43 protein-coding genes (1 of these 43 cut by a window edge) are annotated in these 57,671 nt (G+C 74.0%); 19 read left to right on the forward strand and 24 right to left on the reverse strand.

Annotated elements, in window-relative coordinates:
* Positions 1-30: 30 nt before the first annotated feature.
* The gene (locus ACZ6JT_RS06900; protein ID WP_469207914.1) at positions 31-909 is read right to left on the reverse strand and encodes a glycosyltransferase; all 879 of its coding nucleotides are present in this window, start codon (positions 907-909) and stop codon (positions 31-33) included.
* Between the two features lie 326 nt (positions 910-1,235).
* Between ACZ6JT_RS06900 and ACZ6JT_RS06905 the strand changes: the two genes are divergently transcribed.
* From ACZ6JT_RS06905 to ACZ6JT_RS06935, 7 genes are read left to right on the forward strand one after another with little or no spacing between them, the layout of a single operon-like run.
* On the forward strand, positions 1,236-2,327 hold the full coding sequence (locus ACZ6JT_RS06905; protein WP_469207916.1) for a Gfo/Idh/MocA family protein: 1,092 nt from the start codon (positions 1,236-1,238) through the stop codon (positions 2,325-2,327).
* 55 nt (positions 2,328-2,382) lie between these two features.
* Positions 2,383-3,405, forward strand: coding sequence for an NAD-dependent epimerase/dehydratase family protein (locus tag ACZ6JT_RS06910; RefSeq protein WP_469207918.1), 1,023 nt, complete (start codon positions 2,383-2,385; stop codon positions 3,403-3,405).
* A complete protein-coding gene (locus ACZ6JT_RS06915) occupies positions 3,402-4,559 on the forward strand; it encodes a DegT/DnrJ/EryC1/StrS family aminotransferase (RefSeq protein ID WP_469207920.1) in 1,158 nt (385 codons plus the stop codon). Before ACZ6JT_RS06910 ends, ACZ6JT_RS06915 begins: the two co-directional genes overlap by 4 nt.
* A complete protein-coding gene (locus ACZ6JT_RS06920; RefSeq protein WP_469207922.1) occupies positions 4,556-5,323 on the forward strand; it encodes a NeuD/PglB/VioB family sugar acetyltransferase in 768 nt (255 codons plus the stop codon). Before ACZ6JT_RS06915 ends, ACZ6JT_RS06920 begins: the two co-directional genes overlap by 4 nt.
* The gene (locus ACZ6JT_RS06925) at positions 5,320-6,435 is read left to right on the forward strand and encodes a DegT/DnrJ/EryC1/StrS family aminotransferase (protein ID WP_469207924.1); all 1,116 of its coding nucleotides are present in this window, start codon (positions 5,320-5,322) and stop codon (positions 6,433-6,435) included. Before ACZ6JT_RS06920 ends, ACZ6JT_RS06925 begins: the two co-directional genes overlap by 4 nt.
* A gap of 34 nt (positions 6,436-6,469) precedes the next feature.
* Positions 6,470-9,775 carry a DUF4082 domain-containing protein gene (locus ACZ6JT_RS06930; RefSeq protein ID WP_469207926.1) on the forward strand — a complete coding sequence of 1,102 codons (3,306 nt, stop codon included), beginning with the start codon at positions 6,470-6,472 and terminating at the stop codon, positions 9,773-9,775.
* Positions 9,772-10,821, forward strand: coding sequence for a glycosyltransferase (locus ACZ6JT_RS06935; protein ID WP_469207928.1), 1,050 nt, complete (start codon positions 9,772-9,774; stop codon positions 10,819-10,821). Before ACZ6JT_RS06930 ends, ACZ6JT_RS06935 begins: the two co-directional genes overlap by 4 nt.
* On the opposite strand, the gene ACZ6JT_RS06940 is transcribed toward ACZ6JT_RS06935, so the two are convergent.
* On the reverse strand, positions 10,734-11,498 hold the full coding sequence (locus ACZ6JT_RS06940; RefSeq protein ID WP_469207930.1) for a Wzz/FepE/Etk N-terminal domain-containing protein: 765 nt from the start codon (positions 11,496-11,498) through the stop codon (positions 10,734-10,736). The genes ACZ6JT_RS06935 and ACZ6JT_RS06940 overlap by 88 nt on opposite strands.
* An 80-nt stretch (positions 11,499-11,578) precedes the next feature.
* Here ACZ6JT_RS06940 and ACZ6JT_RS06945 point away from each other — a divergent pair, with 80 nt between their 5' ends.
* Both ACZ6JT_RS06945 and ACZ6JT_RS06950 read left to right on the forward strand, forming a co-directional pair.
* On the forward strand, positions 11,579-13,624 hold the full coding sequence (locus ACZ6JT_RS06945) for an O-antigen ligase family protein (protein ID WP_469207932.1): 2,046 nt from the start codon (positions 11,579-11,581) through the stop codon (positions 13,622-13,624).
* Entirely contained in the window at positions 13,546-14,541 is a 996-nt protein-coding gene (locus tag ACZ6JT_RS06950) for a glycosyltransferase (protein WP_469207934.1), read from the forward strand. Before ACZ6JT_RS06945 ends, ACZ6JT_RS06950 begins: the two co-directional genes overlap by 79 nt.
* Here ACZ6JT_RS06950 and ACZ6JT_RS06955 read toward each other — a convergent pair.
* The 11 genes from ACZ6JT_RS06955 to ACZ6JT_RS07005 all read right to left on the reverse strand — a co-directional run bounded on the left by ACZ6JT_RS06955 (position 14,538) and on the right by ACZ6JT_RS07005 (position 26,652).
* Positions 14,538-15,341, reverse strand: a complete 804-nt coding sequence (locus ACZ6JT_RS06955) for a glycosyltransferase family 2 protein (RefSeq protein ID WP_469207936.1) — start codon at positions 15,339-15,341, stop codon at positions 14,538-14,540. The genes ACZ6JT_RS06950 and ACZ6JT_RS06955 overlap by 4 nt on opposite strands.
* 13 nt (positions 15,342-15,354) lie before the next feature.
* Entirely contained in the window at positions 15,355-16,431 is a 1,077-nt protein-coding gene (locus ACZ6JT_RS06960) for a hypothetical protein (RefSeq protein ID WP_469207938.1), read from the reverse strand.
* A complete protein-coding gene (locus tag ACZ6JT_RS06965; protein WP_469207940.1) occupies positions 16,428-17,885 on the reverse strand; it encodes an oligosaccharide flippase family protein in 1,458 nt (485 codons plus the stop codon). The genes ACZ6JT_RS06960 and ACZ6JT_RS06965 overlap by 4 nt, the downstream gene beginning before the upstream one ends.
* A complete protein-coding gene (locus ACZ6JT_RS06970) occupies positions 17,882-18,640 on the reverse strand; it encodes a YveK family protein (protein WP_469207942.1) in 759 nt (252 codons plus the stop codon). Before ACZ6JT_RS06970 ends, ACZ6JT_RS06965 begins: the two co-directional genes overlap by 4 nt.
* Positions 18,641-18,662: 22 nt before the next feature.
* Positions 18,663-19,805 (reverse strand): non-hydrolyzing UDP-N-acetylglucosamine 2-epimerase, encoded by a 1,143-nt coding sequence (gene wecB, locus ACZ6JT_RS06975; RefSeq protein WP_469207944.1) that lies wholly within the window; start codon positions 19,803-19,805, stop codon positions 18,663-18,665.
* 4 nt (positions 19,806-19,809) lie between these two features.
* Positions 19,810-21,066: a nucleotide sugar dehydrogenase gene (locus ACZ6JT_RS06980; protein ID WP_376613270.1), complete on the reverse strand. Its 1,257-nt coding sequence runs from the start codon at positions 21,064-21,066 to the stop codon at positions 19,810-19,812.
* The gene (locus ACZ6JT_RS06985; RefSeq protein ID WP_469207946.1) at positions 21,066-21,836 is read right to left on the reverse strand and encodes a WecB/TagA/CpsF family glycosyltransferase; all 771 of its coding nucleotides are present in this window, start codon (positions 21,834-21,836) and stop codon (positions 21,066-21,068) included. The genes ACZ6JT_RS06980 and ACZ6JT_RS06985 overlap by 1 nt, the downstream gene beginning before the upstream one ends.
* Positions 21,833-23,002: a hypothetical protein gene (locus ACZ6JT_RS06990; RefSeq protein ID WP_469207948.1), complete on the reverse strand. Its 1,170-nt coding sequence runs from the start codon at positions 23,000-23,002 to the stop codon at positions 21,833-21,835. Before ACZ6JT_RS06990 ends, ACZ6JT_RS06985 begins: the two co-directional genes overlap by 4 nt.
* A 407-nt stretch (positions 23,003-23,409) precedes the next feature.
* Entirely contained in the window at positions 23,410-24,009 is a 600-nt protein-coding gene (locus tag ACZ6JT_RS06995) for an acyltransferase (RefSeq protein ID WP_365475615.1), read from the reverse strand.
* Between the two features lie 143 nt (positions 24,010-24,152).
* The gene (locus ACZ6JT_RS07000; RefSeq protein WP_469207950.1) at positions 24,153-25,103 is read right to left on the reverse strand and encodes an AIR synthase-related protein; all 951 of its coding nucleotides are present in this window, start codon (positions 25,101-25,103) and stop codon (positions 24,153-24,155) included.
* A 97-nt stretch (positions 25,104-25,200) separates the two neighbouring features.
* On the reverse strand, positions 25,201-26,652 hold the full coding sequence (locus ACZ6JT_RS07005; protein WP_469207952.1) for an MFS transporter: 1,452 nt from the start codon (positions 26,650-26,652) through the stop codon (positions 25,201-25,203).
* 274 nt (positions 26,653-26,926) lie between these two features.
* On the opposite strand from ACZ6JT_RS07005, the gene ACZ6JT_RS07010 reads away from it, so the two are divergent.
* From ACZ6JT_RS07010 to ACZ6JT_RS07025, 4 genes are read left to right on the forward strand one after another with little or no spacing between them, the layout of a single operon-like run.
* On the forward strand, positions 26,927-27,931 hold the full coding sequence (locus ACZ6JT_RS07010; RefSeq protein ID WP_469207954.1) for an AfsA-related hotdog domain-containing protein: 1,005 nt from the start codon (positions 26,927-26,929) through the stop codon (positions 27,929-27,931).
* 5 nt (positions 27,932-27,936) lie between these two features.
* A complete protein-coding gene (locus tag ACZ6JT_RS07015; RefSeq protein ID WP_469207956.1) occupies positions 27,937-30,780 on the forward strand; it encodes an AfsR/SARP family transcriptional regulator in 2,844 nt (947 codons plus the stop codon).
* A 38-nt stretch (positions 30,781-30,818) separates the two neighbouring features.
* Positions 30,819-33,071, forward strand: coding sequence for an ATP-binding protein (locus tag ACZ6JT_RS07020; protein ID WP_469207958.1), 2,253 nt, complete (start codon positions 30,819-30,821; stop codon positions 33,069-33,071).
* Positions 33,062-34,789 (forward strand): AMP-binding protein, encoded by a 1,728-nt coding sequence (locus tag ACZ6JT_RS07025; protein ID WP_469207960.1) that lies wholly within the window; start codon positions 33,062-33,064, stop codon positions 34,787-34,789. Before ACZ6JT_RS07020 ends, ACZ6JT_RS07025 begins: the two co-directional genes overlap by 10 nt.
* 617 nt (positions 34,790-35,406) lie before the next feature.
* Here ACZ6JT_RS07025 and ACZ6JT_RS07030 read toward each other — a convergent pair.
* The 3 genes from ACZ6JT_RS07030 to ACZ6JT_RS07040 all read right to left on the reverse strand — a co-directional run bounded on the left by ACZ6JT_RS07030 (position 35,407) and on the right by ACZ6JT_RS07040 (position 40,209).
* Positions 35,407-36,357 carry a polyprenyl synthetase family protein gene (locus ACZ6JT_RS07030; protein WP_469207962.1) on the reverse strand — a complete coding sequence of 317 codons (951 nt, stop codon included), beginning with the start codon at positions 36,355-36,357 and terminating at the stop codon, positions 35,407-35,409.
* Positions 36,358-36,522: 165 nt separating this feature from the next.
* Positions 36,523-39,237: an AAA family ATPase gene (locus ACZ6JT_RS07035; RefSeq protein ID WP_469207963.1), complete on the reverse strand. Its 2,715-nt coding sequence runs from the start codon at positions 39,235-39,237 to the stop codon at positions 36,523-36,525.
* 144 nt (positions 39,238-39,381) lie between these two features.
* A complete protein-coding gene (locus ACZ6JT_RS07040; protein WP_469207966.1) occupies positions 39,382-40,209 on the reverse strand; it encodes a metallophosphoesterase family protein in 828 nt (275 codons plus the stop codon).
* A 310-nt stretch (positions 40,210-40,519) separates the two neighbouring features.
* On the opposite strand from ACZ6JT_RS07040, the gene ACZ6JT_RS07045 reads away from it, so the two are divergent.
* Both ACZ6JT_RS07045 and ACZ6JT_RS07050 read left to right on the forward strand, forming a co-directional pair.
* A complete protein-coding gene (locus ACZ6JT_RS07045; RefSeq protein ID WP_469207967.1) occupies positions 40,520-41,248 on the forward strand; it encodes a 4'-phosphopantetheinyl transferase family protein in 729 nt (242 codons plus the stop codon).
* Positions 41,249-41,632: 384 nt separating this feature from the next.
* On the forward strand, positions 41,633-42,670 hold the full coding sequence (locus tag ACZ6JT_RS07050) for a LuxR C-terminal-related transcriptional regulator (protein ID WP_469207969.1): 1,038 nt from the start codon (positions 41,633-41,635) through the stop codon (positions 42,668-42,670).
* Positions 42,671-42,686: 16 nt separating this feature from the next.
* Here the strand turns inward: ACZ6JT_RS07050 and ACZ6JT_RS07055 are convergent, their stop codons facing one another.
* The 8 genes from ACZ6JT_RS07055 to ACZ6JT_RS07090 are packed head-to-tail and all read right to left on the reverse strand — an operon-like array spanning position 42,687 to position 53,641.
* Positions 42,687-43,586, reverse strand: a complete 900-nt coding sequence (locus ACZ6JT_RS07055; RefSeq protein WP_469207971.1) for a 4'-phosphopantetheinyl transferase family protein — start codon at positions 43,584-43,586, stop codon at positions 42,687-42,689.
* Positions 43,583-43,819: a phosphopantetheine-binding protein gene (locus ACZ6JT_RS07060; RefSeq protein ID WP_469207973.1), complete on the reverse strand. Its 237-nt coding sequence runs from the start codon at positions 43,817-43,819 to the stop codon at positions 43,583-43,585. The genes ACZ6JT_RS07055 and ACZ6JT_RS07060 overlap by 4 nt, the downstream gene beginning before the upstream one ends.
* Positions 43,806-45,728: an HAD-IIIC family phosphatase gene (locus ACZ6JT_RS07065; RefSeq protein WP_469207975.1), complete on the reverse strand. Its 1,923-nt coding sequence runs from the start codon at positions 45,726-45,728 to the stop codon at positions 43,806-43,808. Before ACZ6JT_RS07065 ends, ACZ6JT_RS07060 begins: the two co-directional genes overlap by 14 nt.
* Before the next feature lie 7 nt (positions 45,729-45,735).
* Positions 45,736-46,776 carry a 3-oxoacyl-ACP synthase III family protein gene (locus ACZ6JT_RS07070; protein ID WP_469207977.1) on the reverse strand — a complete coding sequence of 347 codons (1,041 nt, stop codon included), beginning with the start codon at positions 46,774-46,776 and terminating at the stop codon, positions 45,736-45,738.
* Complete coding sequence (locus ACZ6JT_RS07075; RefSeq protein WP_469207979.1) at positions 46,773-49,730, reverse strand: type I polyketide synthase; 2,958 nt, start codon at positions 49,728-49,730, stop codon at positions 46,773-46,775. The genes ACZ6JT_RS07070 and ACZ6JT_RS07075 overlap by 4 nt, the downstream gene beginning before the upstream one ends.
* Positions 49,730-50,032: an acyl carrier protein gene (locus ACZ6JT_RS07080; protein WP_376617414.1), complete on the reverse strand. Its 303-nt coding sequence runs from the start codon at positions 50,030-50,032 to the stop codon at positions 49,730-49,732. The genes ACZ6JT_RS07075 and ACZ6JT_RS07080 overlap by 1 nt, the downstream gene beginning before the upstream one ends.
* Before the next feature lie 46 nt (positions 50,033-50,078).
* On the reverse strand, positions 50,079-51,836 hold the full coding sequence (locus tag ACZ6JT_RS07085; protein ID WP_469207981.1) for an acyl-CoA dehydrogenase: 1,758 nt from the start codon (positions 51,834-51,836) through the stop codon (positions 50,079-50,081).
* On the reverse strand, positions 51,830-53,641 hold the full coding sequence (locus ACZ6JT_RS07090; RefSeq protein WP_469207983.1) for a fatty acyl-AMP ligase: 1,812 nt from the start codon (positions 53,639-53,641) through the stop codon (positions 51,830-51,832). Before ACZ6JT_RS07090 ends, ACZ6JT_RS07085 begins: the two co-directional genes overlap by 7 nt.
* A gap of 262 nt (positions 53,642-53,903) precedes the next feature.
* Here ACZ6JT_RS07090 and ACZ6JT_RS07095 point away from each other — a divergent pair, with 262 nt between their 5' ends.
* From ACZ6JT_RS07095 to ACZ6JT_RS07110, 4 genes are all read left to right on the forward strand, one after another.
* Positions 53,904-55,463: an acyl-CoA carboxylase subunit beta gene (locus ACZ6JT_RS07095; protein WP_469207985.1), complete on the forward strand. Its 1,560-nt coding sequence runs from the start codon at positions 53,904-53,906 to the stop codon at positions 55,461-55,463.
* A 5-nt stretch (positions 55,464-55,468) separates the two neighbouring features.
* Positions 55,469-55,672, forward strand: coding sequence for an acyl-CoA carboxylase subunit epsilon (locus ACZ6JT_RS07100; protein WP_469207988.1), 204 nt, complete (start codon positions 55,469-55,471; stop codon positions 55,670-55,672).
* 186 nt (positions 55,673-55,858) lie between these two features.
* The gene (locus tag ACZ6JT_RS07105; protein WP_469207989.1) at positions 55,859-56,629 is read left to right on the forward strand and encodes a thioesterase II family protein; all 771 of its coding nucleotides are present in this window, start codon (positions 55,859-55,861) and stop codon (positions 56,627-56,629) included.
* A 146-nt stretch (positions 56,630-56,775) separates the two neighbouring features.
* Positions 56,776-57,671, forward strand: partial view of an ion transporter gene (locus ACZ6JT_RS07110; RefSeq protein WP_469207991.1) — the 5' portion only. Its footprint extends 4 nt past the window's final position; the window shows 896 of its 900 coding nt (coding positions 1-896); its start codon is at positions 56,776-56,778; its stop codon lies off the right edge, out of view.

Below are 57,671 nucleotides of genomic sequence, written 5' to 3' on the forward strand. Positions count from 1 at the left end.
CGATTCGGCCGGACGCCCCGATCGCCCCGGTCAGCCCTGCCGGCTGCTCTCGTCCCGCAGCCAGGTGGAGAAGTCCTGGTTCCGGATGGCCTTGCGGGACCCCCTGCGGGCGGCGAGCGCGGCCACCACGAAGACCAGCACCCCCGGGAGCAGCCGCGGCTGCTCCCGGAGCAGGGCGCGCAGGTCGGACGTGCCCGTACGGGCGGACGGCGCGGCCGCACCCTCCCGTTGGGCGGCCTGGAAGCGCTCGAACTCCGCGGAGGAGGTCGCGGCCCGGATCCGCCGCCGGACCAGGTCGGACCAGGTGCGCGGCGGGTGCACGACGACCCGGGCCGCCTCGACCACGCGCCGCTCCCCCGGCCCGAAGGCGAGGGACGCGGCCAGGTCGTCCGCCATCAGCGGGGGCAGCGCGGCGATCCGCGCGTGCCCCGGCTCGGTCACCGCGATGACCCCCCGCCCGAACAGGCCCTCGCGGACGGCCGGGAGCCGCTGCCAGACCCGGTAGTACGCCCGGACCGGCCAGGCGCAGCCGGCCAGCGGGACGTCGCGGCCGGGTGCGGCGGCGAGCAGGCCGGGGCTCCCGGCGAGCGCGCCGGTCAGGGCCCGTACGTCGGCGGCCCCGACGACGACGTCGGCGTCCACGTAGAGGCGGGGGAAGCCGCGCGCGTGCTCGTCCCCGACCCGCAGTGCCGTGTGTTTGGAGGGGGTCGGGATCTCCACGACCCGCACCCGGGAACCGCGCGCGGCCGCCACCCGGGCGGTGTCGTCCGTACAGCCGTTGCACACCACGACGATGTCGGGTCCGTCCGTGCCGGTGGGGGTGTCGGAGTCGGCGTCGGCCAGGAGCGCGTCCAGGAGCCGGCCGATGACCCGGCCCTCGTTGTGGGCCGGTATCACGATGCTGGTCACCCGGGCAGTATGCACGGTCGAACACCCGCGCCAGGCGATTCCGTCAACTCTGCCCGGGGGTACGCCCGGTGGACTAGATTGAGCGGCGCCGAGCGGTTTCGGCAGGAGGTACGGGTTCGGCTGCCTGGGGGAACATGCAGCCGGCCGGGGGGTAGTACGCGCAATCACGCAATGCATCGGTTGTGGGGGGCCATCACCGTTGAGCAGGTCACGCACGGGTCGCCCGTGCGTCCGGCCTGCCCTCGACGGCATTCCCCTTCATCCACGCGCCCCGGCCATGAGTTGTCGGCACGCCGGTCGGCGTGCGGGGAAGGAAGGGGAACGCTGTGAAGCCCAACACTGTGAAGGACACCGGCGCGAAGGCCGCCGGTCGGGCGGAGCCGTTAGGCGTCGCCGTGGTCGGTGCGGGCTACTGGGGCCCCAATCTCGTGCGCAACTTCCAGTCCAGTCCGCGGTTCCGGCTGCGCTGGCTCTGTGATCTGAACGTCGACCGGGCCCGGCAGGTGCTCGGCGGCTACTCCACCGTCCAGGCGACCTCGGACTACGCGGCGGTCCTCGCCGACCCGGCCGTCGACGCGGTCGCCGTGGCCACCCCGGCGGGAACGCACCTGGACGTCGCGCTGGCCGCCCTGCGGGCCGGCAAGCACGTCCTGGTGGAGAAGCCCCTCGCCGCCACGTACGAGGACGGGCTGCGGCTCGTCAACGAGGCCGAGGAACGCGGTCTCACGCTGATGTGCGACCACACGTACTGCTACACCCCGGCGGTGGGCCGCATCCGGGAGATGGTCCGCTCCGGCGAACTCGGCGAGATCCACTTCGTCGACTCGGTACGGATCAACCTGGGGCTGGTCCAGAAGGACGTCGACGTCCTGTGGGACCTGGCCCCGCACGACCTGTCGGTCCTCGACTTCATCCTCCCGGACCACGTCCAGCCGGTCGCCGTCGCCGCGCACGGAGCCGACCCGATCGGGGCCGGACAGTCCTGCGTGGCCTATCTGACGCTCCAGCTGAGCACCGGTGCCATCGCGCACGTGCACGTCAACTGGCTGTCCCCGACGAAGGTCCGCACCACCATGGTCGGCGGGTCCAAGCGCACCCTGGTGTGGGACGACCTCAACCCCTCCCAGCGCGTGGCCGTGTTCGACCGCGGCGTGGAGCTGAGCACCCCGCAGGAGATCGGCGCCGACGAGCGCCGCGACATGCTCGTCTCCTACCGGACCGGCGACATGGTGGCGCCCGCGATCGGCGAGAAGGAGGCGCTGCGCAGCATGGTCGAGGAGTTCGCCGCGGCGATCGGCTCGGGGCGGCCCGCGCTGACCGACGGGCGGGCCGGCCTGAAGGTGCTGGACATCCTGGAAGCGGCCTCCCGGAGCCTGGAGTTCAAGGGCGCGGTCGTCGGACTGCGTACCGGCCGCTGACGGTTCGCGGGCCAGTGACACGAATGACGACGAACGACTCAGTGGGGGCAGGGCGTTGAGCAGCGTACGAGGCAAGAGGATTCTGGTCACCGGCGGAGCGGGCACCATCGGCTCGCACCTGGTGGACCTGCTGGTGGACAACGGGGCACGCGAGGTCGTGGTGCTCGACAACTTCGTGCGGGGGCGCAGCGCCAACCTGGCCCGCGCCCTGCCGAGCGGCGTGGTGGAGGTCGTCGAGGGGGACATCCGCGACCTGGCCGCGGTGCGCAAGGTGACGGAGGGCGCCGAGCTGGTGTTCCACCTGGCGGCCATCCGGATCACGCAGTGCGCGGAGGAGCCGCGGCTGGCGAACGAGGTGATGGTGGACGGCACGTTCAACGTGCTGGAGGCGGCGGCCGCCGCCGGGGTGGGCAAGGTGATCGCCTCGTCCTCGGCCTCGGTCTACGGGCTGGCCGAGCAGTTCCCGACCACCGAGCGCCACCACCCGTACAACAACGACACCTTCTACGGCGCCGCGAAGGCGTTCAACGAGGGGATGCTGCGCAGCTTCCACTCCATGTACGGGCTGGACTACGTCGCCCTGCGCTACTTCAACGTGTACGGGCCGCGGATGGACATCCACGGGCTGTACACCGAGGTGCTGATCCGCTGGATGGAGCGCATCGCCTCCGGCGAGCCGCCGCTGATCCTCGGAGACGGCCTCCAGACCATGGACTTCGTCGACGTGCGGGACATCGCGCGCGCCAACCTGCTGGCCGCCGAGTCGGACCTGACCGACGAGGTGTTCAACATCGCGAGCGGGACCGAGACCAGCCTGCTGGAGCTGGCGAACGGCCTGCTGGAGGCGATGGGCGCGGACGGCCTGGTGCCGGAGCACGGTCCGGCCCGCTCCGTGAACGGCGTGACCCGCCGGCTCGCGGACACGGCGCAGGCCGCGGAGCGGCTCGGCTTCACGGCCGGGATCGACCTGCGCAGCGGGCTGCGGGACCTGGTCGACTGGTGGCGGGCAGAGCGCGCCGCCGACGCCGCGGCGGCCGCGGCGGCGGCCGACACCGCGGCCGGGGAGGCCGGCCGATGAGCGCGCAGGATCCCGTACCGCCCGCCCGCATCCCGGTCATGGTGCCGTGGCTGGGCGAGGAGGAGGCGAAGGCCGCGGCCGACGCCGTGCTCTCGGGCTGGGTGGCCCAGGGCCCCCGGGTCGCCGCGTTCGAGCGGGCCTTCGCGGAGCGGGTGGGCGCCGAGCACGGCATCGCGGTGAGTTCCTGCACGACCGCCCTGCACCTGGCGCTCGTCGCGCTGGAGCTGGGCCCGGGCGACGAGGTGATCGTGCCCTCGCTGTCCTTCATCGCCACGGCCAACGCGGTCCGCTACGTGGGCGCGCGGCCGGTGTTCGCGGACGTCGAGGAGGCCACCGGCAACCTCACCCCGGCCACCGTGGACGCGGTCCGCACGCCCCGTACGAAGGCGGTGCTCGCCGTCCACCAGGGCGGGGTGCCCGCGGACGTGCACGCGCTGCGCGCGGCGTGCGCCGACTGGGACCTCGCCCTGGTGGAGGACGCCGCCTGCGGCATCGGCGCGACCGTCGGCGGCAAGTCGGTGGGCCACGGCGCGCTGCTCGCCGCCTGGTCCTTCCACCCCCGCAAGGTGATCACCACCGGCGAGGGCGGCATGCTGACCACGGACGACGCGCAGTGGGCGGAGCGGCTGCGCCGGCTGCGCGAGCACGGGATGAACGTGTCCGCGGCGCAGCGGCACGCGAGCGGCAAGCCGATCGTCGAGAGCTACCTGGAGGTCGGCTACAACTACCGGATGACCGACATCCAGGCCGCGGTCGGCCTGGTGCAGCTCGGCAAGCTGGACGCGATCGTCGCCCGGCGCCGGGAGCTGGCCGCCCGGTACGAGGAGCTGCTGCGCGAGGTGCCGGGGATCACCCCGGTCCGGGACCCGGCCCACGGCCAGGGCAACTTCCAGTCGTACTGGGTGCTGCCGGCCGAGGACTTCCCCGTCCGCCGGGACGCTCTGCTCGAGGCCCTGTCCGAGGCGGGCGTCTCGGCCCGCCGCGGGATCATGGCCTCGCACCTGGAGCCGGCGTACGCCGGGCACGGGGCGGCGCCGCTGCCGGTGACCGAGCGGATCAGCCGGGACTCGCTGATCCTGCCGCTGTTCCACACCATGACCGGGGCCGAGCAGGACCGGGTGGTGACGGTGCTGCGGGAACAGGCCGGCGGATGAACGGGCCACGGCCCACCGAGGACCTGCTGATCGTCGGCGCGGGCGGGTTCGCCCGGGAGACCGCGCAGGCGGTCCGGGACGTCGCCGCCGCCGACGTGGCGCGGGGTCTCCCGCCGCGGTGGCGGCTCGCCGGGCACCTCGACGACGACCCCGCTCTGGCGGGCCGGGACGTGGACGGGGTGCCGGTCCTTGGCGGCAGCGACCGGGTGCACGAGCTGCGGTCCGCCCGGGTGGTGGTCTGTGTGGGCAGCCCGCGCGACTACGCCGTACGGGCCCGCCTCGTGCGGCGGCTGGGGCTGCCCGTCGGCCGCTACGCGACGGTGGTCCACCCCACGGCGGTGGTGTCGGGGTCCTCGGTGCTCGGCGCGGGCTCGGTGCTCCTCGCGCACTGCGTGCTGACGGCCGCCGTCCGGGTGGGGTCGCACGTGGCGGTGATGCCTCAGGTGGTCCTCGCCCACGACGACGCGGTCGGGGACTTCGCCACGCTCGCCTCGGGGGTGCGTCTCGGCGGCGGGGTGCGGCTGGGCCGGGGGGCCTATGTGGGGGCGGGCTCACTGGTCCGCGAGTACACGACGGTCGGCGCCTGGTCGCTGACCGGTATGGGAAGCACGGTCCTGGCCGACGTGCCGGCCGGCGAGGTGTGGGCCGGGAGCCCGGCCCGCCGGCTGCGCGCCGCGGACGCTCCGGCGCTCGACGAGCTGCGGACCGATGGGGAGATGACCGGCCGCCGGCCGGGGACACGGATGGAGAGCCCAGTCGCATGAACCAGATACCGCTCGTGGACCTGAAGGCGGCGCACGCCGAGGTGGCCGGGGAATTACAGGCCGGATTCGACCGCGTCCTCGCGAACACCGCCTTCATCGGCGGTGAGGAGGTCCGCGCGTTCGAGCGCGAGTACGCGGAGTTCGCCGGGGTGGGGCACTGCGTCGGCGTCGCCAACGGCACCGACGCCCTCGAGTTGGCGCTGCGGGCCAGTGGGGTGGGGGTGGGCGACGAGGTGGTGCTGCCCGCGAACACCTTCATCGCCACCGCCGGCGCCGTCGCCCGGATCGGTGCGCGCCCGGTGCTGGTCGACTGCCTTCCCGACACGCTGCTGATGGACCCGCAGGCCGCGCTGGACGCGGTCGGCAAGGCGACCCGCGCGGTGGTCCCGGTCCACCTGTACGGGCAGTGCGCCCCCACCGCGGAGCTGACCGCGCAGCTGCCGGCGCACGTGCGGATCGTCGAGGACGCCGCGCAGAGCCAGGGCGCGACCCGTGACGGGCGCTCCCCCGGCCGCGGCGGGATCGCCGCGACCAGCTTCTACCCGGGCAAGAACCTGGGCGCGTACGGCGACGCGGGCGCGGTGGTGACCGACGACGAGGAGAGCGCGGACCTGGTCCGGGCCCTGGCCAACCACGGCGGCGTCGTCAAGTACCGGCACGACGTGGCCGGTTTCAACAGCCGGCTGGACGGCCTGCAGGCCGTGGTGCTGCGGGCGAAGCTGGCCCGGCTGGCGGAGGGGAACGCGGCCCGCCGGGCGGCGGCCGCCCGCTACGACGGGCTCCTCGGCGAGCTCGCGGCGGCCGGCCGGGTCACCCTGCCGGTCACGGCGGAGGGCAACGTCCACGTGTGGCACCTGTACGTCGTACGCGTCGCCGGAGCGGACCGCGACGCCGTCGTCGGCAAGCTCAACGCGGAGGGCATCGGCGCGGGCGTGCACTATCCGGCGCCGGTCCACCTGACCCCGGCTTTCGCCCACCTCGGGCACGGCCGCGGCGCCTTCCCGCACGCCGAGGAGGCCGCGGACCGGATGCTCTCCCTCCCCCTCTTCCCGCAGATCACCGCCGACCAGCAGCAGCGGGTCGTGGACGCGCTCAGCGGCGCCCTGCGCTGACGCCTCTCGGTTCACGCAAACAAATGAGGTACAGATGAACAAGCGGAGAAGGCTGCTCCGGTTCCGGTACGGTCTTTTCACCGTGGTCGCCGCCCTGGTGGCCACGGTTCTCTCACCGGCCTCGGTGGCCGGTGCCGCCGACCCCTGCGGTCCGACGTCGAACGCCGTCGTCTGCGAGAACTCCAAGCCCGGCACCCCGATGGCGGAGTGGTTCGCGCCCAGCGCCTGGGGCGACATCAAGGGCTTCAGCGCCCAGATGAGCGTCCAGGCCGGCGACACCGTGCAGTTCAAGGTCCAGTCCCCCGCCCCGTACCGCGTCTCGGTCTACCGGCTGGGCTACTACGGGGGCGACGGCGCCCGGCTGCTGTCGACGCAGGCCCAGGCCGCCCAGACCTACCCGGCCAACTTCGCCCAGGGCGGTAGTCCGAAGAGCTGCACGACCAAGGCCTCGACCGGCCTGGTCGACTGCGGCAACTGGCCCGTGACGGCGACGTGGAGCGTGCCGTCCGACGCCGTCTCCGGCCTGTACGTCGCCAACTTCGACCAGGCGGACGGCAACGGCCTGATGCCGTACCCGTTCGTCGTCCGCAACGACTCCAGCCACTCCGACATCCTGGTGCAGACGAGCGACCAGACCTGGCAGGCGTACAACAACTACGGCGGCCAGGACCTCTACGACGGCGGTGGCCCCGCCCCGGACGGCCGCGCGTACGAGGTGAGCTACAACCGGCCGATGGACATCGGCGGGGAGAACGGGATCTACGGCTCCGAGTACCAGATGATCTCGTGGCTGGAGCGCAACGGCTACGACCTCAGCTACATGTCCGGGATCGACATGGCGGTGCGCGGCGCCTCCCTCATGCAGAACCACAAGGTGTTCATGTCCTCCGGGCACGACGAGTACTGGACGCAGGAGCAGTTCACCAACGCCCTGAACGCCCGGCGCGCCGGCCAGCACCAGACGTACTTCGCCGGGAACGAGATCTTCTGGAAGACCCGGCTGGCGCCGAGCATCGACGGCGCCAACACCGCCAACCGGACGCTGGTCTGCTACAAGGAGACCAAGCTCTCCTTCCCGGTGCCCAACGGCGTCCCCGACCCGAGCGGCACCTGGACGGGCACCTTCATGGACCCGGCCAGCGCCACCAACGGGCGTCCGTACCAGCCCCAGAACCAGCTGACCGGGACGCTGTTCACGGTGAACGGCTACCGCTCCGACGCGATCACCGTACCGGGCGCCTTCGCCAGGATGCGACTGTGGCGCAACACCACCGTCGCGAACCTGACGCCCTCGCAGACCGCGACCTTCCCGACCGGGACGCTCGGCTACGAGTGGGACTCCGACATCGAGGACGCGGCGCGGCCGCCGGGGCAGATCAAGATGTCCTCCACCACCGTGGACATCGAGGACGGCAAGTACCGGCTGGACTACGGCAACACGTACGGGAACGGCACCGCCACGCACAGCCTGGTGGCCTTCCGCGACCAGACCTCGCACGCGCTGGTCTTCGGCACGGGCACGGTGCAGTGGTCGTGGGGCCTGACCAACATGCCGACGGGCAACCCGGACGACACGGTGGTCACCGAGGACAAGCGGATGCAGCAGGCCACCGTCAACGTCTTCGCGGACATGGGGGTGCAGCCGGGGAGCCTGCAGGGCAACCTGGTCCCGGCCACCGCCTCCACCGACGCCACCGGGCCGGCCGTCACCGTGACGAGCCCCGCGTCCGGCGCCACCGTGCCGGCCCTGCGGCCCGTCACCGTCACCGGCACGGCGGCCGACAGCGGTGGCGGCGTGGTGGCCCGTGTGGAGGTCTCCACGGACGGCGGTACCACCTGGAAGGCGACCAACGGCGTCGGCTCGTGGAGCTACACCTGGACGCCGACCGCTCCCGGCTCGGTGCAGATCAAGGTCCGCGCGGTGGACGACAGCGTCAACATCGGCGCCGTCACCACGGTGCCGCTGACCGTCGGCCCCCAGCAGTGCCCCTGCACCGTCTGGCCCGCGGCCGCGGTACCGGGGACCGTCAACGCGGGTGACGGCAGCGCGGTGGAGCTCGGCGTGAAGATCCGTACCACGGCGGCCGGTTCGATCACGGGGGTCCGCTTCTACAAGTCGCCGGCCAACACGGGCACGCACACCGGCAGCCTGTGGAGCTCCACCGGTCAGCGCCTGGCCACGGGTACGTTCACCAACGAGACGGCCTCCGGCTGGCAACAGCTGAACTTCGCCACCCCGGTGCCGGTCAAGGCGAACACGACCTACATCGCCTCGTACTTCGCCCCGCACGGCGGATACTCCTTCGACAACACCTTCGTCTCCGGCTCCGCGGGGCTCGCCCCGCTGACCGCGCTGAAGAGCGGTACCGACGGCGGCAACGGCGTCTACCGCTACAGCGCCTCGGGCGGCTTCCCGAACACGGCGGCGAGCGGCAGCAACTACTGGGTCGACGCGGTCCTGGACACCTCGGCCGCGAGCACCACACCGCCCACCGTCACCTCCACCTCGCCGCAGTCCGCGGCGACCGGCACCCAGATCACGGCCTCGGCGACGGCGACCTTCTCCACGGCCGTCGACTCCGAGACCCTGGTGTTCACCCTGAAGGACTCGGGGGGAGCCAACATCCCGGGTACGAAGGTGATGGGCGCGGCCAACAGCGCGACCTTCACGCCGTCCAGCGAACTCGCCCTGAACTCGACCTACACCCTGTCGGTCCAGGCGAGCGACCTGTGGGGCAACGCGATGGCCGCACCGGTCACCTGGAACTTCACCACCAGTCCCCACCCGCCCACCGTCAACTGCCCGTGCGGCCTATGGCCGAACACCGCCACGCCGAGCACCGCCAACGTGGGGGGCGACGCCAACTCCGTGGAGCTGGGCACGCGTTTCCAGTCCGCGGTGAACGGCTACGTCACCGGTGTCACCTTCTACAAGGGCCCCGGCAACACCGGCAGCCACACCGGCAGCCTCTGGGCCGCCGACGGCACCCTGCTCGCCACCGGCACCTTCGGCAGCGAGACCCTGACCGGCTGGCAGCAGCTCAAGTTCGCCACCCCGGTGCCCGTCACCGCCGGCACCTCGTACGTGGCCTCCTACCACGCTCCGAACGGCAACTACTCCGTGGACGGCGGCTACTTCTCCGGAGCGCACCGCTCCTACCCGCTGGTCGCACCGGCCGACGGAGCGGGCGGCGCCAACGGCCTCTACAAGTACGGCGCGAGCACCACGTTCCCGACGAACACCTTCGGGTCCGTGAACTACTGGGTCGGCCCGCTCTTCACCACCACCGCGCCGAACGGCCTCCAGTCGGACGGCTCCACGGAGGTGGCCGGCCAGTGAGCACGGTCAGCGTGGTGATCCCCTGCTACAAGTACGGCCACTTCCTGGCCGACTGCGTCAAGAGCGTCCTGGACGAGCAGGAGGGGGTCGACGTCCGGGTGCTGATCATCGACGACGCGTCCCCCGACGACTCCGCCGACGTCGCGCGCGCCCTCGCGGCCGCCGACCCGCGGATCGAGGTCCGGGTCCACGAGCGGAACCGGGGCCACATCGCCACCTACAACGAGGGCCTGCTGGAATGGGCCGACGGGGACTACGTGGCCCTGCTGTCGGCCGACGACCGGCTGGTCCCCGGGGCGCTGGTGCGCGCCGCCGCCCTGCTCGACGCGCACCCGGAGGCCGGTTTCGCCTACGGCCGGCCGCTGCGCTTCCGGCACGGCGGCCCGCTGCCCGCCGCCCGCACCCACAGCACGGGGTCGGTCGTCTACCCGGGCCGGTGGTGGCTGGACCGGCGGTTCCGGGAGGGCACCGGATGCATCACCTCGCCCGAGGTGGTCGTCCGCACCAGCCTCCAGCGCAAGGTCGGCGGCTACGATCCCGAGCTGCCGCACGCCGGTGACATCGAGATGTGGATGCGGCTCGCCGCCCATGCCGACGTGGGCTACGTCCAGGGGGCCGACCAGGCCTTCTACCGGGTCCACGGCAACAACATGTCCACCACGGACTTCGGTGGGCAGCTCGACGACCTGCGCCAGCGCCTGGTCGCCTTCGACTCGGTCCTCGACAAGTGCGCCGACCTGCTGCCGGGCGCCGACCAGCTGGCCCTGTCGGCGCGCACCCGGCTCGCCCGGTACGCGCTGCGGCGCGCCTACCGGGCGTACGACAGGGGGCGCACGGCGGTGGTGCCGGTGGACGAGCTGGTGGAGTTCGCCGCCGAGTGCCTGCCCGGCCGCTACACCGCGCTGGCGGAGTACCGGGCGCTGCGCAGGCGTCGGCTCATCGGCGCGCGCGTCATGCCCTACCTGCAGCCGCTGGTGCTGTCGGCCGTGGCCGACAGAGGGCGCGAGTGGCTGTGGTGGCGGTCGTGGAAGCGCCGAGGGATCTGATGCCCCGTCTCCACCGGCTCTCCCGGCGGGCCCTCGGGACCGGCGTCGGCGCGCTCGCGCCGACGCCGGTTCCGGCGTGTCAGGAGCTGGTCGGTCCACAGGGTGGCCGCCACGCCGCCGACCGCCGCGAGCAGGGCCACTCCGGCCAGGGCGCGGACCCGGTCGCCGGTCCGCGCGGCCGCGTGCGGCTGCACCAGCAGGTCCACGCTCATCCGTGCCCCGGCCGGGATGTTCTGCTGTGTCTGGAGATCGTTCAGGTGCCGGGTGTAGACCTCGATGATCTTCCGCACGGAGGCGTCGGCCGCCGCGGGGTCGGAGTGCTCGACCTGGATCTGGAGCGAGGGGATCAGGTGCCGCGGGGTGACGCTGGTGCCGCTGTTGCGCGGAGTCATCCGGTAGGTGCCGGTGACGCCCGCGTCCTTGAGCTCGGCCGCTCCGGCGGGCGAGTCCAGCTGCTGCACCACCCCGTACGAGACGGCGGCGAGGGGCGGCTGGAGGTTCGCGAGCTGGTTCGGCTGGGTGCTGGTCACCGGCGGTTTGAGGACCACGATCGCCGAGCTGGAGTAGACCGGTTCGGGCCGCAGCACCGCCGCCGCTCCGGCGGCCGCGAGCAGCACCGCCACCACCAGGACGTACCAGCGCCGACGCAGCGCACGGACCAACTCACCAGGCGACACGGGGTTCCTTTCCCTCATGACCGATCTTTGCAGGACCCGGGTAGGTCCGCCATCAAATCCGCCACCCGGCAGGGGTGTTCGTGAGCATTCGTGAAATGGGCGCGGTACTGCGCCGGCGCTGGTACGTGATCGTGCCGGCGATCCTGCTCAGCGTGCTGGCCGCGCTCCACCTGTACCGGTCGGTGCCGGTGGCGTACCAGTCGCAGAGCTCGGTGGCGCTGCTCGACTCCAACGCGGCCTCGCAGCTCCCGCCCGCCTTCGGCAACCCCATATCCAACGCGGGCGGCAGCCTGGTCGTGACGGCGGACGTGCTGATCAGGACGCTGTCGGGGGCCGATGCGGCCCGCGATCTGCACAGCCTGGGCGTGACCGATCCGTATACGGTCGGGTTCGCCGCGAACACCTCGGGTCCGCTCCTGACGATGACGGTCACGGGCACCGACCGGGGAAGGGTGCTGGAGGAGACGAACACGCTGACGGCCTTCGCCGGTGAGCAGCTCAACGCGCTCCAGGCGGCGGCCAAGGTCCAGCCCGCCTACTTCGTGCAGACCGCGCCCGTGGTGCTGCCGCAGACCCCGGTGCCGCAGCTGAAGAGCCGCTACCAGCAGGTGCTGGGGGTCCTCATCCTCGGCGCGGGCGGCGGGTTCACCCTCTCGTTCGTGGCCGACGCGCTGCTGGCGGCCCGCCGCCGCCGGCGCGAGAGCGCGGCCGGGGCCGCCGCGCGCGGGAAGGCGGGCCGCCGCAGGTCCCGGGGCCGCCACGTGGACGCCACCGCGCTCCTCACCGGGTACATGGCGCTGGCCTTCTTCATCCCGTCGAACCTGACGCTGCCGGGTCTGGGCGGGGTGGGCACCCCGGCCAACGTGTTCGCCCTGCTGGCCCTGTTCTGGTACCTGGCGACCTGGCTCACCGGCCGCATCCGGCCGGCGCCCGGGACCCGGCTGCCGCGGGTGGCCATGTGGCTGCTGGCCGTGTCGGTGCTGGCCTCCTACATCGCGAACGCGGGCCGCGGGAGCGTGCGCAAGGAGCTGCTCGGCGCGGACCGCGGGCTGATCGCCCTGCTGGTGTGGGTGTCGCTGGTGGTGCTGGTCTCCGCCGGCATCCAGGACCGCTCGCGCCTCGACGTCCTGCTGCGCCGGGCGGTGGTGATGGGGACGATCGTGGCCGCCGTCGGGTTCTACGACTTCTTCACCGCGACCAACATCGCCGACGGCATCAGCATCCCCGGACTGCAGTCGAGCGTCCCGCAGATCGCGACCCTGGACCGCGGGGCGTTCACCCGGCCCCGGTCGACCACGGCGCAGCCGCTGGAGTTCGGCGGGATGCTGGCGCTGCTGCTGCCCTTCGCCGTGCAGCAGGCCTTCGATCCGGTACGCCGGCACCTGCGGGCGTGGCGCCGCTGGGGGCCGGTGGTGCTGATGGGCGGGGCGCTGCCGCTGACGGTGTCGCGCACCTCGATCATCGGGGCGCTGCTCGTGATCCTGGTGATGGTGCCGCGCTGGAGGCCGCAGCGCAGGTGGAGCGCGATCGGTGTGCTGCTGGGCGCGGTGGCCTGCTTCAAGGTGATCATCCCCGGGCTGATCGGCACGATCACCGCGCTGTTCGCGTCGTTCCTGACGAACTCCGACAGCAGTACCCAGGCCCGTACGGTCAAGTACAGCGCGATCGTCCCCTACCTGGACGAGCGCCCGTTCGCGGGGCGGGGCCTGGGCACCTTCATTCCCGAGCTGTACTTCTTCACCGACAACCAGTACATGCTGACCCTCGCCGAGATGGGCTTCCTGGGGCTGTTCGCGCTCCTGTTCCTCTTCCTCACCGGCATCCACCAGGGCGGGGCGATCCGCCGGCTGGCCGTCGGCGAGTCCGACCGGGAGCTCGGGCAGGCGTTCTTCGCCTCCGCCGTCGTCGCCCTGGTCGTCAGCGCCACCTTCGACGCACTCAGCTTCCCGATGTTCGCCGGGATGTTCTTCCTGACGATCGCCGCCGGAGGCAGCTACCTCGGCTTCATCCGGCGCGCGGCGCCGAAGCCCCGATCCGTGGAGTTCCCATGTCTTCCCGCCGACCCCTCCCCCCTCGGCCCCTCCCCGGCCCCGACGCCGACGCAGGCTCCGGCTCCGGTCCGGTAGCCGTCGTCGTCGTCACCTGGAACAGCGCCGCGGTACTGCCGGAGTTCCTCGCCTCGCTGCCGGAGGGCATGGCCGGGCTCGACTGGCGCCTGGTCGTCGCCGACAACGACTCGGCCGACGACACCGTCGACGTGATCGGCTCCCTGGCCCCGGGGGCGACGGTCGTCCAGACCGGCCGCAACGCCGGGTACGCGGCCGGGGTGAACGCCGCCCTCGCGGCTGCGGCCGCGTGGGAGGGCGGCTTCCGGGCAGCCCTGGTGTGCAATCCGGACGTCCGGATGCGGCGGGGCTGCGCCGCGCTGCTCCTGGACGCGCTCGGCGCCGACGCACCCGGCGGCGGCCGGGTCGGGATCAGCGTCCCGCTGCTGTACGAGGAGGACGGCCGAACGCTGCTGCACTCGCTGCGCCGCGAGTCGCGCGTGACCCGGGCGCTCGGCGAGGCGGTGATCGGCAACCGCCGGGCGGGGCGGTTCCCGCGCTGGAGCGAGCTGGTCACCGACCCTGCGGCGTACGAGCGGCCGACGGTCGCGGACTGGGCCACCGGCGCGCTGATGGCCCTGTCCCGGGAGTGCCTGGACGCCTGCGGGGCCTGGGACGAGTCCTTCTTCCTGTACTCGGAGGAGACGGAGTACTGCCTGCGGGCCCGGGACCGCGGTTTCGTCACCCGGCTGGAGCCGGCGGCCTCGGCCACCCATCTCGGCGGGGACTCCCAGGTCTCACCGCGCCTGTGGACCCTGCTGACGCTCAATCGGGTGCGGCTCTACGGGCGCCGGCACGGGGCCGCGGCGACGGCCGCGTTCCGGGCGGCGGTCCTGCTGCGGGAGTCCTCGCGGGCGGTCCTCGGCCGCCCCGCCAGCCTGGCGGCCGCCCGCGCCCTGGCCAGCCCGTCCGCACTGCGCGCCACCCCGGGCCCCTAGGAAGCCGGGCCGTCCCAGGCGGTGTAGAAGCTCTCCGGGTTGACCAGGTAGCGGACGGTGGGGCGGGGCAGGTGGCGCACCTCGTGGCGGCGGGCGTAGCGGCGGACGAGCTCCCAGTCCTCGCGGGGCAGCACCTCGGGGGTGCGCCGCAGTCGGCTGAAGTACAGGGACCGGGTGCGGCGCGCCACGAAGGCGTTGGTGTCCAGGAAGGCCTCGTGGGCGGCGCGGCGGCGGTCGAAGGGCACCGACAGGACGTCCCGTTCGGTGCCGTCGGGCAGCACCCGGCGCAGGGCCGTGTAGACGGCGTCGGGGCCGCCGGGGGGTTCCAGGGCCGCCAGGGCCTGCTCGAGGTGGTCGGGCTCCCACAGGTTGTCGTCGTCGAGGAAGGCCACGTAGCGCGAGCCGGTCAGCCGGATCCCCACGTTGCGCACGACTCCGGCGGTCGCCGTGTTGCGGGCCAGGGACACCGCGAACAGCCTTGGGTCCTGGGGTAGTTCGGGCAGGCCCGCGCCGTCGTCGACGACGATGACCACCTGGTCGGTCACGGTCTGCTCCAGCGCCGAGCGGACCGCCGCGCGCAGCGCCTCGGGGCGCCGGTGGGTGGCGATCACCGTGGCGACGAGGGCGGCCGGGCGGCGGCCCAGGGCCGCGGCGAGGCGGGTGGTCTCGGCGTCCTCGAAACGCCGCAGCCGCAGGGCGGAGGGGGCCAGCAGGAGCTTGTTCCTGGCCTCGAAGAGCACCAGCCAGCCGAAGGTCCGCTTGAGCAGCTCCCAGGGGGCCCGCGCGATGCGGCGCATCATGGACTCTCCTTCCTCAGCCGGTTGGTTCGGGGGTGACGGGCCGGCCGTCGGACATGCGGTTGCCCTTCCACACGTTCCCGGCGCCGCCCGCGTTCCAGGCGGCGACCGGGCCGTAGGCCCCGGCTCCGGGGTGGTACTGGGTGGAGAAGACGTTGTCGGTGACCTGGATGCCGGTGGCGCCCGGGCCGCCGCCGTAGAGCGCGTACGCTCCCCCGGCCAGCCAGTTGCCGTCGACGACGACGGAGGAGACGACCCCGGTGTCGGCGAACAGGCCGACGGCCGCGGTGGCTCCCCGGTCCACCGGGGTGGGGTTCAGCAGGGTGTTGTGGCGCAGGACCAGCCGGCCCTTGTTGCCGCCGCCGCTGATGACGGCGTCGGTGTGCTGCCATTCGCCGCCCTGGTTGCGGAAGGCGACGAGGTCGTGCACGTAGTTGTCGTGCAGGTCCCCCTGTCCCATGGACAGGGCGTTGCCGAAGACCGAGATGTCGCACCACCCGACCTCGACGGAGCTGCCGCCCATGTTGGAGACGGCGTAGTTCACCCCGCCGTTGTCGGGGCCCTTGCCGGGCACGGCGGTGATGGTGGTGTGCAGGACCTTCAGTCCGCTGAAGCCGGGGCGCAGGTTGATGCCCCACCAGTTGGTGGAGGTGATCCTGCTGTCGATGACGGTGACGTCGTTGGCGTAGACGTCGAGCGAGCCGCGGATGTCCCAGCCCTTGATGACCGTGCCGTCCTTCTTGACCGACATGTTGCCCGTGTCGTGCCGCTCCAGCGCGATCCGCGGGCCGGTGCTGTTCTCGTCGGGGAATCCGCAGGAGCCGGGCGAGGTGCAGGAGGAGGCGGAGCCTGCGGAACCGGAGGGCGAGGGCTCGGCCGACCCCGGCGAGGGCGTCGGGGAGGCGGCCGGGGAGCTCGGCGTGGCGGTGGGCGCGGGGACGGCCGTACCGGAGGGTGCGGCGGTCGGGGTGGCGGGCGGCGCGGCGGCGGGATCGCTCACGCCGGTGCGGTCCGCCCGGTAGAGGGTCAGTACGACGGCCAGTACGACCCCGGCGAGCAGCCAGGCCCCCAGACGCCTCCGGTGCCGTGTCACGCCGCCCGCCCCCGCAGTGACGAACGGCTGGGCAGGACGCACAGGCCGTAGACGAGCGTGCCGGCGGTCCCGGTGGCCAGGAGCGCGAGCACCCCGTCGCCGAGGTACCGCTCCAGCCCCAGGACCGCCGCCGTCATCACCGCGCCGCCGAGGAACGGCCAGGCGCAGGCGCGGGCGACGGTTCCCAGGCGGATGCCGCCGCGGTGCAGGGCGAGGAGGAAGACGGGAACGACGACGGCGCCGGCGATCAGGACGTGTCCCTGGGCCACCCCCACGATCCCGCCGGTGCGGGCGCCGACCACGAGGGCCGGGAGCAGGAGGACGAGCCACAGTCCCTGGACCCCGATGAGCGAGCGTCGCCGGCCGATGGCCACCAGGCAGTCGTAGGCGAGTTCGCAGCCGATCCGGACCAGACCGAGCGCCATCAGCCAGGGCAGGGCCCGGGCGGCGGGCAGCCAGCGCGCGCCGTAGATCAGCTCCACGAGCGGCCCGGCGAGGGCGGCGAGCAGGACGCAGAGCGGGACGGTGGCCGTCATCACGACGCCGAGGGCGCGGCCGAAGCCGGCGGCCAGGGCCTGCGGGGAGTCCGCGAGCCGGGAGAAGCCGGCGAAGGAGACGCGGCGGGCCGCCTCGGAGATGATCCGTACGGGCCAGCCGGAGATGTTGAAGGCGAGCACGTAGAAGCCCAGGGCCAGGGCGTCCAGGGCGGAGCCGACGACCATGGTGTCCACGTTGACCACGCCGAGGGCGAGCATGCTGGCCCCGGCGAGCGGGAGCCCGAACCGCAGCAGTGCCTTCGCCTGTTCCCGGTCCCAGCCGAACCTCAGGGTGCCGGGCGCGGCGAGGCAGCAGCCGATGAGCGCGGCGACGTTGCCGGCGACGGAGCCCCAGGCGAAGCTCATGGCGCCCCAGCCGTCCACGGCCAGCAGCAGGGTCACGGCGGTGCTGAGGACGAAGTTGAGGCCGTCGACGGCCATCCGCCGGCCCTGTGCGAACTCCCGGGTGAGGAAGCCGGCGGGCACCTGGGAGAGGCCGTCGAGGACCACGCACAGGCACATGACCCGCAGGACGCCGGAGGCCTCGGGTGAGCCGAGTACGCCGGCCACCGCGGGGGCCACCGCGAACAGCACCACGTACAGCAGGCCGCTGGACAGGGCGCTCAGGGTCAGGACGGTCGGGGCGAAGCGGCGCGGGTCGCCCTCCCAGCGGACGATCGCGAGCGAGACGCCGAGTTCGTTGGCGGAGAGCAGGACCAGCAGCACCGTCTGCGCGATCCCGTACACGCCCCAGGCCTCGGGCCCGAGGAAGAAGCGGGCCAGAATGATCCCGGTCGCGAAGTTGCCGAGGCGCATGACCACGGTGTTGACCAGGCTCCACTTGGCCGCGGAGCCGACCTTGCGCCCGAGGGACGGCGCCGCCGGGGCGCTCTCGGTGTCCGTTCCGGCGGCGGTCACGGCGATCCGCCCGTACGGGAGCCGCTCGCGCCGGAGCCGGCCGGGTGGGCGACGGTCATGCGCAGCGTGGCCGTCGGGTCACCGGAGTCCTCCGCGGCCGGTCCGCCGGCCTCGCCGCCCTCGCCGGGGGCGGGCCGGTGCCTGCCGGGCGAGGACCGCTGCCGCGTGCGGGCCTCCACGAAGAAGGTGGCCACCAGGCTGAGCACGAGGCCCAGCGCGCCCGCCATGACCAGGAACTGGAGCCTGGCCTTGGTCTGTGCCTCCGGCTTCTGGGGAGGCACGATCGTCGACATCCGGATCATGGCGTCGGGTGCCACCGACTGCTGGCTCTGGAACTCCAGCAGCCGCTTCTCCGCGTAGGTGGTGAGGATCTCGTCCGACTTCAGCACGGCGGCCGGGTCGGTCCCGACGACGCTCAGCCACATGTAGGGGCCGAGCGCGTTGTCGGCGATCTTCGCTTCGTGCACCCCGGTGACGCCCAGGGCCTTCAGGTCGGCCTTGGCGCCGTCGGAGTTGAGGTTGCGGGCCAGGCCGTCGGCCATGCCGGTGAGCGAGGCCTGGGTGCTCAGGAAGGGGTTGCCGTCGAAGGCCACCGTGGCCTTCTTCGAGTTCAGCAGGGTCACCGTGCTCTGCGACCGGTACTCCACCGGGACCAGCAGGTACACGGCGGCGGTGAGCGCCGCCGTGATCAGCAGTCCGGGCAGCAGCACGTACCAGCGTCTGCGCATGACCCGCCAGATCTCCGCGAGATCCATGGTCTTCCCCTTCGCCTTGCGTTTACAGCACGTGCTGTGGATCGGTGGCCGCCCCGCGCGGGACGAGGTCGGTCGGGCGCGGCCGGGTGTGCGCGGGCGGTCCGTCGAGCAGGACCGCGGCGATGCGCTCGCTCGCCCGGCCGTCCCAGAGCGCGGGGCAGCGCGGGGCGGGCGGGTGGTCGAGCACGCGGTTCACGGTGTCCGTGACGCGCTCCGGATCCGTGCCCGCGAGCACGTTGGTGCCCTCCTCGACGGTGATGGGGCGCTCGGTGTTCTCCCGGAGGGTCACACAGGGCACGCCCAGGGCGGTGGTCTCCTCCTGGACGCCGCCGGAGTCGGTGAGCACCAGGCGCGCGGAGTCCTGCAGGGCGATGAAGTCGAGGTATCCGGCGGCCGGTACGAGCCGGATGCCGCCGGGCACGCCCAGTTCGGCGAGCCGTTCGGCGGCCCGCGGGTGCACGGGCAGCAGCAGCGGGCAGCGGTCGGCGATCTCGCCCAGGGCCTTGAGCAGGCCGCGCAGGGCGCCCGGGTCGTCGACGTTGGCCGGCCGGTGCAGGGTGACCAGGCCGTACCCGCCGCGGGTGAGCCCGTACCGGTCCAGGACGTCCGACTGGCGGGCCCGGTCCAGATTGGCGAGGAGGGTGTCGATCATGACGTTGCCGACGACGTGGATCTGGTCCTCCCGGTACCCCTCCGCGCGCAGGTTCGCGGCCGCGTCGGGCGAGGGGGCCAGCAGGTAGTCGCTGAGCCGGTCGGTGGCGACCCGGTTGACCTCCTCCGGCATGCTCCAGTCCCGGCTGCGCAGCCCGGACTCCACGTGGGCCAGCAGCGGGCCGGCCTTCGCGGTGACCAGGGCGCAGGCGAGGGTGGAGTTGATGTCGCCGACCACCACCACGGCGTCCGGGGCCAGTTCCTCCAGCAGCGGCTCGAAGGCGGCCATCACCCGCCCGGTCTGCTGGGCGTGGGTGCCGGATCCGGCGCCCAGGTACCGGTCGGGCGGGCGGATGCCGAGGTCGCGGAAGAACACGTCGTTCATGGACTCGTCGTAGTGCTGTCCGGTGTGGACGAGGACGACCTCGGCGCCGCGGCGCTCCAGTGCGTCCATCACCGGTTTGATCTTCATGTAGTTGGGCCGGGCCCCGGCCACGCAGACGATCCTGGTCATGGGGTCAGAGCACCTCCACCGTGGGTCCGGAGACCCGGTTGCGGCAGTCGAGGACGAAGGAGGCGTGCTCGGTCACCATCGCGTAGTCGAAGGAGTCGTGGTCGGTGAGCAGGACGACCACGTCGGCGGCGGCCAGCTCCTTGCGGGTCGGCTCGACCCGTACGAGCCGGGCGTCGACCTTGATGCTCTCCACCACGTGGGGGTCGGCCGCGCGGACCTTGGCCCCCATGTCGAGGAGCAGCTGGGCGATGCGGACGGCCGGCGACTCCCGCGCGTCGCCGGTGTTCTTCTTGTACGCGAGCCCCAGCAGCAGGACCTTGGAGCCGTTGACCGAACGGCGTTTGGCGTTGAGCGCGTCGATCACCCGGCGCGTCACGTACTCGGGCATGTGGTTGTTGATGTCGTTGGCGAGTTCGACGAAGCGGAAGTTCTGGCCGAGTTCCCGCTGCACCCGCCAGTTCAGGTAGGAGGGGTCGATCGGCAGGCAGTGGCCGCCGACGCCCGGGCCGGGGGTGAACTTCATGAAGCCGAAGGGCTTGCTGGAGGCCGCCTCGATGGCCTGCCAGACGTCGATGTCGAGGTGGCGGGCGAACATCGCGATCTCGTTGACCAGGGCGATGTTCACGTGCCGGAAGGTGTTCTCCAGCAGTTTCGCCAGCTCGGCCTCCTTGGGCGAGCGGACCGGGACCGTGGTGTCGACGAGTTCCCCGTAGAAGGCCTCGACGGCCTTGAGGGAACGGGCGTCGACTCCGGAGACCACCTTGGGGGTCTGCTGGAAGCCCCAGACGGTGTTGCCCGGGTCGATGCGCTCGGGGCTGTAGCCGAGGTGGAAGTCCTCGCCCGCGGTGAGTCCGGAGCCGTCCTCCAGGATCGGTGCGAACAGTTCCTCGGTGGTGCCCGGGTAGGTGGTGGACTCCAGGACGACGGTCGCGCCCGGCCGCAGGAAGCGGGCCAGGGTGTGCGCCGACTCCTCGATGTAGCGCAGGTCGGGGGCGCCGTCCTGTAAGGGGGTCGGCACGGTGACGACGGCGACGTCGAAGCCGCCGCAGTCCCGGGCCAGTTCGCTCGGGCGGTAGGTGCCGTTGGCCAGCGCCCGGTTCAGCCGTTCGGAGGAGACGTCCTCCACGTACGATTCGCCGGCGGCGAGGCTCTTGACCCGCCGCGCGTCCACGTCGTACCCGATCACCTGGTGTCCGACCTCGGCGGCCCGGATGGCCAGCGGCAGTCCGACGTATCCCTGTCCCACGACGACGACGCGCATCAGTGACTCCTGTTCGCGGAACCGGCAGACGGTGTGCGGTGGATGAGTTCCCGGACCGTCATGGCCAGGAAGGCAGCGTTGGTGGTGAGGTAGCGCTTGCCGAGACGGCGTGGCTCCTGGAGGGTGCGGTAGAACCATTCGAGTCCCATCCGCTGCCACACCAGGGGAGCCCGCTTGGTGATGCCGGCGAGGATGTCGAAGGAGCCGCCGACTCCGTGGACGACGTGGGCGCCGGTGCGCTTGCCGTAGCCCGCGGTGAAGATCTCCTTCTTGGGAGAGGTCATCCCGAGGAACAGCATCCGGGCGCCGCTGTCGGCGACGGCGCCGGCGATCGGCTCCTGGTCGCAGTCGTCGAAGTAGCCGTTGCGGCTGCCGGCCACCCGCAGCTGCGGGAAGCGCTCGGAGATCTGCCGGAGCATCTTCTCCAGTACGGACTGTTCGGCGCCGAGCAGGTAGACGGGGATGTCCGCCACCTCGGCCGCCGCGAGCAGCCGCATGAACAGGTCGATGCCCGCGACCCGTTCGGGCAGCCGGACGCCCAGGATCCGGCCGGCCCAGACCACCGCCTGGCCGTCGGCCAGGACGAGGTCGCAGCCGGCGACCGCCGCGGCGAGGCGGGGGTCGCGCCGCATGTTGACCAGCTTGGCGGCGTTGACCATGCCGATCTCGATCTGTTCGCCGCGCCGCACCGCGTCCAGGCAGCGCTGCACGGTCTCGTCCATGGTCAGGGGATCGAGCGCGATCCCGAAGAGGAAGGGCCGCTGGGTCATCTCGGCAGCCCCCCGAGCCAGGCGAAGAGCATCCAGCCGAACTCGTACGGGCGGCACTCGCGGTCCACCGCGAGGGGCCGGAAGATCCGGTCGAGCGGGGCCAGGCGGGCGCGCGGCACGACCCGGGTGGTGAGCCCGCGGGCGGCGCGGACCGCCTTCTTCGGGTCGCCGCGGTAGACCTTGCGCCAGGTGACGCCGTAGTCCTCGCGGATCACCGGCTCCCGCGGGCTCCCGGTGGGGCCGGCGAGTTCGGGGACGTCGGTCATCCAGCGCAGGCCCTTGCGGACGGCCGCGCCGAAGTCGGTGCCACCCGCCTCGGCCAGGTCGAGCAGGGCGGTCGGGGCCATGGCGTGCTGGTGCACGCTGTAGACCGGGTACCCCTCGATCACGTCGCCGCGGCGGGCGTCGTAGTGCCACCACCACTGTCCGCCGTCGCCCTGCAGGGCGCAGATCCGGGCGGCGCAGGCGTCGGCGGCCGCGAGGGCCCGCGGGTCGTCGCCGCTCGCGTGGAGCCGCGCCAGTGCCTGGAGCGGATAGGTCTGGTCGGCGAAGCAGGCCACGTGGGAGCGGTATCCGGGAACCAGTCCCGGCCCGGTGGCGTGCGGGAAGAGCGGGCTGTCGCCCGTCCTGGCCGCCAGCAGGCGGGTGCGGGCGGCCGCGAGGCGGTCCTCCACGTCCACCGCGGCGCGCGCGGCGGTGAGGGCGGACAGCACCCAGGCCGCCTCGACCGTGTACTGCGGCCGCCCGGGCACGTCCAGGTCCGCCACCCGTTCGAGGGCGTCGGACAGCTTCGGGTGGCCGGTCTCGGCGGCGGCCCAGGCGATGAGCGCCGCGTCGCCGAGGTTCACCACCCCCGGCAGCCGCTCCACGAGCAGGCCGGTGAACTCCCCGGCGGAGCGCCCGCCGAACAGGGCCCGCTGGCGGTCCTCGGGCAGGAACCGGGCGCCCAGCGCGGTGATGGCCGCGTACCGGGTGCTGGTCCCCCGCTGTTCCAGGCGGCGGGTGCCGTCGGGCGAGACCGTTCCCGCCCTGGTGAACACGAAGGTCTCGGCGCCCGGCAGGTACATCGCGGGAAGTCCCGCCTCGGCCAGCGCGAGCAGCCGTTCGGCGAGTGCGTGCAGCGGCAGGTCCTCGCCGGCCAGTGCTGCTAATCGTGTGCTGGTCATCGGGTCCCCACCCCGATTCCCCGGGTGCTCAGCGCACTCCGTATGTCCGAGCCGTACGGCACCAAGACACCTACCCCCTCTGATCGTTCCTCGGAGGGGGATTGCGCGTGACGGCGACGCCCGTGCCGCCGGTGTCGTCCCACCGGCGTCACGAGCCGTCCGAAGGCTGCGTCTGGACCCCCCAGCGATGCCTCGGACTGGAGCATGCGTGATCGGCAGTGCGGGTGGGCGCGTGGTGTGCGCGCCCGCCGCCACACTGCCGGCGATGCTCTCGTCGTGTTACAACCCCCCACTGAGCACGGCCTGTTGCGTGCTCAGATCCCGTATACAGGGACAAGGTATGCCCATGGATGTTCGTTGATTGCGGTTTTGAGGAAATGCCGGTGACGTACTTTGCCGACGTCCCGTCAGGTGCGCTCCAGGAGCGTGCCGTCCTTCTCGTCGTGCAGCGCACCCGTGCGCGGGCACTCCCACACGCCGGGCTCGTCCGCGCGCTCCACCAGCCGGACGCCCGCCCGGCCCACCCAGCCGATCCGCCGCGCCGGCACGCCCGCCACGAGCGCGAAGTCCGGTACGTCCTTCGACACGACCGCGCCGGCCGCCACGAGCGCCCAGCGCCCGACCCGCACCCCGGCCACGCACACCGAACGGGCCCCCAACGAGGCCCCCTCGGCGACCACGACCCCGGCGGGCTCCCAGTCGCCGTCGCGCTTGAGCCGGCCGTCGGGGTCGACCGCGCGCGGGTAGAAGTCGTTGGTGAGAACGGCCGCCGGACCGATGAACACCCCGTCGCCGAGCTCGGCGGGCTCGTACACGAGCGCGTAGTTCTGGAGCTTCACGTGGTCCCCGATCCGTACGCCGGGACCGACGTACGCCCCGCGCCCCACGATGCACCCGCGCCCGAGCCGGGCCTCCTCCCGTATCTGCGCCAGATCCCAGATCGTGGTCCCCTCACCGAGCTCGGCGCTCTCGTCGACCTGGGAGGAGGGTTGGATGCGGACGCTCACGGCGCGGTCCCCTTACGGTTCGCGAGGCATACGGACGTACGGACGCACGTCCGTACGAGCCGAGCATATGCGTCGGCGGGACGCCCCACGCGTGGATCAACCAACCGCCTCCACCGCGGATTTGGCCGGTTTCGCTCCCTGGTTCAGAGGAGGCGCTCGGGGACCGAGCCGGCCGGTACGGTGCGCGTGTGGAGGCGGCCGTCGGGGGCCCGGAACTCCACGTCGCCCATCGGGTCGGCCGTGACCTCGCCGACGACGGCGGCCTGCCGGCCGTGGGGATGGGCGCGCAGCGCCGTCAGGACCCGGCCGGTGTGCTCCGGCGGGACGAACAGGCACAGGCAGCCCGCGCAGGCCGCGTCCAGGGGGGCCAGGCCGCGGGCGCCGAGGGCCACCCGGGCCTCGTACCGTACGGGCAGGGCGGCCTCGTCGACGCACAGCGTCAGGCCGCGGCCCGCGGCGCACTGGCGCAGCACCTCCGCGAGGCCTCCCGCGACCACGGTGCGGGCGTGGCGGAGGTCGGCGCCCACCTCCCGCAGCAGGCCGCCGAGCGGGGCGCAGTCGCTGGGGACGTGGTGCTCGTAGCCGAGGCCGTCGCGCAGGGAGACCAGGTGGGCGGCGTGGCTGCCGAGCGGCCCGGTCACCACGATGCGGTCGCCCGGCCGGACCGAGGCGAGGTCCAGGGCAGGTGCGCCGGGGCCGAGCACCCCGAAGGCGGTCGCGGTGACGAAGACGCGGTCGGCCTCGCCGGCGCGGACGACCTGGGTGTCGACGGCGGCGATCGTGACCCCGGCCTCGGCGGCGGCGGAGCGCACCGAGGCGGTCAGCCTGCGCACCAGTTCCAGCGGGAGCCCGGCCTCCAGCACGATGCCGAGGGCGATGTGGCGGGGTTCGGCGCCGGTGACGGCCAGTTCGTTGACGGCGCCGCAGACGGCCACCCGCCCGATGTCGCCGTTGCCGAAGAAGGGCGGGTCGACGACGTACGTACCGGTCCGGACGACGACGCTCCGGTCCGGCACGAGCTCTTCCTCGATCAGGGCCCGTACCCCCGGACCGAAACCGACCTGGGCCGCTTCCCACCCCTGTGTGTACGTCACGCCATCCCCCGATGCCCGCGAGTCATGATCGCCCCATCATCCTGCGCGTCCGGGGTGCCGCATACCCGTTTCGGCCGTGCGGGGACGGATGAGGGGGTCAGTAGGGGCGGTGGTCCGGACGTCCGTAGCCGCGCAACAGGACGACGGCGCCCACGGTGGCCAGGGCCGGGACCAGCGCGAAGCCCGCCAGCATGCCGAGTTCGGCGGTCGCGCTCTGCTCGGCGGCGCGGCCCGTGCCGGAGGAGACGTAGCCGGTGAGCTGGAGCACGAGGCCGTAGAGGAAGGGGCCGAGGGCGACGCCCAGTCCCTCGCCCGTGGTGAACAGGCCCGACAGGACGCCCGCCTGGCGGCGCTCGGTGCGGGCGGAGTCACGGGCGATGCAGTCCGGCAGCATCGCGTACAGGAAGAGCAGCTGGCCCGCGTGGCCGGTGCCCGCGAGCGCCATGGTGGCGAGCACCGCCGCCGGGGGCAGCAGCGGGGCCGCGAGGAAGAGCAGGCAGCCGGCGACGAAGAGGGCGGAGGCGAAGGCGTGTCCGCGGCGGCCGCGCAGCCGTGACCAGAGCGGGAGGGTCAGCAGGTTCGGGGCGACGAACGCGGCCACCATGGGGCCGACGCCGGCGGAGTCGTGCAGCACGTGGTCGGCGAAGTACGGCGCGCCCGCGAGGAGGACCCCGGTCGCGACGGACTGGACGACCACGCACCGCAGCAGCGCCGTGAAGGAGGGGTTGCCGCGGGCGGCGGCGAACTGGCGGCGCAGGCTGGGTTCGCTCTCCGGGACGGGGCCGCCGTGGCCTGCGCCGGAGGTACCGGCGAACACCCAGAGCGTGCCCAGGGCGATGACCGCCGCACCGAACAGGCCGACGCAGCGGTGGCCGGCGAGACCGCCGCCACCGGCGTCGACGAGGGCGGGCGCGGCGGCGCCGGTGACGAGGGCCGCCACCCCGATGACCGCGACCCGCCCGCCGACCAGCCGCATCCGGTCCTGGTCGCGGTCGGCGAGTTCGGCGGGCAGAGCGACGTACGGCACTTGGAAGAACGCGAACGCGGTGGCGGTGAGCAGGTAGCCGGCCGCGGTGAACCAGGCGCCGGCGGTGCCGGGCAGCGGGCCCGCGAAGGTCAGCGCGAAGGCCAGGGCCATCGCGAGGCCGCCGCCGAGGACGTACGGGCGGCGGGCGCCCCAGCGCGTACGGGTGCGGTCGCTGGCCCGCCCGACCAGCGGGTTGAGCAGCGCGTCCCACGCCTTGGGGACGAAGACGATCGCGCCGGCCAGCGCGGCGCCCACACCCAGGGTGTCGGTGAGGTACGGGAGCAGGAGCAGGCCGGGGAGGGTGGTGAAGGTGCCGGTGACGAGGGAACCGGAGGCGTAGCCGTACCGGAGCCGGGCGGTCAGGGCGGCCGGCGGCCGGTGCGGGGATCCCGCGGGGGCGGACGGGCCCGGTGCTCCGGCCCGTCCCGGTGCGCCGGGCGCCGCCGGTGCCTTCGCTGCTCCCGCCGGCTCCGCGGCGTCCGGTACGGCGCGGGGGGTGCGCGCGGACCTCGTGGTGGCCATCGGGGGTCCCTTCCGGGATCGGGGAGAGCGGGAGAGCGGGAGAACGGGAAAGCGGCGGTGCCAAGGCCCCGCCCGAAGGGCTGGGGGATGTCCCGGGGGGCGGGGCCTCGGGACGAACAGTGCGTCCCCCCGCATGGAGGTCACTAAAGCCCCGGGCTCCACCGAGGGCCCGCGGAGCGGACACGAGTTCCTGCCATGCACCTTGCTGACACCGGCGCCGGGTGGCCGCCCGCTCCACCAGCGCTCCACCATGGCGGCAGAGAAGGAGAGGGACATGACAGTCGACAACGGCACGACCTCGCCCCCCACCATCCATGGACACGCGACCGCGGGCACCCAGCACCTGATCCACCGTCCGCCCACCCGGACGTACTACGCCCTGGACGCACCCAGCCTGGGTGAGGAGCACTTCACCCTCGTCGGCGCGACTCCCGTCACTCACCCGCTCTTCAACGACGGCCCGGGGCACTTCCACGACCTGCAGATCGCCACCGAGACGGTGCGCGAGATCGGCGAGTTCGTCGGGCACCGCTACTTCGGCGTGCCGGACGACCGGCCGGGCCTCTTCTACCGCTTCGCCCTCGACTTCACCGACCTCTCCGCCTGGCGCACGGACGCGGGCGCCGCCGGCCCCGTCCCGCTGGCCACCCACATCACGGCGCGCCCGGCGAACGTGGTGGCCGAGGTGCCGCGCGGACTGGACTTCCACCTCCAGGTCACCATCGACGGACGCCCGTGCGCGACGGGCGCCGCCGGCCTGGTCTTCCTCATGCCGAAGCTGTACCGCAAGCACGTGGAACACTCCCGGCGGGCCCTGCAGGCCGCGCCCGAGCTCGACGACGCCCCGGACGGCCCGCTGCGTCCGGTCGACTCCGCCGAGGCGGGCCGCCACGCCCCCGAGAACATCGTGATCAGCGAGCCGACGGACGTCTCGCGCGGCCGGCTGAGCACCTGGCTGCTCTCCACCCGGGTCAGCCCCGTGTTCACCGGCGAGGACGGCCAGTACTCCGGTCTGCACCTGATGGAGGCACTGCGCCAGACCTCGCTGCTCGCCTCGGGCCGCGCGCACGGCCTGAGCGCCGCGCGCAGCACGCTGGGCGCCTGCCAGGTGCACTTCCGCGGACCGGCGGAGCGCGATCTGCCCTTGCGCTGCGTGGCGGTGGCCGGGCCGCTGGGGCGGGACGACGAGGGACGGCCGACCGTTCCCGTCACGCTCACGCTGACGCAGCGCCGCCGGGCCGTCGCCGAGGCCCGCACCTCCGTGGTGCAGGACTACTGAACACCATGCGCTTCGGGATTCTGGGCCCGCTGGAGGTCACCGGCGGTACGGGCCCCACGGACGCCGGCCAGGCCACCTCGTACGCCCCGCAGGCCGCCAAACTGCGGGTCGTCCTCGGCACGTTGCTGGTCCGGGCGAACGAGGTCGTGTCGGTGGAGAGCCTCATCGACGAGCTCTGGCCGGACGCGCCGCCGCGCACCGCGACGACGACGCTCCAGGTGTACGTCTCCCACCTGCGCAAGACCCTGCAGAGCGCCGATCCGGCGAACGGCCGGGAGGCGCTGGTCACCCGCCGTCCGGGCTATCTGCTGCGGGTCGGCGCGGACGCGGTCGACAGCGCGGCCTTCGAGGAGCTGTCCCGGCGCGGCCACCAGGCCCTCCAGGCGGCCGACTTCGCCGCCGCGGCCGATCTGCAGCGGCGGGCGCTCGCGCTGTGGCGGGGGCCGGTGCTGTCGGACACCCCGCACGGTCCCGTCCTGGAGGGCGCGGCCGTGCGGCTGGCGGAGGCGCGCACGAGGGCGCTCGACGAGCGCATCCGGGCCGAGCTCCACCTGGGGCTGCACCGCGAACTCGTCGCCGAACTCCAGGAGTTGGTGGCCGAGCACCGGATGCACGAGGAGTTCCACACCCATCTGATGGTGGCGCTGTACCGGTGCGGGCGGCAGGCCGAGGCCCTACGGGTGTTCGCGCTGCTGCGCGAGACCCTCGTCGAGGAGCTGGGGATCGAGCCGGGTCCGGGGTCGAGCCGGCTCCAGCGGCGCATCCTGGAGGGCGACCCCGCGCTGTCTCGGTCGGGCGCCGGGACGCGGGCCGGGGCGGCGGCCGGCACCGGGACGGGAACCCGGGCCGGGGCCGGGACCGCGGGGAGCGGGACGGACGGAGGCGGGACGGAGGCGGGCGCCCGGGTGGCGCCGGCCGGACCGGGCCGTGCCGCGCACCCCGACGCCGCGGGCGTGGCCGGCGCGGCGACCGAGGCCGGGGCCGGGGCCGAAGTCGCGTACGGCGAGCGGACGTCGGGCACCGGCGGGGCGGCGGAGGCCGCCGCGGGCGGCTGGTCCGCAGCCCTCGGCGCGCTGCCCGCCGCCGACCCCTGTTTCACGGCCCGGGCCGACGAACTCACCGCACTGGAGCGAATGCTGCGCAGCGCCCCGGCGGGCGGCTGCGTCGCCGTGACCGGCATGCCGGGCGCCGGCAAGACGGCCCTCGCCGTCGAGGCCGCCCACCGGGTGGCGGACGCCTTCCCCGACGGGCGGATCCTCGTGGACCTGCGGGACGGCGCCGGCGCGCCGGCGGACGGGCCGCAGGCGGCGCGGGCCCAGGCCCTGGACCGGCTGCTGCGCGGGTCCGGCGGGCCCGCCGGACCGGCGGACGGTCCCCCGGCGGCCCCCCGGGTGCTGCTGGTCCTGGACGGGGTCACCTCCGAGAACCAGGTGCGGCCCCTGCTGCCCGCGCTGCGGGGCGCCGTCGTGCTGCTCACCGCGCGCCGCGTGCCCGCCGGGCTCCCCGGACTGCGGTCGATGGTGCTCGGACCGTGGCGGCCCGAGGAGACCAGGCGGCTCGCCGGGCTGTTCACCGGCCGCGCCGGGACCCGCGCGGTGACGCGCGGCGGCACTCCCGTCGTCGATCCCGCCCCAGGCCCCGATCCGGGCACGATCGCCGAGATCGCCGAACTGTGCGGGCGGCTGCCGCTCGCCGTGCGGACCGCCGCCGCGCAGCTCGCGGCCCGGCCGCACTGGTCGGCCGCCACCCTGGCGGAGCGGCTGCGGGACGAGAGCGGCCGCCTGGACGCGCTGCGCAGCGGCGACGTGGACGTACGGGCCCGCCTGCTGGAGGCGTACGCGGCGTGCCCCGACGAGCAGCGGCGGGCCTTCCGGCTGCTGTCGCTGCTGCCCCCGGGCCGGTTCGGCGCCGTGCAGGCCGCCGCCGCGCTGGACGTGACCGCGCCGCGGGCTTCGGCGGCTCTGGAGGCCCTGGCCGACGAGCGGCTGGTGGCGGTGGACCGGGACGGCTGGCACCTTCCGGAGCTGCTGCGGCTGCTGGCGGCGGAGCGGCTGGCCCTGGAGGAGCCGGCCGGGGCGGTGCGTGCGGGGGCCGAGCGGGTGTGCCGGGCGTACGTCGCCGCCGCGGCGGAGCCCGGGCACGCACCGGACTCCGCCGCGCGCGGGCTCGTACGCCTGGCCAGGACCGCGTACGAGGCCGGGCTGTGGGCGCTGACGGTCCATCTGACGGACGCCTTGGCCGGGGCGTGGGTGCAGGACGAGGGCGAGGCCGCCTACACGCTGGCCCTGGACGCCGCCGAGCGGTGCTCGGACCGCTCGGCCCAGGCGCGGATGCGGCGCTCGCTCGGCGATCTCGCCTGGCAGTACCGGCGCGTGCAGCGGGCCCACGAGCTGTTCTCCGGGGCGCTGGCCCTCGCCCGGGCGGCGGACGACGAGGAGGAGGCGGCGCGCGCCCTGGTGGGGCTGGCCGAACTGCGGCTGGACGCCGGGGAGTCGGCGGAGGCGGCCGCCCTGCTGGAGCCGGCCCTCGCCGCCCTGTCGGCGCCCGGCCGCACGCGGGGCCGGTACGAGGCGAGCCGCGCGCGGGCGTTGCTGGCGCTGGCGCAGGACGGGCCGGACAGCGCCCGGGCCTGGTTCGGCGAGTGCCTGGAGCTGGCGGGCGCGCTGCGCGACCACCGGCTGGAGGTGTACGCGCTGCGCTCGCTGCGTGCGCTGGGCACCGCGTCCGGTTCGGGCGCGGACTCCGGTGCCGGTCCCGGTTCGGGCCCCGGTTCCGGTCCCGCGGCGGCGCGTGCCGTGGAGATCCGTCCGGGGCTCTGGCGGATCCATCCGGCCGGGGCCCGCGCATGAGCGGGGGGCAGGAGTCCGCGAGGCGTCCGCTGGGTCCGGTGACGGAGCTCGTCGGCCGCGAGCTCGAGGCCGCTGCGCTGCGGGAGCGGTTGCGGGACCCGGCGGTGCGGCTGGTGACGGTGACCGGGCGGGCCGGCGTGGGCAAGAGCCGGCTGGCCGTCGAGGTCGTACGGGAGATCGGCGGGGAGTTCGCCCGCGTGGAGCACCCGGATCCCGCGGTCGCGCACCCGGACCTTCCGGAACCGCACGATCCGCCAGCCACGCGCGATCCGGCGGACCGGCACGATCAGGCAGGCCCGCACGGTCCGGCCGGCCGGATCCTGGTCGTCCTCGACGGCTGCGACCACGAGGCGCGCCCGGCCGCCACCGCGGCCGTGGAGTCCCTCGCCGGCGATCCGCGGGTGGTGGTGCTGGCCACCGCCGTGGAGCCGCTCGGGGTGTACGGGGAGCAGTTGCTGCCGCTGGCGCCGCTGCCCGTACCGGGCCCCCGGCGGGGACCGGCCGGCGCCGCCGCCGATCCGCACGAGGTGCAGGAGGCGGCCTCGGTCGCGCTGTTCGTGCGCCGGGCCCGCGACGCCGACCCCTCCTTCGCCCTCACCGTGGAGAACGCCGGAGCCGTCGCCGAGATCTGCACGCTGCTGGACGGCCTGCCGCTGGCCGTCGAACTCGCCGCTCGGCGGCTGCGGCTCTTCCCCGCGCACCTGCTGCCCGGGCGGCTGCGCGGCCGTACGACCGTCCTGTCCGGCGGCCCGGCGAACGCGCCCGAACGCCACCGCTCGCTCGCCGCGCTCGCCGAGTGGAGCTGCCGCGGCCTGGACGACGGCGCCCGCGCGCTGCTGGGCCGGCTCTGCGTGTACGAGCCCGGCTTCGGCCTGTCGGCAGCCGGGCTGGCGGCCGAGGCGGCCGTCGAGACCCTGCTGGACCGCGGGCTGCTCGCCGTGGTGGGCGAGGAGCGGGGGGAGCTGCGGCTGGCCGTGCCCGAGCCCGTACGGTCCCACTGCCGCGCCGAGCTGGCGGATTCGGGCGGCGAGGGGGCGGCGCTCGACGCGCACGCGGAGCGCTACCGGCTGCTGGTCACCGCCGCGTCGGCGGGCCTGCGGGGCACCGGGCAGGAGCGGCTGCTGCGGGAGCTGGCGGCCGAGGGCGACAACGTGAGCGGCGCCCTGCGGCGGCTGCGCGAGCGCGGCGACAGCGAGACCACCGCCGCCCTGGTGCTCGGCTGCCGCCTCCCGTGGCTGGCGCAGGGAAGGCTGCGGGAGGGCCTGGAGTGGTGCGACGACACCGCCGAGGCGGGCGGGGCGGCGCTGCCGGAGGCCGTACGCGCCCGGCTCGCCGACACGTCCGGCGTGTTCGCGCTCGCCCTGGGCGATCCGCAGGAGGCCGTCCGCCGCCACCGGCACGCGCTGGCCCTGGGCAAGGGCGCCGGCGACCGCCGGCAGAACGCGCTCGTCTCCGCCCGGCTCGGCGCGGCCCTGCTGCGCGCCGGCGATCCGGCGGGCGCGCGGGCGGTCCTGGTGACCGCCCTCAACGCGCTGGAGTCCATGGGCGTCACCGGGGGCGCGGCCGAGGCGGCCGGCTCGCTCGCCGCCGTCCTGCGCGCCGAGGGCGACCGGCGCAAGGCGCGGGAGCTGCTGGACCGGTCCGTGGAGACGTTCCGGCGGATCCACGACGGGCGGGGGCTCGCGGGCGCGCTGCGGACCGCGGCCGCGCTCGCCTTCGAGGGCGACGAGCCGGACCCGGCGGACCGCGCGCTGCGGGAGAGCATGCGGTTGTACGGAGCTTTCGGTGAGCGGACCGAACTGCCCGGAACGCTGGAGGAGTTCTCCCTTCTCCTGCTGCGCACCGCGCCCGCCCAGCAGCCGCGTGCCGTACGGCTGCTGGCGGCGGCCGACACCCTGCGCGGCGAGACGGGCGCGCGGGTGCCGGACGAGTGGCGGTCCGCGGCCGAGCGGGCCCGTACGGAGCTGAGCGCGCGCCTCGGCTGGACGGACTTCGCCGTGGCCTGGGCGGAGGGCGTGCGGATGACCGTGCCCGCCGCGGTGGCGGAGGCCCTGTCGGCGCCGGCGCCCTCGCGGCGCGCCGCGGCCGGGACGGCCCCCGAGGCGCAGTCGCTCACCCCGCGGCAGGTCCAGGTGGCCCTGCTGGTCTCCGAAGGCATGACGAACCGCCAGATAGCAGCCAAGCTGGACATCTCCGAGTGGACCGTCGTCAATCACGTCCGGCAGGTGATGCGCCGCCTCGGGTGCAGTTCGCGGGTGCAGGTGGCCGGGGCGGTGGGCCGATGGGCCTGACCGGCTCCACCGCGCACGGCACGGCGGGCACGCGCCCCGGGCCCACCCCGGCCCGGCCCCTGGACCTGGTCCCGCCCGCCGAGGTCGCCGAGCGGTTCCGGGCGGCCGGCTGGTGGCGCCCGGAGACCTTCCTCGACGACCTGTACCGTACGGCCGCCCGCGCGCCCGGGCGCCCCGCCATCGTCTCGGACCGCGCGCACCGGCCCGCCGGCCTGCGCCGGGTCACCCTCGGCTACGCCCAGCTCGCCCGGTACGTCGACCGGTTCGCCGGCGCCCTCACCTCGCTCGGGGTCGCCCCGGGCGATCCGGTCGCCTTCCAGCTGCCCAACTGGTGGGAGACCGCGGCCCTCGCCCTCGCCTGTCTGCGGGTCGGCGCGGTCGCCGTTCCTGTACTGCCGACGGTACGGGCCCACGGCCTCCACCGGATCCTGGACGGCACCCGGGCCCGGATCTGCGTGGTGCCGGACGTCTGGGAGGGCTTCGCGCACGCCGAGGCCCTCGCGGACCTCGCCGGGCGGCTGCCGTGGCTGCGCCACCGGGTCGTCCTCGGGGACGCGGCGGCGACCGGAGCGGTCGACTTCGCCGCGTACTTCCAGCGCACCGCCCACGAACGCACCGAGGCGGGCCTGCGCAGCCGGCCGCGCGGCGGGCAGGCCGACCGGCCCGCGCTGCTGATCAGCGTCATGGGTCTGCGGGACGCGTACACCTCGGTGCTGCACTCCCCCAACACCCTCTACGCCAACATCTCCGCCCAGAGCGGGCCCGACGGTCCCGGGCGGCGGCCCGGCGAGGTCTTCCTCAGCACCCTGCCGCTCACCTCACTGGCCTCGCTGCTCTACACCGTGTGCTGGCCGCTGGCGGTCGGCGGGACGGGCGTCTTCCAGGACGTGTGGGATCCTGGCCGCTGCCTGGACCTGATGGCCACGGCCGGGGTCGACCAGGTCTACGCGGAGCCGGCCTACCTCTCCGAGCTGGTCACCGCGCAGCGTCGGCGGCCGCGGGCGACGGACCGGCTGCGGCTGGTGCTGTCGGGGGGCCGCACCAGCACCCCGGCGCCGCTCGCCGCCGAGCTCCGCGAGCTGTTCGGCGTACCCGTGTTGTCCGTGTGGGGGGCGCCGGAACTCGGCATGGGCGCGCTCTCCGTTGACACCCCCGAGGAGGGCGACGGGGTCCACCCGCTGCGGGGGCTGGAGGTGTCGGCCGCCGACGCGACGTCGCCGCTGGAGGTGCGCGGCCCGTCGGTCTGCCTGGCCACCTGGCGCCACGGCGCCCCCGCGCCGGTGGCGACCTGGGAGCGGGGGGACGGCTGGCTCGACACGGGTGACGTGGCGACCGCCGACCGGCACGGCGGGATACGGGTGCTGGCGCGGGCCGGCACGCGGACCGGCGCCATCTTCATGGTCCCGGTCGCCGAGGTGGAGGAGCGGCTGCTGGCGCACCCCCGGGTGCGGGAGGCGGCGGTCGTCGCCTACACCGACCCCGAGCACGGGGAGCTGCCCTGCGCCGTCGTGGTCCCGACGGCCCTGGACCGGCCGCCGGGACCGGCCGAACTGCGCGAGCACCTGGTCGCGCTGGGCGTCGCGGAGGCCTTCCTTCCGACGCGGCTGGAGATCGTCGGCGCACTCCCCCGCGACGAGGGCGGCCGCGTCCGGCGCGGCGCCCTCCGCACCTGGCTGACCCGCCTCCACCCCGGCACCCCGCGCCTGACGCCGGCGTGACGTCTGGCTGCGGTTTGGCTGTGCCGCTCGGGCCGGGTGCGGGGGCCGGTTGCACCGGGGCCTGGTCGGGTGCGGGGTCGGTTGTGGTGGGGCTGGGCGCGCGCCGGGGCGTCTCCTCGGGCGCCAAACGTGTCGGGGTGTCGGAGAGCTGGGCGGAAGTGCGTTTGGCACCCTGCGGGGATCACCCCGACACACACCCACCCCCACCCCAACCGACCCGGCTGCTACCCATCGGCCTGGCGGCCGCGCAAATCCAGCCTCGGCCCGCACAAGTCAGCCCCTCCGGCGTTTGAGGAGCGGGGTCCGGGGCGGAGCCCCGATCCTTGAGCCGCACCCACCTGCCCTGCCGCACCACCCAGTGCTGACGCACAATCCCGCCTCGCCGCGCAAATCCAGCCCCGCCGGCGTTTGAGGCGCGGGGTCCGGAGCGGAGCCCCGATCCTTGAGCCGCACCCACCTGCCTTGCCCCACCATCCGGCCTCGCCGCACAAATCCAGCCCCTCCGGCGATTGAGGAGCGGGGTGCGGGGCGGAGCCCCGGGGTTTGAGCCGCACTGTTCGGCTGCGCCGCACAAACTCGGCCTCACCGAAGGCTAGGGGCGGGGTCACGGAGACGGGCTAGCCGGCCAGTTCGCGGGACAGGGCGGACAGTTCGGCGCGCCAGGCACGGGGGATCCGGGCCCCGGCCACGGCTTCATCCGCGCGGACCACGAGCGCGGCGATGGTCTCCTCGGCCCGCTCCCGCGCCTGCCCGTCGAAGAACACGTCGCGCAGGAACTGGGCGTCGCCGTCGAAGCCCGGGCCGCCGCTCAGGAAGCCGCGGATCCGCCAGGCCGCGTGCACGGCCCGCGCGTAGTCCTCGTAGGCCTCGGCCAAATCCTCGCGCCCCGCGAGCCCGGCGCCGATCAGCAGCGCGTGCCGCAGCCCGTACCAGCCCGCGCCGCACCCGCTGCCGCAGCCCTCCAGGCACTGCCCGGGCCAGGCGTCGTCGAGGTACTCGGTCGCCGCGGCGGCCTCCATGTGCGCGCCGATGGCCCGCTCGGCCCGCAGGTCGTCCCACAACCGGCGGGCCCCGTCCGGCAGTCCGACCGCCAGCCGGTCCCCGTAGGCGAGGGCCAGGTCCCCGGCGAGGACGGCGGTGCCCTCCCCGAACCGGCGCGGCTCGCCCCGCCAGCCGTTGCGTTCGTGCTCGGCGGCATGGCTGACGTGCAGGGTCGGAATGCCCCGGCGCAGCGGGGCGTTGTCCCGTACGTCGGCTCGTATCACCAGGCAGGTGTCGAGCAGTTCGAGCGCGGCGGCCGCGGTCACCGCCTCCTGCCGCTCCGGGTCGCCGCCGGCGGCGAGGTATCCGGTGAGGCAGATCGCGGGCCGGGCCCGCTCCCCGCCGGCCTGGACGAGCTCGGCCACGCCCATCACCAGGACGGCGCTGCGCGGGTCGGACGTGCGCCGGGTGCGGTGCTCCTCGGCGAGCAGTCCGGCGAGTCGTTCCTCGACCCGGTCGATCATGGCGTCACGCGCCTGTCCGGGCGACGCGGTGCGCCACGGCTGGTCGTGTGTCGGTGTGGTCATGGTGCCCTCCCTGCGGGCTACGTCCTCATGACCGACTTTCCCGTACCGAGGGCGCGGAAGCCACCGAAGAGCGTGCACAGGCAGGTTCCGGCGCCCGCGGCGGGGCCGGGAGTCCCTGACGTCTGCCACGCCGCGGCGGGGAGGGATTGGCTTGCCATCACCTTGTCATACGGAGCCCGCGCCGCCCCGGACGAGTTCCGCGGCACCCGGCTGGAGGTCGGCCGGGAGGGCCTGGCGGCCGGGAATGTTCAGTTTGCGGTACACCCGGGTCAGGTGCTGTTCCACCGTGCTCACGGTGATGAACAGCCTCTTCGCGATCTCCCGGTTCGTGTGCCCGTGCACCGCGAGCAGGGCCACCCGCCGTTCCGACTCGCTCAGGCTCGCCACCAGTCCGGCGTCCGGCGCCTCTGCCGTCTCCTGCGCCTCGTCGTCCTCACCGGTGTGGCCGGGCAGGATCCTCGCGCACAGCGCCTCGGCCCCGCCGACCTTGGCCAGGTGCCAGGCCCTGCGTTCGACCATGGTGGCCCGGGCCGGTTCGCCCACCTCGCGCAGCACCTGGCCGAAATCGCCCATGGCGCGCGCCAGTTCGTACTGGTCCCCGGAGCGCTGCAGTTCTTCGACGGCCCGGGCGAGCATCGCCTGCCGCTCCCTCGGTTCGCGCAGGGACGCGCGCAGCCGCAGCGACGTGCCGCGCACCCAGGGGTCGGCGGCGTCCCGCGTGGTGAGCTGGTCCGCGAGGAACCGCTCGGCCTGGTGGGTCTCGCCGAGCCGGATCAGCGCTTCCGCCGCGTCCGTGCGCCAGGGCAGGACCCGGGGTCGGTCCAGGCCCCACCGTTTCATGTGGCGGCCGATGTCCAGGAAGTCGCCCAGGGCCGCGTGGAACCGGCTCGTGGCCAGCGCGTACTGGCCCCGGGCGCGCAGGTGGCCCAGCACGTGGACGCTGCCCGCCAGTTCGGCGGGGACGGCCCGGCTGAGGGCGGCGGCCGCCTCCTCGGGCCGGCCCATGGCGATGCGGGCCCGGGCCAGGGTGCCCGCCACCGCGCTCAGCAGGATGCTGCCGCGCCGGCCGGGCGCCGAGCGCAGGACTTCCTCGGCGGTGTCCGCGGCGCCCGCCAGGTCGCCGGCGCGCAGTCGGGCCTCGGCGAGCAGGCCGGCGAACTCGGCCCGCCAGCCGCCGGCTCCGCGCCGCGTCGCCTGTCGGACGAACTCCTCGCACCAGGGCAGCGCGCGGGCCGGGCCGTCGAGGTACAGCAGGGTGCGCAGGGCCTGCGCCACCGGTTCCACGGTGCCCTCGGCGAGGGTGGCGCCGCGCAGGAACAGTTCGGCGGCGCGGACGGCGGTGCCCTCCTCCGCCTCTCCCGGCAGGGTCCACAGGGCGGCCGGGTGGACGGCGGTGCGGGCGGGGCGGGCGGTGCGGGCCGCCGGGTGCGGCCCGTCCTCGGTGTTCCCGCGGCGGGCGGAGGCGGACCACTGGGGGAACGCCGAGAGGCCGTCCAGCGGGTCCGCGCCGGGGGTGCCGGCGCGGCGCCCGTCGCCGGGCGCGAGCCGTTCCAGTACGTCGACGGCCGCGTCGACGCGGCCCTGGGCGGCCAGCGCGCGGGCCAGCGAGCCGAGCGCGCGCGGGTCCAGCCGGCCCCCGGCCACGGCGGCGAGCGGGGCCGCGAGGTGGTGTTCGGCGGCGGCCGGGTCGGTGCGTCCGGCGACGGCGCTGAGTCTGACGCTCACCTCGGCGCGCAACGTGTCGTCCGGGCAGGCCTCGTGGGCGAGCCGCAGGAGGGCCTCGGCCCGGTCGGGGTCCCCGTCCGCGGCGTGCTGGTCGGCGGCGGAGCGCAGGACGGGCAGGGCCCATTCCTCCCGGGTGTGCCGTGCGGCGAGGAGGTGTGCGGCGGCCGTGGTGTCGGGGGCGCCTGACGCGCGGGCCAGCAGGGCCGCTTCGCGGTGCAGGGCCGTCCGGGCGGCCGGGTCCGTCCGGTCGAGTACGGCGGCCCGTGCGGCCGGGTGGCGGAACCCGCCCTCGGGGGCGAGCAGGCCCGCGGCCTCCAGTGCGGTGAGGGCCCGGGCGGCGGTGGCCTCGGCGGCGCCGGTCAGCCGCGCGAGGTGGGCGGGGGTCGCCAGGTCGTCGAGTACGGCGATCGGCCCGGCCAGGCCGGCGGTGGCGGGACCGCTGTGGTGCAGGCAGGCGAGGACGGCCTCGGCGTAGCAGTCGCCGGGCAGCGCCCGCGGGTCCTGGAGGAGGGCCCGCAGCAGCAGCGGGTTTCCGCCGCTGGCCTCGTACAGCCGGCCGGCCTCCGCCTCGGTCCGGTCCGCCAGCATCGCGCGGACGGCCTCGGGGGCGAGCCGCCCCAGGCGCAGCCTCGTGAAGTGGGGCAGTCGGATCAGTTCGGTGCGCGGCAGCGGGTCGTCGCCGTGTTCGTGCGCGGACTCGGCGAGCACGAGCAGGACCGCGGCCTGCCGGGTCCCGCGCGCGAGGTGCAGCAGGTAGCGGCGGGACAGCTCGTCGACGTGGTGGAGGTCGTCGACGCAGACGACCACGGGGGCGGCGAGGCTCAGTTCGCGGACGGCGTTGGCGAAGGCCCTCATGGACTCCACCCGTTCCGCTTCGTCCGGCGACGCCGGCGGCGAGGGGAGCGCTCCGGCCGGGGCGTCGGCGGTCAGCTGGCGCAGGACGCCCAACGGTCGGCCTTGTTCGGCCGGGGTGCCGATGGCGCGCAAAACGTTCGCGCCGCGGGCCTCCGCTTGTCCGGCGGCCGTTTCGAGGAATTCGCTCTTTCCGCAGCCGACCGCACCTTCGACGAGCAGGAGTCCCGAATTCCCTGCCGCACAGCCGGAAAGCAGCGCATCCAGCAGGGCAATTTCCTCGGCGCGCCGGAATAAAAGCATGAGAGTCCCCCAGTGCCCCTGTTCCGCATTTCGGCAGGAAAGCGCGAGGACGGAAAGGAACTGTTCGAGCGTGGACCGAGCAGGAATTCACGGTCAGTCTAGGCGGCGGGGACGCGGCCCACACTGTCCGGAAGTTGCCACGCATCAATTCCCGCGGCCGGTGGCGGGGAAGATCCGGCGGGGGACGTCGCGCGGGTGGCCGGGCCTGCGCCACTCCCGTGGATAACCCACGGACACCTCCTCGAAGCGCACGCCGTCGTACCAGGTGGTGCGCGGGATGTGCAGGTGCCCGTAGACGACGGCGGCGGCCCGGAACCGGGTGTGCCAGTCGGCGGTGAGCTCGGTGCCGCACCACTGGGCGAACTCCGGGTGCCGCAGGATCCGGGTGGGGATGCGCACGAGCGGGAAGTGGTTGACGAGCACGGTGCGCAGGTCGGGATCGCAGGCGGCCAGCCGCTGCTCGGTGACGGCGACCCGGGCCCGGCACCACGCCTCCCGGGACGCGTAGGGGTCCGGGTGCAGCATGAACTCGTCCGTGCAGACCACCCCGGCCTCGTACGCCTGCTCCAGGGCTTCTTCCCTGGTGGCGGCCGTGGGGGTGCGGAAGCTGTAGTCGTACAGCAGGAAGAGGGGGGCCACGATGAGCGGGCCGCCCGGCCCCGTCCAGACGGGGTAGGGGTCCTCGGGCGTGTGCACGCCGAAGGAGCGGCAGATCTCGACCAGGCGCCGGTAGCGCGCCTCCCCGCGCAGGGGGTGCGGATCGTCCCGTACGGTCCACAGTTCGTGGTTCCCCGGCGCCCACACCACGGTGGCGTAGCGCCGGGTGAGCAGGTCGAGCACCCAGCGGAGATCGTCGAGCGACTCGCTCACGTCGCCGGCCACGATGAGCCAGTCGGCGGGACTGTCGGGATAGAGCTCCTCGACGATCCGGCGGTTCTCCGGGAATCCGACATGGAGGTCGCTGATACCCATGAGGTTTCCGTGCGGCATTCCGTGAGTGTGCACGGTCGGACGCGGCATGAACACCCCTTCCCTACCCCGCAATTGACGCGAACGAACCCCTGTTCGTGCACATGGCAGGGAGATGACAATGCCCGCCCGGTCACCCGGCAGTGCCCCCGCAGGCACCGGTTGCACGACCCTGCGGATGGCAGCAGCCTGGCAGAGAACCGGGGTTACTCCGGGTCAGTCCGGTTGACCTGGTACTTCGTTCCTGGTCGTGGTGGGGCGACGGCGCGAGCGTGGGAGCTGTCAGACCGAAACAGCGACCCGAGGGAATGCCGTGCTCACAAAGCTCCTGCCCGCGAACGTCGCGACCGCCGAAGCCACCACCGACCCTGCCGACGTCTTCCTCTACCCCGAGGAGGAGCGCCTGGTCCGCAACGCCGTACCCAAGCGGCGGCGGGAGTTCGGCACCGTCAGGTGGTGCGCCCGTCGCGCCATGGGACAGCTGGGCCTGCCGCCCGCTCCCGTGCTGCCGGGCCGGCGCGGCGTCCCGCAGTGGGCGCCTTCGGTCGTCGGATCGATGACCCACTGCGCCGGATTCCGGGGTGTGGCCCTCGCCCGCAGCGCCGAGTTCGCCTCCGTGGGCGTCGACGCGGAGCCCAACGCCCCCATGCCGGAGGGCGTCCTCGACTCGATCGCCCTGCCCGACGAGCTCCGTCTCGTACGGGAGCTGGGGCGGGCGGTGCCCGGGGTGGCGTGGGACCGGCTGCTCTTCAGCATCAAGGAGGCCGTCTACAAGACCTGGTTCCCGCTCACGGGCCAGGAACTCGACTTCACCGACGCCCTGGTGAGCGTCGACCCCGGACAGGAGACCTTCCAGGCCCGGCTGCTGCCGGACCCCTCCACGCTCTCCCCGGCCGGGCCGACCGCGTTCAGCGGCCGCTGGTCGGCGGAGAACGGCGTACTGCTGAGTGCCATAGCGGTGCCGGCTGCCCGGCTCGCCGCCGTGGGCGCTCCGGTACGGAGAAGCGCTCCCCGCATCTGCCGTGCGGGGAGCGCTTTCTGAACCGCTAGCCGGGGAGGTCGGTCATCCCCATCGGTCGTCGTCCGGTACGACACCCACCTCCGGGGTGCCCCCATCGAGCGCGACGGCGATCAGGGACTCCGTGGAAGCGTTCGGCAGCGCCTGGCCCACCGTGGCCTGAACTCCCAGCGCTAATACCACACTCGTCACTACAGTCAAGCAAATCGAAGATACCTTAACGGAAATAGTTCTCACGACTTCCCCCAGTCGAAGATCGAGTTCCACTCCACCCGCACCGCCGGACACTTCCGACTCAGTGGCTCCGGGTGATGCGAACAGACTGCTTGATCTCGATCAGCCACGCCAAGGGCGGTACGTTGGCGTAAAGTTACGTGGCAGCAATTACACCGATCAGCGGGGGCTGGCATGTTTACTGGGGAGGGCTCGGATTCGGGGTTCGCCGAGCTGGACGACATCAGCGCAACCGCGTACGGTCTCGCGGTCGAGCGCGGCCGCTTCGTACGCGATCAGATCGCCGAACAGCTGTCACTGACGCCCGAAGAGGTCGTACGGGTGGAACAGGTGCTGACCGGAGTGCGCCTGTTGCAGTCCATGCCGGGGAACGCCAACGAGCTCACCCCCGTCACACCCGACGTCGCGGCCGCCTCCCTGGTGGGGCCCGCCGAACGGCACATACGCGACCTGCAGCAGGCGGTCACCGACGTCCGTGCCAAGCTGCTGTCCCTGACACCCCTGTACTTCGAGGGGCGCCGCCTGCGCAACCGGCTGGAGGCCTTCGACGTCATCACCGACGTCTCCCGGATCCAGGCGATGCTCGACCACCTGAGTCAGAGCTGTAAGAGCGAGCTGCTCACCGTCCAGCCCGGCGGCGCACGCCCGGCGGATCTGCTCGCGCAGGCCAAGGAGTCGGCCCTGTCCACCCTCTCCCGCGGCGTCCGGATCCGGACCATCTACCAGCACACCGCCCGCAATGACCTGCCCACCCGCTCCTACGTCCGCGAGGTCAGCGAACAGGGCGCGGAGATCCGCACCGCGGACGAAGTCATCGACCGACTGATCATCTACGACCGGGAGGTCGTCTTCCTGCCGGAGCGCACCCATGGCAACAGCGCGCCCGGCGCGGCCATCGTCCGCGAGCCCACGCTCGTGGCGTTCCTGTGTTCCGTCTTCGAGTACCTGTGGGACGGCGCGTCCCCCTATGTCGTCGACTCCCAACGCTCCCCGGCCTCCTCGGACGAGCTCAAGTGGTCGATCATCCGGCTGATGACCAAGGGGTACAAGGACGAGATGGTCGCGCGCCGGCTCGGCATGTCCGTGCGGACCTGCCGCCGCCACATCGCCGAGATCACCGAGGAGCTGGAGGCCACCAGCCGCTTCCAGGCGGGCTACAACGCGGCCCGGCAGGAAATGCTCTCCGGAGGGTCGGTCCCCTCCCTGTCGTGATCCCGGCGACGCGGTCTCAGCGGCCGCCGCCCTCGCCGTACGCCCGCTCCTCGTACGCCCGCTCCTCGTGCTCCGTCTCGTCGAGCGCCTCCGTGATCGCGTCGACGCAGTCCTGGTCGAGCATCGTGGTGACGTGGGCGTCCTGGAGCGGGCCGAAACCCGCGTCGTACACCGCGGCACTGACGACGTAACCGTCGGCGACCGGGAACGTACGGAAGATCCACTCGTCCCCGGTGCCCGCGGTCCCGTCCGGCCGCTGGACCCGCACGGCCCTGCCGTCCGGCCCGAAGCCGAACTCCGTGAACCGGAACTGCATGCCCTGGCCGATGGCCTTGCTGTAGGCCTCCTTGAGGGTCCACAACCGCACGAGCGCGTCGTTGCGCTCCGCCTCCGGCATCCCGGACAGCAGCACCGACTCGTACGGCGTGCAGATGTGCCGGCCCAGCCCGCCGGCGTGCATCTCGCGGTCGGCCCGTTCCGCGTCCACCCCGATGAGGCCGGTGGTGGTCAGCCCGACGAGCAGCAGGTCCTCGGTGTGGCTGAGGCTGATGTCGATCTGGTCGCAGCCGCGCAGGTACGGGCGTCCGGTCGGCCCGTAGGCCAGTTCCAGGTCCGCGGGATCGCTGTCGAGCACCGCGCCCGCCGCGTACTTCAGCAGCATCCGGGAGGCGGTGTAGCGGCCGCGGACGTCTGCGTGGGTCAGGTCGAGGTAGCGCGTCCAGTCCCGGCCGAGCAGCTCGCGCAGCCCCTCGCCGGACGGCACGCGCGGCTCCAGGTCCCTCAGCCACGCGTAGACCAGCGCCGTCCCGTGCGTGGAGAGGTCCTCCCGTACCCGGTCCCACGAGTCACCTCCGGGCACCACGGCGACGGGCTCGCCGAGCGGGGGGCCGAGCGAGGGGCTGCCCGGGGCAGTCATCCGTACTCCTTCACGAGGGTGTGGATCTCCCGGAGGCGGTGCGCTTCCAGCAGACGGTGTACCGGTACCCGGTGGCCGGATTCCTCCAGGAGGGCGACCAGGCGAAGCAGGTTGAGCGAGTCCCAGCCGGGCAGGTCCACCAGTGCGGTGTCCGCGCCCTCGGGAATCGCGATGTCCAGGCCGAGGTCGTCGCGGACCGTCCGCAGGAACCCGTCGAGGCTATCGATGCCCATCGGTCCCCCTTCCCCCCGGGGTTTCGGTGATGCGCACGTGCGCGGGTACTTCCGGTACCCGCACCAGGTCGTGGTGGAACCTCACCGCCGCGTCCGGCGGCCCGCCGGTCCCCACCCGCGTGAAGCCGCAGGACGGGTAGAAGTCGCGGGCGCGGTGGTTGCGCGCGGTGGGGACGTACCGGGCACTCACCCCGGACAGTCCGAGCGCGCGGGCCCGCTCCAACACCACGGCGAGGCAGGCCTGTTCGACTCCGCGAGCGAGCACCCGGCAGCTGAGCCACATGTTGTCGAGGTGCAGCACCCCTTCCGCGACGGTCCCGAGCACCGCTCCGACCAGGCCGTTGTCGCCGAACCGGTCCGCGCTGCGGGCGGCGAGCAGCAGCCGCGCCGGGTCGGCCGCCAGGGCCTTCAGCTCGGATTCCGGGTGGCCCCCGCCGGCCAGGTTGAACTGGTTGGTGCGCAGCGTCAGCTGGGACATCCGGGCGAACTCGTGGGGGCGGGGCGGGCCGAGCCCGACCCGGACCTCCAGCGCCCGCAGGAACTCCTCGTGGGCGCCCGAACCCGCCCGCAGCGCCCGGCGCTCGCGCTGCCTGCGGTACTCGCCGGTCCGGGCCCGGTCCTCGTCGGTCAGCCGCGGGGTGTCGAACCAGCCGTCGGCCAGCAGCCGGGTCACGTGCAGTGCGGGTTCCTCGTCGAGCGCCACGACGGCCACGTCGGGCGCCCCGTGCCGTACCCGGGCGCGCTCCGCCGGTGAGTCGTCGGCGAAGACGAGGGCGTCCGTGCCGAGGTCCAGCTCCCGCGCGATGTCCGCCAGATTGGCGTCCTTGGGATGCCAGTTGGCGTTGATCCGTACGAAGTCGGCCTCGCGCAGCACCAGATCCGGGTGGGTGTTCAGCGCGCGCAGGACCGGGCCCTCGTCGTTCTTGCTGCTGACGGCGAGGAGCACGCCTTGGGAGCCGAGCTGTTTGACGACCTTCTGGAAGGTTCCGAAGGCCTCTCCGCGCAGGGTACCGGCCGCGCCGACGCCCTCGGGCCCCTCCTCGCCGAGCACGCCGTCCCACAGGGTGTTGTCGAGGTCGAGCACCAGGCACTTGCGGACCTGGCCGGCCAGCGCGCGGGCCAGGTGCGCCACCTCGCGGGCATAGGCGGCGAGGAGCTCCGCGCCGAGCCGGACCTTGGCGTGGGCGGCCAGCCGCGGGTCCGTGACCGGCCCGCCCTCGCCGATCAGCGGTTCCAGGTCGACGACCACGAGGCGGCCGTCGGGGTCGGACTCGGTGAGCCGCAGCAGCCGGGCGTTGAACTCCCGCCACACCGCGCCCAGGAGGGCCCGGGAGCGGTGGTCGATCAGCTGGTGGCTGCGGTCGCGCGGCAGTGGGACGGTGTTGAGCACCAGAATTCCGGGGGCCCCTTCGGCCAGGGCGGCGCACCGGCCCAGCGCCTCCTCGGCCGCACGTTCCACGTCCTCGGGCCGCCACACCGGAGGGACCTGCGCGAAGACGGTCTCCGCGTCGAGCAGGCACAGGGTGAGGTCCGGCCGGGCCGTGCGCAGCTCGCCGTCGGGGTCGGTCAGGTCGCGCAGGTACGTGCCGTGCTCGCCGAGCACCGGCTTCAGCAGCAGGCCGTGGCGGGCCAGTTCGCCCCGGAGGGGGTCGACGACGTGGCCGACGGTGGACTGGCCGGTGACCGCCACCGTCACGACGGGGGTACCCGGGTGGTGGGCCAGCACGGCGTCGGCGTCGAGTCCGCCGAGCAGCCGGCCGGCCGCCGCCGCGGACACCGGCCCTCCCCCGGTCGTCCCGGGGCCGCCGCGCCCGCTCTCCTGCGCGAGCAGCCCGGCCACCTCGTCGTACGCCTTCTCCAGCAGACCCTGCGCGCGCAGTTCGCGCAGCCGGTCCAGTCCCGTCGTCATCGGCGCCTCACACCTTCTCCAGGGCGAACCCGGCCCGGATCCACCTGCTGGACTCCACGCACAGGGCGAGCGCCCGGTCGCCTGCGGCGAACTGCGGCAGCAGCCGCTCCAGTTGCAGGAAGGGCAGGGCGTTGCCCGTGTTGCCGGTCTCCGACACGCAGGACACCTGCCGGGCGGGGCCGGCCGGCAGCCGCTCGACGATGCGCGCGGTCATCCGCTCGGAGAGCTGGGGCGGCAGCAGGAAGCCGATGTCGTCGAGGCTCCATCCGAGCCCCCCGAGCAGCTCCCAGAGGATCTCCACGGTGATCTTCGGCACGTGCTCCTCGATCGCCTTGTAGTCCTCGGCCAGCATCCGCCGCTGCGAGTCGCGGTCGGTGGTCCCGTACCAGTCCAGGAGCTGGCCGGGCGGACGGCCCTGCCCGGTCCAGGAGTTCAGCACCGCCCGTACGGCGACCCGCTCGCCCTCGGGCTCGTCCGTGAGGACGGCGGCGCCGGCCCCGTCCCCGAAGAGGACGTGGTTGACCAGTTCCTCGGTGGGCATCCGGGCGGCGTCCCGCCGGGGCGACAGGAACCGGTGCGTGACGTCCCCGCCGATGACGAGGCCCGCCCGGCGGCCGCCGAGGATCAGGCTGCGGCCCAGGTCGAGGGCCTGGACGGCGCCGGAGCAGCCCGCCTGGATCTGGTAGACCGGCAGGTGGTCGAGGCCCAGGCGGTCGGCGACCTCGGTCGCGGTGGTCGGCAGGAGCAGGTCGGGGGTCGCGGTCGCGAGCACCACGAACTCGATGTCGGCGGGGGCCGTTCCCGCGGCGCTCATGGCCTGGGCGCCGGCCTCGGCGCACAGGTCGGCGAGCGAGCCGCGGACCTCCCCGGTGACCGGGTCCCAGCCGAAGTGCCGGGTCCTGGTGCCGACGAAGATGTCGATCCACTCCTCGCTCACGCCCAGCAGCGCGCCGAGGGCGGCGTTGTCCACCGGGTCGCCGGGCAGTGCCGTACCGGTCGCCGCGAGGTAGACCGTGGCGCGGTCAGCCGCGTCCGCCGCCCGGGTCATGCCGACCTCGCCAGGAGCATGTCGTCGAGGAAGGCGGCGAGCGAGCCGACCGAGCGCAGCGCGGGCAGCATCTCCTGCACGGAGACCTCGCCGACCCGTGGCAGCCTGGCCTCCACCTGGTTCTTGAGCTGCACGATCATCACCGAGTCGAAGCCCAGGTCCTCGTGGAGGCGGGCCTCGCGCACGACGCGTTCCGGCGGGTAGCCGCCGACCTCGGTGACGGCCTGGACGACCGCGCGCAGCACCGGATCGTCGTCGTGGGCGCCGGTGCCGGCGGCGGAAGGCGCGGCGGGCGGAGGGGCGGCACCGGGCGCATCGGCGTCGGGCCCGCCCGGCCGCGGCCGGCGCTGCGCGGTGTGCACGAGGGCCTGCCGGTCCCAGTGGCGCTGCGCCGACGAGAAGACGTACGGGCTCAGCGCTTCGACGACCCGGTGCCCCGGTTCGTACAGCTCCTCCCAGAGCGGGTCCAGCCCGCCCCGGTACAGGGAGGCGACGGTCGCCGCGAGTTCCCTCCCCGTGGCCCCGGCGCCCGGGGCGGGGTGCAGGAGTTCCGCCGCCGCCGCGCGACCGCTGCGGGCGGCGATCTGCAGGAGCGTGCCGCGCGGCCCGATCTCGATCAGATGGGTGGGGGCGACGTCGGCGACGAGCGCGCCGAGCGCGGTGTCCATGAGCACGGGCTCCTCGATCTGGTCGGCCCAGTAGCCGGCGTCCATGAGTTCGTGGCGCAGCATCCGGCCGTGCCGGGTCGAGGCCACCGGCACGGCGGGCGGCCGGCAGCGCACCGACTCGGGGCGCAGACCGGCGGCGGCCGGGGCCATCAGCGGCGAGTGGAAGGCGTGGGACACGGGCAGCCGCTTGACCCGTACGCCGCGCCCCGCGAGCGCCCGCCCGATCCGCTCCAGTGCCTCCAGCGGTCCGGAGACCACGGTGTCCGCGGGGCCGTTGACCGCCGCCAGGACCGTGCCCGGCTCCGCCGCCAGCAGCTCGGCGAGCGCTTCGGGGCCGGTTCCGGCGGCGAGCATGCCGCCGCCCGCGGGCAGTGCGGCCATCAGCGCGCCGCGCCGGACCACCAGACGGGCGGCCTCGTCGAGGGAGAGGGCCCCGGCGGTCACGGCCGCGGCGTACTCGCCCAGGCTGTGGCCGAGGACGGCCGCCGGGGTGATCCCGAGCGAGGTGAGGGTACGGGCCAGCGCGCAGCCGACGGCGAACAGCGCCGGCTGGGCGAACTCGGGCCGGTGCACCCGTTCGTCGCCGCTGAGGATCAGCTCGCGCACCGAGGTACCGAGGTGCGCCGCGAGCGCCTCGTCGGCCTCGGCGAGGTGGCGCCGGTAGGCCGGGGAGTCGCGGTGGAGGCCCGCCGTCATGCCGGGGAACTCGCTGCCCTGGCCGGTGAAGAGGAAGGCCACGACCGGCCTGCCCCACGGCCGCCCGCCGGTCCCGGCCGCGTCCTGCGGGTCCGCCGCGCGGCGCAGTGCGGCCACGAGCTCGTCGGTGTCGCGCACGGGGACCGCGAACCGGTGCGGCAGACCGGTCTTGATCCGGTTGCTGCTCCAGCACAGGGCCGCCGCGCCGCCGCGCGGCCGCCGGGCCACCGCCTCGGCCTGCGCGGCGAGGTTGCGGCGCAGCGCCTCGGGGGTGTCCGCGCTGACGGTGAAGACGCCGACGGCGTCGCGCGCCCCGCCGGTACGGGCTCCCGCGGCGAGCGGGATGCGGGGCGCCGAGCCGAGCACGGCGTGGGCGTTCGTACCTCCCATGCCGAAGCTGCTGACGCCGGCGAGGCTTTCCCCGCGCGGCAGCCGCATCGGGGACTTCAGCAGCCGCATGCCGCGTTCGCCCAGCCGCAGCCGCGGGTTCTCGCGGTCGGCGAACAGGCTGGCGGGGACGATCCGGTGGTGCAGGGCCAGCACGGTCTTGATGAGGCCTGCGATGCCTGCCGCGCCCTCGGTGTGGCCCAGGTTGCCCTTGACGGAGCCGATCGCGCACGGGGTCTCGCGCGGGACCCCGTGGACCGCGCCGAGCGCCGCGCACTCGATGGCGTCGCCGAGTACGGTCCCGGTGCCGTGCGCCTCCACGAAGGCGACCTGGTCGGGGGTGACCCCGGCGCGCCGGTACGCGGAGTCCAGCACCCGCTGCTGCGACCAGCGGTTGGGGGCGATCACCCCGTTGCTGCGGCCGTCCTGGTTGACGGCGCTGCCGCGCAGGACGGCGTAGATCCGCTGTCCGTCGGCGAGCGCGTCCTCCAGGCGGCGCAGCACCACCAGGCCCACGCCGTCGCTGCGTCCGATCCCGTCGGCGTCGGCGCTGAAGGGCTTGCAGCGTCCGTCGGAGGCGGCGAGGCCCAACTGGCCGTAGACCATGCCCAGGGACGGCGAGAGGACGACGTTGACCCCGCCGGCGAGCGCGGTGTCGCACTCCCCGGTCAGCAGGGAGCCCGCGGCGAGGTGGACGGCGACGAGCGAGGACGAGCAGGCCGTGTCGACGGCCAGGCTCGGTCCGGTGAAGTTGAAGTGGTAGGAGATCCGGTTGGCCGCCATGCCCGCGCTGCTGCCGGAGCCGAGCAGCGGGGTGACGCGGGCGAGGTCGCTCATGGTGAGACGGCCCCATTCGCCGCCCATCACGCCGACGAACACGCCGGTCTCGGTGCCCGCGAGGTCGCCGGGGGCGCGCCCCGAGTCCTCCAGCGCCCGCCAGGCGCAGGGCAGCAGCAGCCGGTGGTGCGGGTCCATCGCGGCGGCCTCGCGCGGGGTGACGGAGAAGAAGTCGCTGTCGAAGACATCGGCGTCGTCGATGAAACCGCCGCTGCCGCTGACGGCGGGGAAGTCCCCGGCCTCCCAGCGCTGCGCGGGGACGGGGCCGATGCCGTCCCCGCCGCGCATCAGCAGGTCCCAGTACGCCTGCACGCCCGCCGCCCCGGGGAACGCGCAGTCGATCCCGACGACGGCGATGTCCCCCATCAGTGCCGGCCCCGCGCGTCCGGCGCGGCGGCCGGGAGCGCCGTCGACAGGTAGCCGACGAGGCTGGTCACGGTCGGGTGGTCCCAGAGCAGCGTGGGCTCCACCTCCAGGCCGAACTCGTCCTCCAGGTCGCCGCACAGGCTGAGCGCCGCCACCGAGTCCATGCCGTACTCGGCGAGGGGCACGCTCGGGTCGATCGTCTCGGGTGCGCGCCGCAGGTAGAGCGAGAGCCGGGCGTACAGCCACTCGTGCGGCGGCACACCGTCGATGGCCGCGGCGGGCCGGGCGGTGGGAACGGTCATCGTGGAACTCCTTCAGTGCGTACGGGCCGGCCGGCCGGCGGACCGGTCAGCCGGGGAGGGGCGTGGAGTAGAGGTCGTAGCTGATCTGGGTGCTGAAGCGGAGCTGTACCTCGTGCCGGATCCGGGTCTCGCACTCCGCCGGCAGATCGGCGACGCGCGTGCCCAGCCGACGGGCGATGCGGTGGAGTGCGGCGGCCGCCCAGGACGGGTCGGCGAGGAACGGGTCGGGGCCGTAGCGGCCCTGGTCCCACAGCCCCAGCACGGCGGCCGCGGCGAGCAGCAGCGCGTACCGGTCCATGAGGGCGAACCTCGCGGGCTGGGCGGTGGCCGCCGCACCGTCCGCGTCCAGTCGCAGCACCCGGGCCCGTACGTCGCGGAACTCCTCGACGAGCTGCCCCGCGAGCGTGCGCAGGGCGCTCTCGACGGGTCCGGTGCCGTCGATGCCGGCGCTCACCGCGAGCATGGTCGCGCTGAGGGAGTCCCGGCCACACGCGAGGCTGAGCCTGTCGGTCCGCAGCGGCGGCAGGTCGCCGCGCAGCCGGAACAGCCCGGCGGGCGCCTCGTCCTCGACGAACCAGGAGGCCCGTGCGAGCCGCGGCATCTGCGGGATGACGGTGGCCTGGCAGGCGACGGTCCCGGCGTGGCCGAGGCTGAGCACCGGTACGTCCCTGACGTGCTTCTGGAAGATCCCGAGGGTGCCCTCGCGGGTGTAGAAGCCGGAGCCGAGCACGATGGACAGGTCGTACATGGTCTCGGTGAGCACGCGGGGCAGCAGGTACTTGAGCGCCGCCGAGTAGACGCTGGTCTCGGCGGGCAGCAGGTGCAGGGCCCGGGTGGCGACGACGGCGAGGGCGTCGTACAGCAGCAGGTTGACGAAGGCGTTGGTGAGCGCCGCGCCGGTACGGCCGCCGTCACCGCGGCCGCCCGCCTGCCAGCCGCCCGAGCGCTCCCGGTCGAAGCGGACGGCGGTGCGCAGGCTGGTGTCGAGGGCCGCCACGGCCGTCGCTGCGATCACGGTCCGGCTGATCTGGAAGGACCGCAGGGCGGTCGTGATCCCGCTCCCCTCAGGGCCCAGCAGGGCGGAGCCGGGCACCGGGCAGTCGTCGAACTCGACCCCGGCGAACCGGCAGCCGCGCAGCCCGACGGGGGTCCGGCGGGCCGTCACCGCGGCCCGTGCGTCCGCCAGCTGCCCGGGTTCCAGGAGGAGCACCGAGTGGCTGCGGCTGCCGGGGGCCGGGTCGGTACGGCAGAACAGCACCAGCGCCCCCGCCCGCTCCAGGTCGTTGACCATGGGCTTGCCGCCGCTGATCAGATAGCCGTCGCCGCTGCGGCGGGCGGTGACCTGGCTGCGTACGTAGTCGTTGCTGTGGGCGGTCTCGTGCTGTGCGATGGCCGCCTTGCCGCCGGCGCGCAGCAGCCCGGCGAGCCAGTGCCGCTGCCGGGAGTCCCCGGCGGTCCAGACGTCGGAGGCCGCCATGAAGGTGGTCATGCCGTGGCCCATGGCCAGGCCCACGTCCCGACGGAAGACCGGGCGCATGATCCTGACCAGGGTGTCCATTCCGTCGAGCCGCCCGCCCAGGGCGCGCGGGACGTACTCGTCGGTGATGCCGAACCCGTCGAGGAGCGCCTCGCCGGCGGCGAAGGGCACCGCCGCCCGGTCGGCCTCCAGCAGCGCGGTGTAACCGACGGGGTTGGCCGGGTCCGAGGGGTCGCCGAACAGCTCCTCCAGCTCGGCCACCCGGGCCCGGACGGTCCTCTCGCGTTGCTGGGCCACTGCCTGGTCGCCGAGGAGCGACGTCACCACCGTCTTCCTCCGTCGGCTCCTTCCGGCCGCAGCAGGTCCTCCCCGAACAGCACGTCCTCGGCGCGGGCCAGCGCGTACACGTCGGGGGTCAGCACCTCGTACTCGCCGCGCAGGACCCCGTCGAGGAAGAGCTTGCGCATCAGGGTGCGCTGGACCTTGCCGCTGCTGGTGCGGCGTACGGTGCCGGGGCGCACCAGGAGGACGTTGCCGGCCGGGATCTCGAACTCCTTGCCGATCAGGGCCTGCATCCGCTGTGCGACGGTGCGCAGTTCGGCGCTGCCCGCCCCGCGCACCTCCTGGACGAGGACGAGCTGCTCGCCGCCGGCGTCCACGGAGAACGCGGCGCCGGCGCCGAAGGTCAGCGCGGGGCTGACGGTCCGGGCGGCCCATTCGATGTCCTGCGGGTACACGTTGCGGCCGTTGATGATGACGACTTCCTTGAGCCGCCCGGTGACGAACAGTTCGCCGTCCTCGAGCATGCCCAGGTCGCCGGTGCGCAGGAAGTTGCTCTCCTCGCCGTTGAGGCTGGCGAGGAAGGTGTGGGCGGTCTCGGTGGGCCGCCGCCAGTAGCCGCGGGCCACGCTGTAGCCGCGCAGCCAGATCTCGCCGACGGCGCCGGCGGGCAGTTCGCGGTGGGTCAGCGGGTCGACGATGCGGACCTCCACGTCGACCGGGACGCCGCAGCCGATCAGGGTCTTGACGTCGTCTCCGGATCCGGCGCGGAGCACCTGGTCGCGCTGGAGGGCGGTCCGGTCGAAGTCCCTGCGGACGTGCGGGGTGCCGGGGACCCCGCCGGAGACGACGAGGGTCGCCTCGGCCAGTCCGTAGCAGGGGTAGAGGGCCTCGGGGCGGAATCCGGCCGGGGCGAACCGTTCGGCGAACTCGTCGAGGCTCTCGGGCCGTACGGGTTCGGCGCCGTTGAGGGCCAGCCGCCAGCGGGACAGGTCGAGCGCCGCGATCTGCTCGTCCTTCACGCGGCGCACGCACAGGTCGTAGGAGAAGTTGGGGCCGCCGCCGACGGTGACGCCGTACGCGTCGATGGCCTGGAGCCAGCGCAGCGGGCGCTTGACGAAGGACAGCGGGGTTACCTGGACGCTGTGGCCGCCGAGCCACACCGGGTGCAGGAGGTGGGCCACCAGTCCCATGTCGTGGAAGTAGGGCAGCCAGCTGCCGAAGACGTCCTCGCGGGTGGTCCGCAGGACCTTCTGCAGGGCGGCCTGGTTCGCCAGGAGGTTGCGGTGCGAGACGGTCACGCCGCGCGGTTCGGAGACGGAGCCCGAGGTGTACTGGAGGAACACCAGGTCGTCGGGGCGGGCGCTCACGGGCTGGAAGGCGTCGGCGTCGCCGATGCCGGGCACGTCGCTGACCACGCAGACCGCGTCGGGGCCGGCGTTGCGGGCGAGCCACAGCGCGACCTCGGGGGCGGTGGCCGTCTCGGTGAGGACCACCTTCGCGGCGGTGTCCTTGAGCACGGCGGTGGTGCGGTTGAGCCGCTTGTCGCGGCCGGCCTCGCCCGGCATGGGGACGGGGACCGCGATGGCGCCGGCGTAGAGGCAGGCGGCGAAGGCCTTGAGGAACTCGACGGTGGAGGAGTAGACCAGCAGCACCGGCTGCCCGGTCGCCCCGTGTTCCCGCAGGCAGGCTCCGATCCGTCTGCCCTCGCGGTCCAGTTCGCCGTAGGTGAGGTGCTCGGCCTCCACGCCGCCGGCCGTGTCGCGGAGGAAGACGTGTACGTCCTCGTCGGCGAGTTCAGCCGCCCGAACCCGGAGGAGTTCGGTGAAGGTGGCGAAGCGTGACGGTGACATCCGCGGCATCCCCTCGGGTCAGCGGGCCCGTGGAATGGCGGACCTCGATTCCCCCGGATCCTGCGCGCACGTCCTTAAGGGGCGCTTGCGCCCGCCGCCCGCGCGGCTCGCGGCCGCCCTCTCCGCGGAGCCGCGGACGGCACCCCTATCCCGGTCAGGGGGGTGGTCGGTGTTCTCCGCGCGCCCCCCGGCCGCCTTCAATGGCGGGCACTGCCCGGGGCCGCCATCGGCGCGCCCCGACGGCCGAGGAAACGGGTGGAGCATGACAGTTGCCGATGTCGGTGTCCGAGTGGCCGAACTGGAAGCGATCAAGGAGTCCGCCGGGCTGGGCCCGTCCGCCGGCGCCTCCGAGGCGCAGCACGCCCGCGGCAAGCTGACCGTGCGCGAGCGCCTCGACCTGCTCTTCGATCCGGGCACCTTCCGCGAGATCGAGCAGTTGCGCCGGCACCGGGCCACCGGTTTCGGCCTGGAGGACCGCAGACCGCACACCGACGGCGTGGTGACCGGCTGGGGCAAGGTCGGGGGCCGCCGGGTGTTCGTGTACGCGCACGACTTCCGGATCTTCGGCGGCTCGCTCGGCGAGGCCCACGCGCAGAAGATCCACAAGGTGATGGACCTCGCGCTGGCGGCCGGGGCGCCGCTGGTGTCGCTCAGCGACGGCGCGGGGGCCCGGATCCAGGAGGGGGTCACGGCGCTCGCCGGGTACGGCGGCATCTTCCGCCGCAATGTGGCCGCGTCCGGGGTGATTCCGCAGATCAGCGTGGTGCTCGGGCCGTGCGCCGGCGGGGCGGCGTACTCCCCCGCACTGACGGACTACGTGTTCATGGTGCGTGACATCGCGCAGATGTACATCACCGGCCCCGACGTGGTGCAGGCGGTGACCGGCGAGCGGATCAGCCACGACGATCTCGGCGGCGCTCGGGTGCACTCCTGCGTCTCGGGTGCGAGCGCCTTCCTCTACGACACCGAGGAGGAGTGCCTGGAGGAGGTACGGCACCTGCTGTCGTTGCTGCCCTCCAACAACCGTGAGATGCCGCCGGCCGTGCCGGCCGGCGACCCGGCCGACCGCCGGACCGGGGCGCTGGCCGAGCTGGTGCCGGCCGACCCGGCGCACGCGTACGACATGCGCGCGGTGATCGAGGAGATCGTCGACGACGGCGATCTCCTCGAGGTCCACGCCCACTGGGCGACCAACATCATCTGCGGGCTGGCCCGGCTGGACGGCCACGTGGTGGGCATCGTCGCCAACCAGCCCGCCTCGCTCGCCGGGGTGCTGGACATCCACGCCTCGGAGAAGGCCGCCCGCTTCGTGCAGACCTGCGACGCCTTCAGCATTCCGCTGGTGACGCTGGTGGACGTGCCGGGCTTCCTGCCGGGCAGCGGCCAGGAGCACGGCGGTGTCATCCGGCACGGCGCGAAACTGCTGTACGCGTACTGCGCGGCCACGGTGCCCCGGGTGCAGGTGATCCTGCGCAAGGCGTACGGCGGTGCCTACATCGTCATGGACTCCCGCTCGATCGGCGCGGACCTGTCGTTCGCGTGGCCCACGAACGAGATCGCCGTCATGGGCGCCGAGGGTGCGGCGAACGTCGTCTTCCGCCGGGAGATCGCCGCCTCGGACGACCCGGAGGCGGCGCGCGCGCAGCGCGTCAAGCAGTACCGGCAGGAACTCATGCATCCCTACTACGCCGCCGAGCGCGGCCTCGTCGACGACGTCATCGACCCGGCCGCCACCCGGCAGGTGCTGACGGACGCACTGGAGGTCCTGCGGGCGAAGCACGTGCCGCTGCCCGAACGCAAGCACGGCAACCCGCCGTTCTGAGTGCGATGGGCGAGCGGGCCGAACCAGACGTGAAGATCGTGCGCGGCGCACCGGACGGCACCGAGCTGGCCGCCGTCCTGCTCGCGCTGCTCGCCGTCGCCCGGCGGCCGGGCGACGGCGGCGCCGGGGCCGGGGCCGGGCGGCCGGACCGGGCCGGCTGGGGTCCCGCCCGCGGCTGGCGCCCGCCGGGCACCTGGACCGCGCCATGACCCGGACCGACGCATGAACCGGACTCACGCACGCACCGGACGATCCGGCAACCGGACCGACCGTGAGCCGGACTGGCCCCTAAGCCGGACCGACCCGTGAGCCGGACCGACCCCTGAGCCGGACCGACCCGTGAGCCGGGCCGAGCGTGAGATGGACCGCCTTCCCCGAAAGGACACCGACCGACGATGACCCGTACCGCCCTGACCGCTTCGACCCTGACGGCGACCAGCGCCTGGCTGCGCCGCTTCCACCCCGCCGAGGACGCCCCCGTACGCCTGTTCTGCTTCCCGCACGCGGGCGGCTCGGCGAGCTACTGGTTCCCCGTCTCGCGGGCCCTGTCCCCGGACGCCGACGTGCTGGCCGTGCAGTATCCCGGCCGCCAGGACCGCCGCCACGAACGGTGCGTGGACGACCTGCACGAACTGGCGGACCGGGTCTTCGCGGAGCTTCGGCCGTGGTGCGACCGCCCGGTGGCGCTGCTCGGGCACAGCCTCGGCGCGTCCCTGGCCTTCGAGGTGGCGCGGCGGATGGAGGCGGCCGGCGATCCCGCGCCCCTGGCGCTGTTCGCCTCGGGGCGCCGGGCCCCCTCGCGCCCGCGCGCGAACCAGCTGGTCCACCTCGCCCCCGACGCCGAACTGCTCGCCAGGATCAGGGGGATGAACGGCACCGACCCGGCGGTCCTGGCCGACGACGAACTGCTGCGCTCGGTGCTCCCGGCGATCCGCGGCGACTACAAGGCCGCCGAGACCTACCGCTACCGTCCCGGACCGGCCCTGACCTCCCCGATCACGGTGCTCACCGGGGACAGCGACCCCGAGGTGACCGCCGAGGAGGCCGCGGCCTGGGCCGACCACACGGACGGCCCCTTCTCCCTGTACCGCTTCCCCGGCGGCCACTTCTACCTCAACGAGCACGCCGCCGAGGTGATCTCCCTGCTCCGGCGCGAGCTGGCGTAGCCCGGCGGTCCGGGACCGGATCGGCGGACAACCCGCACGAGTCGGCGCGTTGGCGTGCGGAAAGTGATGAAACCCGATCGGCTGTGGGGCGTTAGAGAGGTGGGCCGCCGTTCGCCCGCGGTGCAGACGAGAGTACGAGGAGCACGATGAGAGACCCGAAGCCGGCCGGACGCGGCCGGATGAAGCTGGCAGCCCGATGCCGGGTGGCCACGGAGGCCCCCGCCTTCGGGTTGGTCGTCTTCTGCGCGATCCTGCTCAACGCCGCCCTGATGGGCGTGGAGACGTACAGCGGACTCGCCGCGGACCACCGGCAGCTGCTGGAGGCCGCGGAGAACTGCTGCCTCGCCCTGTTCAGCCTGGAGATGATGCTGCGCATCGGGGCGTGCGCGGACCGGCCGAAAGCATTCTTCCGCGACCCGTGGAACCTCTTCGACCTCGCGGTCGTGGCCTCGGCCTTCGTCCCGCTCGTACGGGAGAACACCACCCTGCTGCGGATGCTGCGGCTGGCCCGCGTCCTGCGCACCGCGCGCTTCCTGCCGCACCTGCGCATCCTGCTGATCGCGGTCGGCCGCAGCCTGCCGGGGACCGCCAGCTTCCTGTTCGTCGGCGCGCTGGTGCTGTACGTCTACGCCATGGTCGGCTGGGTCTGCTTCGCCGACTCCGACCCGCAGCACTACGGTTCGGTGGGCCGCGCGATGCTCACGCTGTTCCTGCTGACCACGCTCGACGGCCTGACCGACGCCGTCCGGGCGGGGCTGCAGATCTCCCGGCTCAGCATCATCTACTACGCCTCCTACGCGCTGCTCGCCTCCTTCGTGCTGGTGAACGTCCTCATCGGGGTCGTCCTCAACTCCCTCGACGAGGCACGCGAGATCGAGGACGCGGCCGACCGCGACCTGAAGCAGCCGGGGCCGCCGCCGACGGACGCGGACGTACGGGACCGCATCGCGACGGCGCGCCGTGCCCTGGACGAGATCGAGGCGACCCTCACCTCCGTGGACGGCCGCCCGCCGCGGCGGCTGGAGGCCTCGCACAGCGGACC

Source organism: Streptomyces sp. NPDC046308, assembly GCF_055588065.1.

Excerpts from the sequence above, each read along its gene's own strand:
- ACZ6JT_RS07065 (WP_469207975.1), bottom strand. The coding sequence starts at position 45,728 with ATGACGACGGGACTGGACCGGCTGCGCGAACTGCGCGCGCAGGGTCTG.
- ACZ6JT_RS07015 (WP_469207956.1), top strand. The coding sequence starts at position 27,937 with ATGCGCTTCGGGATTCTGGGCCCGCTGGAGGTCACCGGCGGTACGGGC.
- ACZ6JT_RS07040 (WP_469207966.1), bottom strand. The coding sequence starts at position 40,209 with ATGGGTATCAGCGACCTCCATGTCGGATTCCCGGAGAACCGCCGGATC.
- ACZ6JT_RS06970 (WP_469207942.1), bottom strand. The coding sequence starts at position 18,640 with ATGGATCTCGCGGAGATCTGGCGGGTCATGCGCAGACGCTGGTACGTG.
- ACZ6JT_RS06920 (WP_469207922.1), top strand. The coding sequence starts at position 4,556 with ATGAACGGGCCACGGCCCACCGAGGACCTGCTGATCGTCGGCGCGGGC.
- ACZ6JT_RS06990 (WP_469207948.1), bottom strand. The coding sequence starts at position 23,002 with ATGACCAGCACACGATTAGCAGCACTGGCCGGCGAGGACCTGCCGCTG.
- ACZ6JT_RS07100 (WP_469207988.1), top strand. The coding sequence starts at position 55,469 with ATGGGCGAGCGGGCCGAACCAGACGTGAAGATCGTGCGCGGCGCACCG.
- ACZ6JT_RS07025 (WP_469207960.1), top strand. The coding sequence starts at position 33,062 with ATGGGCCTGACCGGCTCCACCGCGCACGGCACGGCGGGCACGCGCCCC.
- ACZ6JT_RS06915 (WP_469207920.1), top strand. The coding sequence starts at position 3,402 with ATGAGCGCGCAGGATCCCGTACCGCCCGCCCGCATCCCGGTCATGGTG.
- ACZ6JT_RS06985 (WP_469207946.1), bottom strand. The coding sequence starts at position 21,836 with ATGACCCAGCGGCCCTTCCTCTTCGGGATCGCGCTCGATCCCCTGACC.
- ACZ6JT_RS07080 (WP_376617414.1), bottom strand. The coding sequence starts at position 50,032 with ATGACCGTTCCCACCGCCCGGCCCGCCGCGGCCATCGACGGTGTGCCG.
- ACZ6JT_RS07030 (WP_469207962.1), bottom strand. The coding sequence starts at position 36,357 with ATGACCACACCGACACACGACCAGCCGTGGCGCACCGCGTCGCCCGGA.
- ACZ6JT_RS07005 (WP_469207952.1), bottom strand. The coding sequence starts at position 26,652 with ATGGCCACCACGAGGTCCGCGCGCACCCCCCGCGCCGTACCGGACGCC.
- ACZ6JT_RS07095 (WP_469207985.1), top strand. The coding sequence starts at position 53,904 with ATGACAGTTGCCGATGTCGGTGTCCGAGTGGCCGAACTGGAAGCGATC.
- ACZ6JT_RS06955 (WP_469207936.1), bottom strand. The coding sequence starts at position 15,341 with ATGATGCGCCGCATCGCGCGGGCCCCCTGGGAGCTGCTCAAGCGGACC.
- ACZ6JT_RS06980 (WP_376613270.1), bottom strand. The coding sequence starts at position 21,066 with ATGCGCGTCGTCGTCGTGGGACAGGGATACGTCGGACTGCCGCTGGCC.
- wecB (WP_469207944.1), bottom strand. The coding sequence starts at position 19,805 with ATGACCAGGATCGTCTGCGTGGCCGGGGCCCGGCCCAACTACATGAAG.
- ACZ6JT_RS06950 (WP_469207934.1), top strand. The coding sequence starts at position 13,546 with ATGTCTTCCCGCCGACCCCTCCCCCCTCGGCCCCTCCCCGGCCCCGAC.
- ACZ6JT_RS07035 (WP_469207963.1), bottom strand. The coding sequence starts at position 39,237 with ATGCTTTTATTCCGGCGCGCCGAGGAAATTGCCCTGCTGGATGCGCTG.
- ACZ6JT_RS07055 (WP_469207971.1), bottom strand. The coding sequence starts at position 43,586 with ATGACTGCCCCGGGCAGCCCCTCGCTCGGCCCCCCGCTCGGCGAGCCC.
- ACZ6JT_RS07075 (WP_469207979.1), bottom strand. The coding sequence starts at position 49,730 with ATGGGGGACATCGCCGTCGTCGGGATCGACTGCGCGTTCCCCGGGGCG.
- ACZ6JT_RS07010 (WP_469207954.1), top strand. The coding sequence starts at position 26,927 with ATGACAGTCGACAACGGCACGACCTCGCCCCCCACCATCCATGGACAC.
- ACZ6JT_RS07105 (WP_469207989.1), top strand. The coding sequence starts at position 55,859 with ATGACCCGTACCGCCCTGACCGCTTCGACCCTGACGGCGACCAGCGCC.
- ACZ6JT_RS07050 (WP_469207969.1), top strand. The coding sequence starts at position 41,633 with ATGTTTACTGGGGAGGGCTCGGATTCGGGGTTCGCCGAGCTGGACGAC.
- ACZ6JT_RS07090 (WP_469207983.1), bottom strand. The coding sequence starts at position 53,641 with ATGTCACCGTCACGCTTCGCCACCTTCACCGAACTCCTCCGGGTTCGG.
- ACZ6JT_RS07070 (WP_469207977.1), bottom strand. The coding sequence starts at position 46,776 with ATGACCCGGGCGGCGGACGCGGCTGACCGCGCCACGGTCTACCTCGCG.
- ACZ6JT_RS06930 (WP_469207926.1), top strand. The coding sequence starts at position 6,470 with ATGAACAAGCGGAGAAGGCTGCTCCGGTTCCGGTACGGTCTTTTCACC.
- ACZ6JT_RS07060 (WP_469207973.1), bottom strand. The coding sequence starts at position 43,819 with ATGGGCATCGATAGCCTCGACGGGTTCCTGCGGACGGTCCGCGACGAC.
- ACZ6JT_RS06925 (WP_469207924.1), top strand. The coding sequence starts at position 5,320 with ATGAACCAGATACCGCTCGTGGACCTGAAGGCGGCGCACGCCGAGGTG.